Origin of the sequence: Vibrio sp. Makdt, from assembly GCF_027587015.1 — a bacterium.
Taxonomy (GTDB): Bacteria; Pseudomonadota; Gammaproteobacteria; order Enterobacterales; family Vibrionaceae; genus Vibrio; species Vibrio chagasii_B.
Window position 1 is genome coordinate 1 of the sequence record NZ_JAPPTH010000017.1, and the last position, 57,671, is coordinate 57,671.

The following is a 57,671-nucleotide window of genomic DNA, read 5'->3' on the forward strand; positions in this document are numbered from 1 at the left end:
AAACAACTGACAATTAAATAAATAGAAAAGCCTTTTCAATATTAACTCTTAATGTTGAAAACGGAACGGACAATGACTTGTAAAAAATATCCATTTGATTGGTTAATTTTATAAATATATTTTGTTACATAATCAAAACTAATGGCTCTACTATCTATGCCTCTGAAAACAATGACCTTAATGGTTCTTTTATTTACCTCACTGTCACAGGCTTCCACTATTGAGAATGATGAATCATTACTTAACTCATTGATAGAAAGAGGCGTTATTTGTCCTGGCTTAAGTTATGAGGACAACCAAGAGGCTTTGCGTATCTATCTCAATGCAAAAGCCCAAAAGAGCCACCAGTTTGATTCAAAAAAATATAACGAGATAGAAAACAAACGTCAGAAAAATAAAACACCAACAGAGTGTATAAAACCAAATCGGACAATCGTTCCGAAAAAGGCTAGTTGATACAAACATCGACATGGAAATATAAAAAGGAAATACAATGAAAATAATGAGAAAAACATTGCTGGCTTCAGCAATGCTTACTCTATTTAGCGTCAGTAGCTATGCCAAAACACCAATAGATCTTGGTGTTGTTAATGAAGATAAGCTAATAGAAATGTTAGTGAGACAGGGCTTAGTTGACCAAGACGCAACCGATGCGGCAAAGCACGATGCACTTGATCGTTATCTAAAAAACAAGCTTAACTCTGGTTTTAAAGGTGATGCTCAGTTCGGTAAAAAAGCACTAGAGCAACGAGCTAAAATACTCAAAGCCATCGAAAAAGAGTCTGGCGTTAAAAAAGCGAGTGTTTTTGCTCTGGAAGTCGGTACTAAGCGTACAGACAAAGTACTCGCACTGCTTGTCGACTTCCCTGATCTAAACTGGGACGATAACAAGCTCACTAAAGAGCACACGCAAATGCTCTACGAGAGCTACAGCCCTGAACACTACCAAGAGTTACTGTTTTCTGATTCGGGCTATACCGGACCAAATGGTGAAAACTTAATCTCGATGCGCCAGTATTATCAGAGTGAGTCAGGCGACAGTTACAGTGTGGCAGGTCAAGCCGCAGGTTGGTATCGAGCTTCTAAGCCAGCAGCTTTCTACGGTGGTAACTCCCCGACAACGGATAACGACCTAAATGCTCAAGAGCTCGTTCGCGAAGCCCTCAACCAGTTAGCTCAAGACCCTAGCATCAACCTCGCTGATTACGATATCGAAGACCGTTACGATTACGATGGTGACGGAGACTTCCGTGAACCAGATGGCGTAATTGATCACCTAATGGTGTTCCATGCCTCTGTAGGTGAAGAAGCCGGTGGTGGCGTGTTAGGTCCTAATGCAATTTGGTCTCACCGATTCAACCTTGGACGCACACATGTGCTAGAAGGCACCTCTAGCTCGCTTCCAGACCGCTTTAATGGCCAGTACGCGGCGTTTGATTACACGATTCAACCGATTGACGCAGCAGCCGGTGTTTGTGCTCACGAATATGGCCATGATTTAGGCCTTCCAGATGAGTACGACACGCAATACACGGGCAAGGGTGAACCAGTCTCTTATTGGTCTATCATGTCTTCTGGCAGCTGGGCTGGTCAAATTGGCGGTACTCAACCAACCGCATTCAGTTCTTGGGCAAAACACTTCCTACAAAAGTCTATTGGTGGTCGTTGGATTAATGATGACCAAATCTCAATTGATGACCTTGAAGACAATCCACAAATTTACACCTTGTTCCAAACGACAGATAACTCCCGTCCGAACATGATTAAGGTCGACCTTCCAGAGAAACAAATTGAAGGTCTGAAACCGTTCGAGGGTGAGTACTCATTCCACTCTCAAAAAGGCGATGACCTGAAGAATAGCATGACCCGTAAGCTGGAAATCCCGGCTGGCGACTCTGCCATGCTTTCCTTCAAAACTTGGTACCAAATCGAGAAAGACTATGACTTTGCTCGTGTCCTTGTGAACGGACAAGCCATCGCAGGCAACATCACCTCTATGGATGACCCCTACAACACCGGCCTAGTTCCTGCGGTAGGTGGTGAGTCTGACGGGTGGATTGATGCTGAATTTGATGTTTCTCAATGGGCTGGACAAGAAGTCGAGCTTTCGTTCGAGTACATCACCGATGGCGGCTTAGCCATGGAAGGTTTCTACTTAGACAACCTGATCCTTATCGTTGACGGTGACACAGTTGCGCTAGATGACGGCGAAGATAACTCTAGCTTTGCGCTTAATGGCTTCAAATTGAGCAATGGTTTCCATCAAGCTCAACACTACTACCTACTGCAATGGCGCAGTCATATGGACGTGGATGAAGGCTTGGCTAATATCAAGCGCATGGGCCAGCTCATGTCGTTCGATCCAGGTCTGATCATTTGGTATGTCGATGAGTCGCTCACTGATAACTGGGTAGGCAAGCATCCAGGAGAAGGCTGGTTAGGTGTGGTCGATGCAGACCAAAATGCCATGATTTGGCAAAACTCAGGAAAAGTCGCTCAAACACGTTACCAAGTCCGTGATGCCGCGTTTTCACTGAAAGATCATACTCCAATGCGTCTTGTAAACAGTGACAATGATGTGCTTCAGGACACAAGCCTAGTGGGTACAGCGAGCTTCTCTGATGATCAAGATTACACATCACCACAAGCTCCTGATTCAGGCCGTATTTTGACTAAATTTGGTTTGGTAGTAGACATTGTTAACCAGAGCGCTGACAACGAATATGGTGTGGTACGTCTATCGAAAGTAAGCCAACACAATATTGCGCCAACAGCGAACTTCGAACTTAATACGGATGGACTGAACGTATCAGCCCGTAACTTCAGTTCGGATCAAGATGGCGAAATCATCAGCTACCTATGGGACTTCGGCAACGGCGTAACAAGTAGTGAAATCGCGCCAACGTGGGCATACCAAGAAGCCGGCGAATATACCGTCAGCCTCACGGTAGTCGACGATAAAGGCGCTAACGCATCGTTTAGCTCAATCGTTAATGTTGAGGTTCCAAACGCGCTTCCTCAAGCAAGTGTGAAGTACATTCACTTAGGTCGTTGGGTCACCATGTGGTCAACAAGTTCGGACAGCGACGGTCGAATTGTCGATACAGAGTGGACGTTACCAAATGGAAAAGTGAAACGAGGTCGCACATTCACTTCTATCTTCCCTTCATACGGAAAGCATGAAGTGAAACTAAGAATCATCGATGACCAAGGCGGGATCACGACTAAGACCATTATGGTCGATCTATAAGTCGCTTCTAGCTCAAATCATTGAAATAAGTACGTAGACAATAACGTGCGTACTGATAAACCAACTTAAGTACTGCTGTCTTTGGCATGAGTCAGGACAGCAGTTTTAAGAAAACGTTATTATTTAAGCCGTAAGCAAAAGCCCTACCGTCATTGGTAGGGCTTTTTATTTGTCTGTGCTTCGGAAAAGCTAGCCTAACGCTCTGTTCAAATGAAGAAGTTAATATCTCCAAACAAGCGATAACTCATCATACAGGTTGATTTTGAATGCGAGATTTACGTGCGCTAAATGCAAACAATATGATAACGGCTAACACAAATGGCAATACATAAATATTGAGGTTTTGCCAGCCCGCTGTCGACTCTAGCCAACCAGAAAGCAACGCTGTTACTGTCACACAGCCAAAAACAACAAACTCATTAAACGCTTGAGCCTTCGCTTTGTTCTGCGGTTGATAAGATTGACTGAACAAACCGGTTGCCGCGATGAACATAAAGTTCCAGCCTACCCCGAGTAAAACCAAAGCCGCTCTGAAATGCCAAATCGACTCACCATGGATGTTGATGGCAATACAAAACACAAACAGTATCCCGCCTGCCAAGATCATCATTCTTGAACCAAACTTCTCGATGAGTGACCCAGTAAAGAAGGCAGGAACAAACATACCTAACACGTGCCACTCAATTACACCCGCCGCTTTAGTAAAGTCGAAACCACAGCCAATCATTGCCAATGGTGTAGCCGTCATCAAAATGTTCATCACCGCATAGGCGACCATCGCTGCAAATACAGCTCCGACGAAATTTGGCGCCTTTACAATTGCACTCAAAGAATCCGACTTCGGCGCTTGGTGACTAAACGACACTTTAGGGAATTGAATGGTCTGTAAGATAACGAGCGCTAAAATGTTTAAGCCAATCAATGAAGCGAACGCACCAATATATAGGCCATCTTGCGACCATTGCTGAGACATAATCGCTAAGTTCGGCCCGAGTACCGCCGCAAGGACACCACCAGCCATTGAAATCGAGATTGCGCGGTGTCGTGCATTTTCATCACACACTTCAATGGCCGCGAAACGATAAAGCGTTCCAAAACCAATACCTATGCCGAGTAAGAAGGTTGCGAAGCAGAACAGATAGAAGTTTTGTTGTGATAGCGCGTAAGTTGCTAGGCTAGCCCCCGTTATACCGACGAGATTACCGATACTAAAGCCTCGCTTACGGCCTAACTTACCTGAAATCAAAGAAGCGGGAATGGTGGCAGCCATCAAACCCAAAAACTGTAATGCAACTGGTAAGGTAATCATACTGGCGCTGGGCGCAATCTGTTTTCCTATCAAGCCAATCACGGAAATCAGTAAGATATTCCCTGTCATTAATAAGGCCTGACACAGTGACAGTAGCCAAACATTTCTATTCATCTTCGTTCCTAAATATGAGCGCGGCTGATCACTAGACCAAATAACCAACAAAGTCTCAACAATTTGTTACAAAAAATAAAACTCACCTGCTACCAATGTATTGCTTTAAAGCCATCTCCTTTTGGATCTTCAACGATATCGAATGCGTCGCTTTCTATATTTTCAATTCATTCTGGATTTGCATTTATCATTAACGGAGATAATAATAATTTTCTGTTATTCATTAGCGCTGTTTCAAAAAACTTCGGCATTAAGAGGCGAGTATGATTAATCCACTTTGGCTCAACACATTTAAGACTCTGGTAGAAGTCGGCCATTTCACCCAAACGGCTGAAAAGTTGTACATGACTCAACCAGGTGTTAGCCAACACATCAAAAAACTTGAGCAAGCATGTGACTGCGAACTACTCTCTCGAGAAAATAAGAGCTTCGAGCTGACCGAGCAAGGTCGGATTATGTATCGCTATGCACTCAAATTAGAGAAAGACCAAGAAGACCTTTTCGAATCACTTAGTTTTGATAACCCTTACTCTGGGCAATGTCACCTATCCTGTTCAGGCTCGCTTTCCTTACGCTTATATCCCAAGCTTCTTGAGCTGCAGCAACAACATCCAGATCTAAGCATTAATCTTGAGGCAGCACCGAATAGAAAGATATTGAATGACCTGCTGCAAGGCACGACCGATGTCGGTATCGTAAGACACTCACCGAACGACAGCTATTACCAAAGCCAAGTTATCGGCAAAGAAGCATTATGTCTTATCGTGCACCACAGTCATGCCGACCTTGAGATCACGCCACAAACGCTGCATGAGATTGGCCTGATTGCTCACCCAGATTCTGCGCATTACCTCTCTTTGTACTTTGACCTGTGTGGTGATAAAGAGCTCGCGAACATCAACATTAATGAGATTCCGAAATCAGGCTACATCAACCAACTTCATCAGATACTGCTGCCCGTATCCAAGGGATTAGGGTTTACCGTGTTGCCAGCTGGTGCCGTTGAACATTTTGCTGAAAGAGATAAGTTGCACGTCGTCCCGCCAAAAGTAGAAGTAGAGGAAACGCTGTACTTAGTCCAAAAGCGAAACCGCAAGCTCCCTCATCGATACAACACCGTGATTAATTTAATCAAACAGAATGTCAGCAATTAGGTTAGTGCACAGATAAAAAAGCCTTTAACCACGATAGTTAAAGGCTTTGAATACTAGCAAAAGGCTTTGGTTCTATGGCTGTGAAGCGCTGAGCACCTCAGTGGCACCTTCAAAATCGTAACTCTCTAGCAATCTCAGCACCTCTTTTAAAGCACTCGAGTCAGGGTGTTCAATGAGTAACTCCGAAACGTATTGAGTCGCATCGTTATCGTAAGCCTCGAGAAGAGATAGCAGCTTAGCGATTTGCTTGGGAGCTAACTCAGAAGAGTCCGAAGTTTCACCTGTATCTTTGTCTGCCGTGACTGCGCATGGTTTGCCAAAATCGTACTCGACCGCTTCAATTAACTCCGTTAAGCCAATTTGGCCATGCTTAAGATCTTGCTCCACGCATGTCCTATTGTGAGCTCGACTTTCTAAGTCACTGAGTAATTCAGCAAGCCTCTGCCCGCCAATTGAAGCCGCCATACTTTTTATGGTGTGTAAATTCCGCTCTAACGTTACCCACTCTTGTTGCGCTAGATTATCGAACGCTTCAGATAGCATCGATGGTGCCCCTTGGCAGAACCTATCTAACACCTTATTTTGCAAGGCTGTATCGTTATTGGTGAGCTGCTCAAATCGAGCTTTTGAGAAAATAGGTAAGTCAGAATTATCAGAAATCGATTCATTAACCAGAGCAGGTTCAGGCGCTTTACCTTCAACCAACACCTCAGGCACGATGTATTTAGAGATCAAAGATGTCGCTTTATCAATGATGATCGGCTTGTCCAAAAAGTCCGTTACGCCTGCGTCTCTTGCTCTTTGTTTCGCATCGCTAAACACGTTGGCTGACATCGCAATAATAGGCACTGTGGTATTAAATTCACGGATCAGTTTTGTGGCCTCAAACCCATCCATGATTGGCATCTGTAGATCCATAAAGATCATGTCATAGTCGTTGTTCTTTGCTAATGCCAGTGCCTCTTTGCCGTTTTCAGCAAGGTCGGCGTCTAACTTAGAACGACTAAAAAAGGCTAACGCAAGATCTTGGTTAAGTTCATTATCCTCCACCAGCAATATCTTCTGGCCTTTGAACTCTATCTGATAATCCAGTTGAAGCTCTTGTGCTTTGAATTGGGCTAACTCTTCATTGGTCGTTCGAGCAAAGGTTACGACAAAAGAAAACTCACTGCCTTGCCCAAACTCACTCTCAACCGTAATTTGGCTGCCCATTGCATTCACGAGCTTCTGGCTAATATTAAGCCCTAAGCCTGTACCACCGAATCGACGTGTTGTTGTGGTATCTGCTTGGCTAAACGCTTGAAATAGCTTGTGAAGGTTGTCGTCAGAAATGCCGATTCCGGTATCCGCGACGCAAACCTTCATCGTCAATTCACGCTCGTTTGAGTCAACAATATCGACCGTTAGAGAAACACTGCCTTTTTCCGTAAACTTAATCGCGTTGCCAATAAGGTTAAGTATCACTTGGAACAATCTGAGTGGGTCCCCCATAAGAGGGGTATCCAGTTCTGGGTCAACCGACATCGACAAATTAAGCTCCTTTTCAACGGCTTTCGATTCCATCAACTCAATTACATCTTTGAAAGTCGCCAAGGCATTAAATGGAATATTATCGATAAACAACTGACCCGCTTCTATCTTAGACAAGTCTAAAATATCGTTGATGATGCTTAACAGAGAGTGCCCAGAGCGGTGCACTTTTTCGATATAGTTGCGGGCTGTAGGGTTAGTGATCTCCCCAATCGCTAGATAAGACAAGCCAATAATTGCGTTCATTGGCGTTCTAATTTCGTGGCTCATGTTCGCCAAAAACTCTGATTTAGCCTGACTTGCGAGGTTTGCTCTCTCTTTCTCCTCAGCCAATTGCTCATTTAGACGTTTCATTTCAGAAATATCGAATGCCCAAAACAGCGTTGCGATTTCACCATCAAGCTCAAACAAGTAGTAGCTTACTAGTGCGACAAAACGAGTGCCGTCTGACTTTCTAAGCACTAACTCTTTGTTCACGACTTTTCCGTTCAGCTTGAGCTCTTTATGAATGTCATCACGAACGTCGAGAGAATCATGAATAGCAACTACATCGATAGACGAGAGTTCCTTATTTTCAACGCCAAACAAGCGTTTTGCAGTGTCATTGGCATAACGAACCTGCTCCTCAAAAACCACAGCGGCTGCGATTGGAGAACTATTTAACATGCTATAGAGCTGGTCTTGCGCCTTTTTGAGTGCCTCTGTCGCTTCATTGGCTATGCTAATCTGCTTAGCGAGTTTTCGGTTCCAGAAAACAATCAGTAAAACAATCACTAATGAAAAGGCAGAGATGGTGTAAACCAATTCGTAATCGACCCTTTCTATCGCTTTTGGTGCTGCCCACTTTGCTGAGATTTTTTGATGCTCTTCTGCAGAGATCTTATCAATAGCTTTATTCAAAATAGAAAATAGAAGAGGTTCAGATTTGATCACATGTAAGGTCGGTGACAGGAAAAAGTCGAGTCGACCGATAATCCCAATATCTCGGTGTCCAAATGAATCAATCAAATAGTTTAAGACATCGACCGTATCGATCATTCCGTCTAAGCTTTGATCATCTAGCAAGTTCAACCCCTCAGCAGTCGAGTCAACAAATACCCACTCGACGTTTGGATACTTCTCTACTATCGCCTCAGTATTCGCTGCATTTCTTAAAATGCCGATTTTCCATCCTGTCGCTTCATCGAGCACTAAGCTGCTCACCTCTCGCCTTGAGGCTAGAGCTAAACGGCTTGAGAAGAGGCTGTTTACCGCTTTGACATTCTCTCCCAAGGAGCGATTTTCTTGCGCCGCAGAGACAAGTTCCACCTCTTGATGATCGACTAAACTTCGAGTCTCTGACCAATTCGCTACGTCAACATGCTCAATATTTAAGCCGGTTTTCTGCTCGATGAGTTTCAGATAATCATCGAGCATACCGATGTACTCACCAGTACTAGAGACTGCCTCATACGGAAGTGAATTAGGATCGATACCGATTCGCACCGTTGGGTTATTTTTAAGCCACTCCCTCTCACTTTCGCTTAAGTTTAAGATCTCTCCCGTTAAATTATTGGCTTGGTATATCTCTGCGATATAGCGCTTAGCAGGCTCACCAAACGAATCAAACTGCTCTATATCTGGGAAGTAAACGTGGTTTCGCTGTTGAGATCGGGTGTCAAAGTAAAAGGTCATGGAACCCGAATTAGTAATACCACCTTTAGTACGATAACTAGCCACTTTAGTCACTGATGAAAAGTGAGAGGTATTGCGCTTCTCTCCAAAATCATCAACAAGATTACCGATATACCAAGCCTTAATTGGGCGATTATTATTATCTGCTTGGGCAGTGATCACCTGAAATGAACTGTCTGTATCAAATACTTCAAAGAGCTCAGACAGGTCGTCAAAGCGGTCATTTACGATAAAATAAGCCGATATTTGAGCAATAATACTCGCTTTCTTCAGAACCTGGCTTAGGTCACTCTGGATATGAGTCTCAATGATTTGGCTTAAACCATCATCGACTTGCTTGAGGTTGGCCACCGCAGCGTTAAATCGGTCTCTCAGTTCTTCACTCTTAAAATCGACATAGATTGGATACTCCACTCGGTAGTCATCGTGTAATCGAAGCTCTGACATTTCAATAAAGCGAGTATTCGTAATAAACCACTCCAGTACTCGCCTCTCGACCATTAAAACATCTACGCTCTGTGCTCTTAGCTGTGCGAATGCAGACTCTAACGTACCGATATCTTCAACTCGTTCGATATCAACTTCTTTAGAAAGCATCTCTATCGAGTTTTTTATCGGTGAGGTGTCATCAAATAACAGCGCCCCCAGAGACAAGTCTTTCTGAGATTTAAGATTGAGTTGGCGCCTTGCCAACGATACAGGGACGAATTCAACATTAATGACAGGATCACTTAGAAAGTGAGCATCCGGATCATCTGCCTGGACACCGGAAACAAAAGCGATCGAGTTATTATTATCGATAGCCTTTCGCGCAGCACTTGGTGGCAAAGTGACAACGTCACCCAATTTGTAACCCATATCATTTAAAGCACGTTGTATGATGTCATGCTCTAAGCCAACAGAAGTGCTATCCGGATACATATAAGGTGGGTTACCAAAGCCAAATACCCCTTTAAGTGGAACTCGATAAGGAGACGCATCTAGCCATTTAGATAAAATCTGGTTCTCTTTGCGAACATCAAAGGTTTTGATCTGTTTGTTGATTAACGTCAGCAGCTCCAAATCATCAGTTCGTACTACCATAGTCGCCTGAATTCTCTTCCAGTGCTCTAATACATAATTAATCGTTAAATCATGAACACCGACTTTTTTGGCAAGGTCCATCGTCGTAATAGGCTCCGCGACAATGCCTTCAACCTCACCTTCCCCCAGAGCTCTCACCGCATCAATCACGTTATCAAAATCAACTCGTTCAATAGAACTAAGTTGAACGCCTGCTTTTTTTAAGTCTATGTTTTCATTGACCATAGCAATGCGTCGTTTATGGTTTTGGTCTAGGTTGGTGTCGATTTTATTGTCAATGGGAGCAATCACAGCAACCTGATAAGGGATATACGGGTCACTCGAGAGAAAACGCCCTCCATCACTTGGATCAAACTGTTGGAATGGGAAAACATCACCTCTTCCATCAAGCAGTGCAGCTTTGGCTTCACTGCGAGAGCTGGCGCTTATAAACCTCACATGAACACCAAACCGCTCTTCAAGATCCTGTGTCCAGTCTTTCACAATACCAGAGACTTTTCCGTCATCATCAAGGAACGAGTATGGGTAATGGTTAGCAAGAGCAATGAAAGTCACCGTTGGCTTATTGTCTAACCAACCCTCTAGATCGGCATCAGTCACTTCAGAGGCATAAGCACTGCCAACAAACAACAGCCCAGACAGCAACCAGACCGAGAATGAAATCACTGAACTTTTTAGCCTCAACATGAAAGCACTCCATCTGTTGAAGAGATTACTCATCTTTGAACTTTTCTTTAATCGCTAAGATCTTAGGTAAGTTTTCAAATAACAGCTCTACGATCCGAGGGTCAAAGTGTTTACCCTTTTGCTCTTCAAACAAGGCCAGCGCTTCATCAACGCTCCAAGCCTTTTTATAAGGCCTTTCTGCTGTCAAAGCATCAAACACATCGGCAACCGCTGCAATGCGCCCTACCAGGGGGATCTCCTCACCTGCTATTTGATTTGGGTAGCCACTGCCATCCCATTTTTCATGGTGATATTGCGCGACTTGAATGGCCATTCGCATCAACTTAGAGTCACTCTGCCTGCCGAGTATCTCTACACCGTATTCGACGTGTTTTTGCATGGTGTCCCACTCGTCCGGGTCTAATTTACCCGGCTTAAGTAACACACTGTCAGGGATACCTATCTTGCCAATATCATGCATCGGCGCTGCGTCTCGTAGCGTTTCGGCATCTTCGTCTGTCATACCCAATGCCTTCGCCAATATTTCACAATAGTGGCTCATGCGCATAACGTGCATGCCCGTTTCATTGTCTTTGAATTCAGCCGCCCTACCCAAAATATTCAGAGTCTCTAACTTACCAAGATTGATCTCTTGGGTTTTCTCTTTCACTTGGCTAAATAGCGCTCGCTGTTGGTCATACAAAGCAATATGAGTCTTCACACGCTGCAGTGCGATTTCAGGAGTGATCGGCTTGGTCAGGTAATCAACAGCCCCTAAAGATAGCCCTTTCACCTCGGCTTCAGGGTCTATTTTGGCGGTCACAAAGATAATGGGAATATGCGCGGTATTCGGCTGTGCTTTTAGTTGTCGACACACCTCATACCCATCAATATCTGGCATCATGATATCGAGAAGAATCAGGTCTGGCTGAGGAACCATCTTGGCTATTTTGATACCGATGGTGCCGTTGATCGCGACCTTAACTTGATAGGTATCTTTGAGTATCGCAGTTAACACATCCAAATTGCTTGGGGTGTCATCTACTACTAACACTATTGGTTTACGACTCATTGATACCTCGTATAAAAATCAAACAGTTATAACCCAAGTGTAGAACGTTTTTGGAATGCAAGGCACAAAAAATGGCAAATGATTTTGAAAAATGAAGAACAGATCTTCGAGTGACATCAAACTATCACTTTAGGAAAAACAACACGTCAATATTACGTCGAATAAGTAGTTATAAATCAAAGATAAACCATAAATACAACCTTGCAACTTAGGTTATTTACCTAAAAAAAGAGCTCCTCATATGGGAGCTCTTTCTTTGGATCAAAGGGGAGTTGACTAACGACCTGAGTAGTACATACAGACTCGGACGCCATCAAACTCACGAATCTCAAATGGGATCTCGTAAATCGATTCCATTACTGACTTTTCTACCACCTCAGAAACCTTACCAGATTTCACTACTTGGCCTTTTTTCATCGCTACGATGTTGTCTGAATAGCAAGAAGCAAAGTTGATGTCGTGAATCACAATAACGATCGCTTTATTAAACTCGTGCGCTAAGCGACGCAGCGTCTGCATGATTTCAACAGAGTGCTTAATATCTAGGTTGTTAAGGGGCTCATCTAAGAAGACATAGTCGGTGTCTTGTGCGACAACCATAGCTATAAATGCCATTTGACGCTGACCACCACTGAGCTCATCAAGGTATTTGTTTTGAATATCCGTAATACCTAAGTGTTCTAAAGCTGTATCAACGATCTTGTTGTCTTCGTCTTTCAAGCGACCTTGCGAGTGCGGGAAACGCCCAAAACAGACCAATTCGCGAATCGTAAATCGCATATTGATGTTGTTTGATTGTCGGAGTACCGCCAGGTGTTTCGCTAGCTCTTTGGTATCCCACTCAGCAAGCAGCTTGTCGCCAATTAGCACTTCACCGGCATCACTCTCTGTTAGACGACTAGCCATTGAAAGCAGTGTACTTTTACCCGCACCGTTTGGGCCAATAATAGAAGTCACTTCCCCTTTTGGGAACATAGCGCTGGCATCGTCCACAACCAGTGACTTGCCATACTTCTTACTTAAACCTGTTAATTTAATCACTACTTACTACCTCTACTGAATTCTGGTGCGTAACAACAAGAACATAAAATACAAACCGCCGACCAAATTAATGATCACACTGACTGTGGTTTCAAACGCCATCACTTTTTCAATGAACCATTGGCCAGAAACAAGCAGAACCACCGCTAATAAACTACTTGCAAGAATAAGTACACGGTGTTGATACGAACTGAATATCTGGCGCGCTAAGCTGACTGTGATTAAGCCGAAGAAAAGCACAGGGCCAACCAAAGCAGTTGATACCGCAACCATTACTGACACAATCACCAAAATCATCTGAGTTAATCGCTTGGTATTCACACCTAAACTTGTCGCGTTATCGACGCCCAACCATAAAACATCCAACTTTGGAGCTAATACCCAAAGCCCAAGCAAACACAAACCTAGCGGAAGAATACTCAGGTAAACCAGCTCGCTTTTCACATTATTGAAGCTTGCAAACATGACGTTCTGCAGCACCGCAAACTCGTTCGGATCAATTAACATCGCTAAGAAATTCGATAGGCTTGAGAACACGCTGCCACAAACAATACCGATCAGCAGCAGGGTAAATACGTTGTTACGCTTGCTCTTAAAGTAAAAATGGAACAGAGCAAACGAGAACAAGATCATCACAGATACAGATAGGCCGAAGTTTGCAATGGAATCAATCACCCAAAAGCTCGTGCCTCCAAATACAAATAACAACGACGTTTGAACTAACATATACAAACTATCAAAGCCCAAGATTGAAGGGGTGAGAATCCGGTTGTTGGTAATGGTTTGGAAGACCAGTGACGACGCAGAAATCGCCACAGCCGCCAGTACGATGGACAACAGCTTAGGCATTCTTAGCGACAAGAAAAACTCGTAGTTATCCCAGGTTAGCCCCTGCCCTACAAAAATAGCCGTCATACCCAAAGACGCGATAGCCAGAATCGCGATTTTTACTGAATCACGCATTCGACTTGTCTCTCATGATTAGGTAGATAAAAATCAAGCCACCGAAGATGCTGATGACCATTGAGATTGGAATCTCATAAGGGAAAATGACGATGCGAGCTAACAGGTCACACGCCAATACTAAAATCACGCCCCAGTAAGCTGTCCAAGGCAGGATTCGTTTCATGTTGTCGCCCATCATCAGCGATACAATGTTTGGCACAATAAGGCCAAGGAAAGGAATGACACCAACGATCATCACCACTGAAGACGCGCATATCGCCACCAAAGCAACACCAATGAACACGATCTTCTGGTAATTCAAGCCGATATTCTTTGCAAAGCTCTCACCAATACTCGCCGCGCTGAACTGACTTGCGAAATAGTAAGCCAACATACAAGCCGGGACGGCAAGGTACAGAATTTCATAACTTCCCTGTAATACGCTCGCGAAGTTCGCCATAGTCCATGCAGACATGGTTTGTACTAGGTCGTACTTGTAAGCAATAAACGTTGTCAGTGCTGAGACCACGTTGCCATACATAATACCGATCAAGGGCACTAGCACCGCATTCTTGAACTTAAGGTGCTGTAAGAAGCGAACCAACAACATGGTGCCAAACACTGCAAACGCGAAGATGAAACCCAGGTAGCTCCATTGAGCAGCGTTACCCAAGACAAGAATACCAACGATGTAGCCCAACATGGCACAGTCAATCGTGCCCATCGTAGACGGTGCTGCGAACTTGTTCTGAACAATCTGCTGCATGATTAAGCCAGAGACACTCAGACCGGCGCCTGCGAGCACAATGGCAAGCAAACGAGGGATTCGACTCACGATATAAATAGAGTTGGCGTGTTGGTTGCCGTTAAAGAAGTCACTAAAACTGATTTCAGCGACCCCTATCATCAATGACGCAACGCATAACACGACAAGAAATACAGCAGCTGCAATGGGTTTCAACATAGAAATAATACTAAAGGTAGGTCTCGGGTAGCCCGTATAAAAAGTGAAAAAGGGCTTATAAGAACGTTTCTTATAAGCCCGAAAAACTCATTAAAAATTACTGTTGAATGGTACGTTCAATGTCACCCAACATTCTATGAATAGCCGTTACACCACCACCTGCTAGGTACCATGCACTTGAATCAAGGTAAACGATGTTGCCTTGCTGTGCTGCTGGAGTCGCCGCAACTAATGGGTTGTCAAACAGTTGAGGTGCACGACCTTCAGAACGGCCAATCGCTTTTTCACGATCTAGGATGTAAAGCACTTCAGGTTTTGCATCCGCAATGTACTCAAAAGAGATAAGGTTACCGTGCGTGCCTTTGATTGGTGCGACTGTCGCACTCTTTGACTCAACGTAACCAAAATCATCAAAGATGATAGAGAAACGGCTGCCTTTATTGAACATCGCAATATTGTTACCGTTGTTCATTAGCATCATCGCCGTCGTTTCACCCGAGGTTACTTTGTCATTCACAGCAGTAATTGAGCCTTGAGTCTCTTTGATGATAGCTTCCACTTCAGTCTGCTTACCAAATAACTCACCCAGTGAACGCCAGTTTTGTTGAGCATCAGCCCAGTACTTATCACCTTCAATAGAGAACATGATCGTTGGAGCAATTTGAGCTAACTTGTCGTAAACCTTAAGCATGCGGTTTTCAGCAATGATTACGTCTGGCTTCAACATGTAGATAGCTTCAAAATCAGGTTCGCTTAACGAGCCCGTGTTTTTCGTTGTTTCTTTGTATGACTCAAGGTAATCAGGCATTAGGCTGTGAGGTGCACCGACTGGCTTTACGCCAATTTTATCAAGTACATCCAAGCTACCAAAACCAAGAACAACAACTCGTTGTGGTACTTCAGTAAACTGCGCGGTGCCCTTTACGTGTTCGATAGTCACGGTTTCCGCATGAGCGGTCATCAGCGATGATGCAAGAACGATGGCAAGCCCGCTCACTAACTGGCGAACTGATTTGATTGTTTTCTTCATGTTTCTTCCTTTGCCATTGAGACAAACCACCACTCATGACAATGAAAGTCAGAATACTCATAGGTGAGCCTGGGGCGTACACAACTGCTAAATAACGATAATTTAAAGTCTGTCATTGATTTGACAACAAACTTGTAACGCAAGTGAGAATTATTATCAATTATATTTGCAGTTATTTAGGTACACAACAACTTTGTTATTCAGAAACGTAAAAGTGATTATTCATATTTTGCTAAGCCACTATCCAAAAAGAACATAGCTGAATAGCATTGAAGAACAGAAAGGACAAATAGCAATCACATTGAGGAAAGAGTGGAAGATAAGTAGATAAGTAGATAAGTAGATAAGTAGGTAAGGCTGAAAATTTCAACGAGTGATATCACTATGAGTCACAAAACACGCGCCTTTAGCCTGAACAAGGAGAGAAATTTACAATGTAAAACTGTTATATAACAGCAAGTTAATTTAAAATGACAAAATAAGAAGACAGCAAGTGCTTGTGAAGAGCTTATCTTTAAAAAGCATAGGCAGTGACACCGCTAAAGAAAAAGGAAGTCCCTACTCATTCCTCTCTTTCCTGCTAAATAACGGTGATATTTCAAACAAAATTATTTTCAAATTTAATTGAAAATAGGGTTGTAATTTTAAAAACTAGGCGTATAGTCCTCCACCTGGCTCTAATCTATAGAGCTGTTAATGCTAAAGTAAGTCCAAGTTCCACAAAGACAGTTCTCGATACCTCGTTACACCATCTCTGCGTCAGCTTTCACCTAGATAGTCATTCAATAGCTTTTTAAATTCGATCCTAATTATCGATCTACCGTCGTTCGCTTTCTTATATGCGAATCCAGATTAGATCGTTCACTTAAATACAAATGTAATAAACACAAGGCAAAGTTATGTCACGAAGAACAACACGACAAATCCATTGGTACCAACTATCACGCGATAAATCAGTCAATAAACTAAAAGGTAGTAAATGCTCAAGATCAAAATAGACTTACACAAAGAACAACTTTCATGGGTCGCCGAGATTCGACAGCTCAATAGCGATATACTCCACCGCCACATATTGCCCAAGCTACAACACAACAGTTATCTCATCGACTTTGAATTTAACGAAAGAGACAGCATCGGAACTATCGTTTCGCGCAACGGAAACACCCTAGGACATTTCACACTCCTATAGCTTTTCCCCTCAGGCAATAGAAAGAAACACAGTTACTCCCACAGATGTCACCCTCAATTCGCTCTAGCAGAACAAAATAGAGTAGAACTGGAACAAAATAGAAACCTAGCCCTTTTGCATTTCACTCGCGGCTTACGCTAGCTAGGTTATCGTGTTTTCATTGGATAGACGCTTGTATTAAAAGCGTAGAATTTGAAAGCGTTACCTTAAATGGACGCTTCTGATGAAACCAACTTCTATTTCAACTCGCTCTTCTTGAAATCAATTAATATCGAACCTTGAATCACCAATGACACATTATCATTGCGTTAACGGCATAGACCTTAACTTTTGATCAAGCGTATATAGATGTTCTGCAGCTTGCATATGTTGAGGGTAATCGCTGAACTTATCGCGATTTTCCTCAGTCATCTTACATGTTTCATCTACCAGCATTAACTTCCAATACAGCTTTGTGGTGTGCAGCATAGCCAATAAAGGTTTGAATACCTCTTTTTCGTAGGCCTGAATCAACTCTTCAATCAGCTCATCACGCTCATCTTCACTTGCGATAGAAGTCTTGGTCGCTTCCAATACCTTTTGATATTTAGGGTTTAACTTGAGCTTTTCTATCACGCTTTGATTGTCTTCAGCTAACTCAACCAGATTTAAGCGAATGATATTCACCCAATTAGCTTGGCTAATCACACCCTCATCAACGCTTGAAAAATCTTCACGAATTTGGCGTTCAATATCTTTCTGGGCGTTTTTTAAAACAGTACGCACCTTTTGAAAAGGCAACTGAAACTCCTTACTTAGCTCGATAATCAGTTTATGAAAACCACCGTTTGGAAGGTGTAAGTTTTCCTTAAACATCGCCATTGCAGCTTCTTGCTGTTCTGTAAGGTGGGTCATTCTCTTTCCTTTTCTTTAAAACTCATGGTGCTATCTCTCGATCATACCATTATTGGCAGCGATTTTTCGGTTACTTCACAGGGTTAACCGGGTTGTGCGCTTAAATTCCCTTCCCCCTCGTTCACTTGGTTTATTTTTAAGCTAAATGGCATTAAATGGTAAGTTTACTCTGACGAATATTTGTACATTACGCACTTAGGGGAGACAGCCAGACAGGAGCGTCGTTACTTACCTAGCATAACAACAGCGAGAAATGAGAGAAAACCATGACCTATTCAGAGTACAAAGAATCCGATTTACACAAGTGCGTCAGCATTGCTGGCGAAGCAACGGTCTCAATTGCCAAGTTTGTCTTTAAAGCCACCACCCTTTTATTACGATTTTTCCGCTGGCTTATAGTGAAGACTTACAACTATGTCATGAAGTAACGATTGTTATTATCTCAATGCTCCCTTTCCAAATATCAAGCGCGCCCTTTTAGGTCGCGCTTTTTTTATGTCTAGATTTTTAGCTCATTTTATATGTCTAGTTTATAAGCACTTTTTATTATCGATGGCGTTAAATGGTAAAACTGTTCTTCGAATAAAAACCATACTACACCTGTTCCAACGAAACAGACTTCTAACTTATACAGGTACTAAAATGAAAAAGATTGCACTTAAAATTGTAGGACTAACGGTTTTGGCTTCTGCGCTAACTGGTTGTATCGGCAGTAACGCCGTAACAGGGAAAGTGATGAAATTTAACGTTGAAGTTGTCGATAACCGCTATGCTCGTGCAGGTGTGAACTTCCTATTAGCGCCTGTGTACGGTATTACGACAGCAGCCGATTATGTGGTATTCAACTCTCTTGAATTCTGGACAGGCAAAAACCCTATCAGTGGCGCACCACACGTATTTGACACCAAAACAGACACTCACTTCAAGGTTAACGATGACCTGGACCCAAGCCTCAAAGAAGCGCCTGTAGGTCCAATCTCAAACAACCGCACGATTGAAACTGGTGAGATGATTAAGATCGATGAAAATACTATCCAAATGGACATCGTTTACAACAGTGGTGAGACCGCAACACTTACTGGTATCAAAGAGGGTCAAAACGTGACTTACTACATGGACGGCCAGCTAGTATCGCAAACCACTATTGCTGAATTAGAGAAAATACAAGCGACTGCATCATAAGGTTTGATCTCTGAGAAGCAGTAAAAAGCCCGGCATTGCTAAGCAATTACCGGGCTTTTTTATACACGCTCTAATCTGATTGGGACTGGGCCAGCCGAATACTGACTAAACTTGCCACCATAATAGCTAGGTAAAAACTACCAATTATCGATTCCATAAACACAAAAAATTGAGCGATCGGTAAAGCGGGTGAAATGTCTCCATACCCTACCGTTGTCAAAGTGATAAAGCTGAAATACATCGCATTAAACAAGTTCGTTAGCCAAATTTGTTCTTCTAAACCATTAAATGCGTTAGGGAAGATCTCTAAAATTAACAGATAGATAGTCGACCACGCGAAGCCCAACAGCAAATAAATACAAATGGAACCTATGATGTGATTGGGGGTGACGGTTTTCGCTTGTATTACCTGCTTTAAAGCCGAGTAAATATGTGAAAACAGAAATACCGCTAGCGCCGATAATGTCACTATCGACAAGTTGTAACCTTCTAAGAAGGAAAACACACCCGACACCGACGCTGTAATCAACAACAACCCATACCAGGAGCGATACAAAGAACGCTCTTTATGAATGCCGACAATCGAAACCGCTAAGGTAATGATGATCAAAAATAGAATCGTTTTTTGGCCTTGCGGATAAAACTGCTGCATCACCGCGCAACCAAAAAACAACACCAACAGTGCATAAAATAAGAAGTAGAAGTTGTCGTCTTTCGAGACTGCCTTCATCTATTTCTCCTCGGTCTCTGCTTGCTTTGCCTCAGCTTCTTGTTGGTTTTTATCTTCAAGCCCAAGCCACGCCATCATTAACTCGTAGGTCAAACTCAGAATCACGGCACCAACAAACAAACCGACGATTCCTGACATCGCCATTCCGCCAAGTGCACCCAATAAAATAACCAGCATTGGAATATGAGAACCGCGGCTCAGTAGTACAGGTTTCAAGATAGCGTCACTACCACTCACCAGAATACACCACACCAAGAACAAGCTAGCAGCCAACGTTGATTCAACGCTGAACATGTAGATAATTGCAGGTAACAGAGCCAGAATCGGTGGAAGTTGAATAATTGCAATTAACAATACCGCCAGCGCCCATAACGCGGCAGCAGGTACGCCCGCAATGACTAGACCAATTGCTGACATAATAGACTGAATGACAGCAACACCTATCACACCTTGAACTACGCTGCGTACCGTTGTCTTAGACAGTTGCACCAGTTCAACACCTTTGCCATCCGTTAAGCGAGCCACTAAGTGCGTTACACCCGTTTGACATTTGTCGGCATTACTCATAAATGCGCCAGCGATAATGGTCGAGATAATGAATTGAATAAAGCCACCGCCAAGAGAACCTAATATCGAAGCCGCTTTAGTAGCAAATACCTTAAGTTCTTCCGCATACTTAATAAACACCCCCTCAATATTTGAAGAGGCATGAACCAAGGCGGCATACACTTTTTCACCGATGAATGGGATCTCTTGTATGGACTCTTTTGGTTTCGGCAGAGACAAGGTTCCGTCCTGAAGCCCTGTCATTAAGTCGGATGCGCTGGTGTAGATGCCTGATGAAAGAGCGACTAAAGGAATCAACAGCAACAACACGCCAATAAAGCTCAATAATGCGCTGGCTTTACCTTTCGACATTCCGGTTTTATTTGAAATCGCCACCGCTACTGGATAAAGCGCAGTCGCAATAATCGCACCCCACACTACCAATAGAATGAATGGGCGTAGAATTGAAAAACACCAATAGACTAGCATCGCAATGGCAGCAATCTTTATTGCGGCATCAATCGCCTGTTTAGAAAAATCATCGGTTAACTTCATGGGACGTCCTTGTTAGGGCAAAAATTAAGTCTGGTTTTGTAAAAACTTCCAATTCCTAGTTTCAAGGAAGAGCGAAGCCAAAATCATATAAATTCCAATCAACACTAATTGGAATATGCGTATAAATGTGTTGCTGTCGATATCGCCTGAGCTCATCAATGTGCTCCCGACCAGCACTAATAAAGTACTGAATGCAGTCGCGAAAATCGGCGCTTTTTCTGGAACGGTATATATCTTGGTCGCCATAAGAATGGCGACCAAACCAATAAACAAAGAATAGAAGACAATATTAGGAACAATAGAAAGAATTGAGAAAGCCGCAATCGCTAACAAGCCCCCAATACCATTACTGATCACCAGAAACGCACTCAACTTTATCGATTTCTCTGACGTAATCATTAACGATAACAATGCAATAAACATCATTGTCAGTAACGCTTCAGAGATTTGAAAAATAAAGAAAAAACACACAACAGGGTAAGAGATAATCATCGCCCTAAAGGCCGCATACCAACGCTGCTTCTTATCAAGTGGCGCTGCCGCAAAACCGGAAAACTCTGACTTAGGTTCAGGGAAAAACACATGTACCAAAGCAAAGATCATGACTGAAACCACACCCGAGGTTGCCAAGCCTGATGCCAGTAGCACAGAAACACCTGGGTTATCAATCGCCATGAATGGAAGCATCAATACAGCAATTAATAAGACGGTAGCGAACAGATTCCATTTAGGGTCTACAAACAAGTAATAGCCCCACAGCATCATCAAACCCACCAATATCAACAGAGGGATGGGATAATGCGTAATACCGCGAGACAACAACAAACCTAACGCCATAGTGGTAACCACCGCCAACAAAAGCTCGTAAACGGTTTCTTTATGCAAATTAGGTTTGTCGATTAAAAACTTAGCGGTGAATACCGGTGCGACGAACGCAAGTGGCCAGTTGATCCATGCCGCCAAAAAGACAGCCAACGTGACCCCGACGGTATACCGCAGGATCCGTTGCTGTGTTTGTTGGTCGAGTACGGGCTTATCGGACATAAGACAATACGCTTATAATTCGAATCCAAACTTTACCTATTGCGTTGAAAACAAAGTTATCGCCGCTATAGACAATGACATCGGCCTGACCACCGACACGCAACATACCTTGCATCGCATCACGTTCAAACTCGATAGTAATTGGCAACATTTGAGTTTGACGCAACCAGCCTGTTTGTTGGCTCGCTTGAGCAAGCTTACCTGCCTGATCGTTTTGCCCCCAATCGACACCCCAATCGATACTGCTTACACGACCTTTCACGACTCGACCCGGAGCAAAATCCAGAGCCACTTCCACTTCATCACCAACCGTGACATTACCTAAGCTATTTTCTCGATAGTAAGCTTCGATCCAGATGTCTTCCGTCGACACAAACGTCATGATCGCCTGACCTGCGGAAGCATAGAAACCTTCGGATAGGCTGAAGTTAGACACACCGCCTTGCGTTGGCGCTTTGATAACAGTACGTTCAAGGTTCAACTGAGCTTGTTCAAGCGCCAATAATGCTGCTTTCACTTGGCTGTTTTCTTCACCCCGTTTACCCATTTGTTGCTTAGCACGTTCCAAATCCGCTTCAGCATTGGTCACGTTAGCTCGTGCTGTTGCCAAAGCCGCTCGAGCTTCGTCTGCATCCGATTTGGAAACCACACCTTTGTCTGCCATCTCCAAGATACGCTTGGCCTGCAGCTGAGTATTTTGTTTCTCAACCAAAGCAGAAGTGAGCTTAGCCTGTGCAGAAGCAATACTTGCGGTTTGAGCACCGACATTTTGCCCTGCAATTTCAAGATTCTGCTCTGCTTGCTGTACCGCAATTCGATAATCAGAGTCATCGAGAATGGCTAACGTGTCACCTTGATTAACCAGTTGATTGGGCTGAACCAAAATGTCCAACACTTTACCTGACACCTCAGGCTTAACAGGAACAATGTAACCTTTAACACGAGCATTATCGGTAATTGGAATAATTCGATCGGCAATGATGCTGAACAACAGTGTGAATGCGACGAAAGCGAGCAGATAATTGGTTACCTTTCTCACTTTATCTTTGCCCTGTTCCGGCTGAGCGCTTTCTTCTTTTACATCCTGCTTGTTCCCTTCGACTTCTGACATGGGACTCCCTTCTCAATAACTAAAATCAACAAAATTAATACCTTAAAAATAAACCTGACCATGGAAAACTCAAGTAATTAGGGTTAGATTTACTAAACAAAGTGTCGTAAATGATATGCACGTCCAATTATGTATCAATACACAAGGATTGATTGATCATGGCCAATAGCCCCTATCAAGTACCAGTAATACAAACCAGTTACGCCAAGATCTTAGTGCAAATATTCACGGACCATGGGCTAGATCTACACAAGCTACTCGAAGACTCGGGGCTGCCGCCGGACCTGATAGAGTCAGAAAGTGACTTTGTGCCATCAGAGTCGATCAAGCGATTGATTTATCTAACGTCATCACAATTGGGGGTATCCCGCTTTACGGATGTACTTGGTCTTGCTTTCAGACGAAGAATCATCCCATATGTCTTGCATCAATTTACCGAGTTCGAAACCATTGGCGACGCACTAAAACACATCAACACGATCTTCGCTTATGACTCACCAGGCAGCAGTGTCGATTTCGTCGTCGAACACGGGCAGAGCTGGTTTTGCCGAACATCGCGAGACGAGCCTTCATCTATGTTCCAATGGGGCGAAGTGTTTGCCATCACCTACATCATTGAGCTGATCACGATTTTATCTCAATCGCCTTGGCAACCTACCAAGTTACGTTTGCAAGGGCATGACACCGACATCGTCAAAACCTTGGTTCCGAGCAATTGCCAGTTGTTCATCGACCACAGTTCAACCGCCGTGATGATCCCAGATGAGATTCTACAACTGCCAATTCGCCTCACAGCTAAAGACTTAAGTAATAAGCCTGCTATCGTTGAATGGCACACCAGTTTTACCGACAGCGTTTATGAACTGCTCCAACCCTATATGAAAGAGCAAGACCTCTCGCTTGAAGAGGCGGCAGAGCTGCTTAATTTCTCAGTGAGAACCTTTCAACGTAAGCTTAAAAACGAAAACACGACCTATCGAAAAATTAAAGAGAACCTGATGTTTTCCGTAGCCTGTGAGCTGATGGAAGAGGGCCACACCCTGACCTACATCTCTAGCCAATTGGGTTACACCAACATTTCGCATTTCTCACGTGCTTTTAAGCGCGTTTCAGGACTGACGCCAAAAATTTATCAACGCTCAATCTCTGGCTAGAAACCTTCCTACCAGAATCTCTTCCCAGCCTGAAGATAGTTGCTCCAGAAAGGGAAGAGAATGGTGGTAACACTATATCCAGCTACCCTAAAACGATAGGTGTCGGGTAGCCTGAGCTAGAACTACATACTCGGTTTCGGCCATTACCTTTGGCACGGTAAAGCGCCCTATCTGCACTGCGATAAGTCGCTTCAGCTTGAGCCTGTATTTCAGACACCCCACTGCTCACAGTCAGGTTCAAGGTCGTTCCTTTGGTAATCACTTCTTTCAATCGATACATGGCTTCAAACGCATCGGCCAGGTTGGTCTCTGGCATTAGGATGGCAAACTCTTCACCACCCACTCGTGCCACAATGTCAGTCTCACGACTATTGTTTCTCAGTAGTTCTGCAACCTCTTTAAGTGCCGCGTCACCTTGGTCATGACCATGATTATCATTAATGGCTTTAAAATGATCTAAATCGATCAATGCCAAACAAGAATGTGTATAGCCGTAACGCTCCGCGAGATTTGCATAGTGGTTCAAATCTCTATCGAAACGGCGTCGGTTCCAACAACCAGTTAGTGAATCGGTTTCCACCAGCACTCTTAAGCGACGCTCTAAAACCTTTCGTTTGCTGATATCGGTAAACGTGACCACGTACTTTTCGTTATGTGGTAATAGTTCCGAGAGTTTTTCAACCACCACGTTAACCGTGAAATGCTCGCCAAGGCGGCTAACACCGCTCAACTCCCCTTTCCACCTTTGGTTTTGTTTAAGGGAAGTAGCGATGGTCGATACCAGACCGCTGTTATTCATAAAACAGAGATCAGAGATGGGACGAGCTTCGACCTGGTCAAACGCATAACCAGAGACTCGAGAAAACTGCTGATTAACCTGAATTATTCTCAATTGACTATCGAGGACAATAAAGCCAGCCACGCCATCAATGATCGCCTCAGACAGACTGTTCTGGCTTTGATTAACTTCGTGTCGATACAAGCGGGCTGTGCTCAATGTGCATAAGAGAAACAGCGCGCACACGGAAAAAACCATGGCTGCAGTGGAAGCAATGCTCAGCAACCACAAGCTAACTAACGTATTTAAGACAAGCACAGAGACAACGTAAAACGGTGCTCTGCGATCAAAACTTAACTTGTTCATAATGTGCTCGGGTGATGGACAGAGCGCTATGATGACTAAGTTTTACCAACAAGATTTACCATTTTACGACACATACGAATTCAAATTAGATGCTGAGCCGCGCACTCAACGACTTATGCTAGTTATTGAGCAAAAATAACAAGCTACCTCCACTCAATGAACTGCCGTAGTTAAAGTTGATCCCAACACCAAAGTTATCAAAGAAATAAGAGTCGTATGGCACATCAAAGACTAACCCTGCGCCAAATTCATAGTAATAGTGCGTATCAAGCGGATCAGTGAGATCCCCTGCTACATCGATTCTTCGAAAGTTGTAATGAATTTGAGGGTTCTTTAAAGACCAAGCATCTAATGCCACATTTTGCCTTAATTCAATTTCATTGATAAAGCGTAAACCTTCAGGGTTGCCGATATCGCCATCATTGGCTTCGCCCCAGCCAGTACCATAGAAATAACGTGCTCTTGATGAAACATTCCAACTTCCCCACTCTTGTTTCTGTAGGTATTTGAGTTTGACCGACGGCTCGCCAATCAATGCCCATGCAGAAGTATTCAACGCGTATCCATCGAACTGAGATTGAAAGGCTTGAGAGTAGCTGTTTTTATATTCGTATTTATTGCGGTAGTAGAGTAAATGAGTGCCCAAACCATACGCGATAGACCAATGTTGATTTAAATGGCTTTGAGCGCCGAAAAAGCCATACAGACCCAATACTGAGTCTTTATTGGGGTTAACTCTGCGGTCCGATGTAACTTCAGATGAAATCTCAATATCTTGCTCAGAGAGCGCATAAGACCCTCGTACCGACCAAATCAAATCTAAGTCAGGATCATCGGTTTTAACCACGGAAGAATAAGGAATAGAACCAACGCTAACTTGGCTCCGGGTGTCGATAGTTTTATCAGAACCAAAGCCATTGTCGTTTAGATTGATGAACGAGTTCGGGTCAAAATCGACAAAACCAATTGAAACGGCATCGCTGTCAGTAAGCGCAATAGAAACGGCGAAGATCTTCTCTAGCCGATGTTGAATCGCTTCGTTGGATGCATAGGCGGAACAAGAAATAAGGCCCGTTAAGAGTAAAGCAATAGAAGGGGGATATAGCGACTGGGGTGAAAGCATTAAGTTGACTCCATTCAAACTTATGCTTCAAGTGTAATTGGTAATTTCGCTATTTCAATCAGATAGTTAATTGTGTGCTTGATACCCCTCTCAGTTCTAATTGTAAGAGTGTTGCCAAATCTATTGATCCCCAAAGCTCTTCTACGTCTTGGATTCTAAAGTGAATAATCATATCTACCTCTGTGTAAATCGTAGGCTCATGTCGAGAACTCTCCGAGAACTCATATTGAATCATTCCCACTCGGGATACTTACCATAATGCGCCACGCACACTTTAAGAGCTGTTTCGCATCCTGAGCAGTAAACTTTTGAATAACCTGTATTTATCTCCTAAGTTTTTTATAACCCTTTACTCAGGAAGAAGTAGATGAGCAATATTGAAAAAGTATATGGATTTAATACGCCCCAACGACTCTTTGTCGGATACACCCTTGCGGTACTCGTCGATTTAACCGTTCTTAATTTTTTTGATGAATACTGGGACTTCGTCAATATCGAGTCATTCACCATCTCGTTTGCTGCCGCGATTTTGCTACAGCTGTTGCTCAAACTGTCTATTGGCTTAGAGCATAAACTGGCGGATTACTTTAAGTCGAAACCGGGCACTGCGCCTAAGATCTACAGAGGCTTGTCTAGCTATGTCATTCTGGTCGGTTCAAAGTTCGTGATGCTAGAAGCGATCAACATCCTATTTGGTGACAAAGTCGATTTCAGTGGTCCTTGGAATGGCGTGGTCGCCTTCTTTGCTGTGGTATTTACGATTCTGATTGCCGAAGTGATTGTGTCTAAAATTTACTTCGCACTCGATGACACACAGAAGGGTGAAAAAGCCCCAGCACTCGATTAGATAAGGTTTAATAGAACCGAAGACAAAAAAGTGAGCCACCATGGGCTCACTTTTTAGGTCTAAACAAGATAATAAGTAGCGGAATTAGATAAAGATTCTCGCACGAACACCAAACACCCAAGCGCTGCTTTCACTTGAAAACGCTGGATCTTTAATGTACTGAATGTCAGGCGTTACTTGGAAGTGGTCACCAAACTGCATGTTGTAGTAAATCTCAGCGGTCCATTGTTCTGTGCTGCCGCTTATTGCTTTCGCATCAGCTGCAAAAGAATCACCATTCACTTCTGCCCAGTTCAGTGCCACACCTAAGTTGTTGGTTGGCTTTCCTAATCCAAAGTAACCCATACCAACAGAAATCGATTTATCGTAAAGGGCTACATCCCCTTCAGAGAACCCACCGCGAACAAACGGCATCACTTGGTCACTCGTGAACTGACTCCACGAGAAATTAACGCCTGAGCCACCTTCCGCAGATAAGCTATTACTATGACGAGTATCATCACCAAAATCCCAGAAAGTCACATGGAAGTTATCGGTGTAGATCTGCTCTTGCGAAGCTGTCCAACCTAACTCCAGTGTGGTGAAGTAAGAAGCATCGCTACCAAAGGCGGTATCAAAGCCATCAAAAATGTCATCTGACTGACCATTTGCATCTGCGATACCACCAACGACATAAAAATTCTCGCCAAGCATATGACCCGCAGAAAGAGCAAGTACACCATCATCTGGCAGTCCCATTGCTCCTGAGCCTGTCGAGAATGCTAAGTTTGTAAAACCAGACCAAGGGCTTGCGAGAGCGTAGACATCGGCATAGTTCGTCACATCTTGCCAACCGACAACGATAGTGCCTTTACCGTCATTTATTTTTTGCTTCCAGTTCAAGTCTGTCACTCGAAAACCTTGGTCGCTGTATGCTGGACCAATCGCCCCGACGTAACCAAGAGGTCCAAATGAATAGTCTTTTGGCGCAGTATCGCCATAAGCATGCCTATGCTCGACCTTCCACACCAAGCTACCTGAGTTCGGTGTACCTTTGCCTAGCAGGTGCCATGAACCATAGAGTCGAGCGACACCTGATGAGGCATTAACGCTATCACCACCAGCACCATCCCCAGAGGTTAACCCTAAAGCAAAGTAGTCCGCGCCAAAGGTAAAACCATCCGCAGCAAGCTTTTCACGCCAATCCAGTTGCTGGTCTTTTTGTTGTGCGATGGTATTTTCTACCGAATCCGGGCTATCAAAATTCGCTGCCATAACAGGCGCTACTAACATAGAGCTCATAACGGCAAGGCCAATTGCGGATAGTTTTGTGTTCATTAATAATGCTCTCATTCATCTGATTCCTTTCGATGATTCTAATGATCTACACCTTAAAAAATTGCCATTTAGCGACACTTGCATCAATGTTTGCAAACAGCCCCGATATTGGTAAACAGAGCCAACGTAGTGGAATTAGAAAACCGTCGAAAAAGCCCAGCATGCGCTGACTTTTGGTCTTAAACACAAATGATTTACAAACTTGATATTCAATAACTTAGTAACGAATTGCACTTTATTCAACTCTATCGGATGAGCATTGGACAAACGGTGTGAGTGGCACGTTTATTTACGTATTTTATGTTTGGCTCGATACTTTGAAGGCGAGCAACCAAAAACACGTTTGAAAGAGCGAGTGAAGTGTGCGGCATCTGAATACCCAAAACGGTTGGCTATGTCTGTGATCGACTCTTTTGATTCAATAATGCGCTTGGACACCTGCTCAAACACCAGATCTTCAATGAATTGCTTGTAGACAATATTTTCTGCACTGAGTTTTCGTTGCAAGGTTCTGACGTTCATCCGCAATATTTCTGCTGCAATTTTGATAGGTAGCTTACCCATCGACAAATAGGGTTTAATGGCGAGCGTAAATAGTTCTCTGAAGCTCAGAGACTCAAGTTCTTGTGTTGTCAGTGGGTGAGTATACGCTTTGATCGGCGTTGAAATTCGAACTGGAGATAACAACACTGATTCTGGGATCTCGACAGCTGTAACAGGTCTTTCAATAAAGAACTGAGCGAACTCTAAAGACGGCAACTGACTGAACTCTTCGATATTCTGACTTTGAACACCAATTCTTGCTGGTTTCCACTCATCGTTACTCAAAGCTCTGAGCAACTCACTGATACACAACACCGAGAACATCTCAGCATATTTAAACCAGGTTTCATCTAACCCTGATTTCTCCCGAACCAGCCACCATGTGTTACCAGCATTTTCAAGGTGGATATTGACGCCTGTCGACTCTTTCTTGAGTACAGTACAAAACTGCTCTAGCGCCTCTTTCACTGTATTTCGCTGAGTAATTACCGATAGAAAACGAGGTATATAAGTTTCCTTACAGCTTCTTAAAAATAGCCAACCTAAAGTATCATCCGACACATGTTTGGATAAGACATCCATGAAGTTCTTAAGACTGGATTCCGGTAGATACTGATACTCAACGTCAGTGTGGATATCACTCGGTATGGTCGCAGAACGTAACAGCGCATAAGTTTTGCCGTCGATTTCTTTAAACATCGACGCGAAAAACTCAACGCTCTCGCGCGAAACGAGTGAAATGTCCTTATCTTGCTTCTTACTCATAAGTCGTTCTAATTCATGAAAACTATCTTGAGTGTTGGCAATTTGAATTACTTGGTCAAATTTATTCATACGCTTCGTTAACCAGCTCATAAACAAAAGTCCGGCTCATTAACCGAGTGGGTTAACTAACCGGACTTTCAACAAGTTAATCTAACATCTCGTTGTTAAAGCGTGTTCTTAAAAATCTTGCCGTCTTTCATGATTAGGTCCATTTCAGTAAGGTGAGAACCATCTTTCTTTGCATCGTTCGCTTCACCAAACCAAGTGTCACGACCACCAACTAAGGTAATGTCTTCCAATGGGTTACCATCGATAAGTAGGATATCCGCGTATGCACCTACTTCAATCACACCCAGTTTTGCGTCTGAGTATGGGTCAATCCAAGGTTGCATTAGCTCAGCCGAGATACGACCCGATGTAGACGTCATAGCACGTAGCGCCGAGAAGTTACCGAACATATCAGCGTTCAACCAAATCTCATGAGCAATCTGTTTAGCACAAGTATCCGCCACACCGACACAGTCTACGTTGAACGCACGACGATCAAACCCAGCATCTTCAGCTGCTTTCATCTCTTTTTGGTAGCTACCAAATGCCGCTTGTGCTGATGCTAGCTTCTTCTGAATCAAAGGATCTTGTACTACTGGAATAGTCGCTAAATCTGGCGAAAACGCAGTAAGGTTGGTGGCAATGAACGCCCCTTCTTTGTTGAACTTCTCTGCCATATCAGCCTTGAACATGAAGCCATGCTCCAAAGACTTAACACCTAGGTCAAGAGCTTGATGCATCGCTTGCTCTGAATAGACGTGAGTTGAAACATAAGAGCCGTACGATTCTGCAATCGCGACTGCTGCTTTCATTTCATCATCTAAGTAAGAGTTGTACTGCCATGGGTCAAATTTCGAAGATACGCCACCAGACTGAAATACCTTAGTAAATTGAGCCCCTTGGCGGTAATTGTATCGAGCTTGCTCTTTTATCTCATCAACACCGTTGGCGTTGCTCATGATATTGAGAATCTCTAAGTTTTGCGGCGAATCGGTTAGGCGGCGAGACTGCAAACCAACATCAGCATGCGATCCGACAGGCGCAATTGGGGCCCCTGCAGCATAAATACGAGGTACTTCTTTCAAACGACCATCACGCTCCATGTCAGTCCATGAGCCATCAGCACCGCCGACATCACGAATGGTACCGAAGCCCATATCTAGATACATTTCTGCGAACTCTTGACCGTGAATAGCGATCTCTGTCCAACGCATATCATCCGTACCTAATAAGCCTTTTGGAATGGTTAGGTGCATGTGTGCATCAATTAATGCTGGCATTAATGTACGGCCTTCACCATCAATCACTTTAGCGTTAGCTGGTATATTCGCGTCCCCTTTAGTGATCGCTGTGATCTTGTTATCGGTTACCACCACCGAGTGATTGTTATAAAGCTTATTTTCAGTTCCGTTGAAAACATTAACGTTCTTAAATACAACAACTTGAGGTGTTTCAGCTGCGATTGGTGCAGCTTGTTGAACGGGAGCAGGAGCGGCAAGTGAATACGCGGCTGTCATTGCTAAAGAAGCGGCAATCAGTGTTTTCTTGAACATAAAATACTCTCTTAGTTAGTCGTGGTGTTCTGAAATCTGACGCCATATTACCCACCAACTAAGATTCATAATTGCCATTTGGTGACACTCAATAGTGAAGTTAAAAGCCTGGCCCACTCAGATAGGGACAAGGATAAACAACTCAATACACTGATATTAAGTGATTTCTTGAAATTTAATCGTTACTCCTCCCTTCGTTTCACTACCTCATTTCCATTTTTATTGCTGATAAAGATCTTTATCGTCTGGACAAAACACCCTAGTTGATGTCCCAAAGTGACCTAACTACACTGCGATCCCAACGGGTTTGTCTTTTCAAACGAATTTAGACAGACCCAAATCGCTCTTTAACACAACTGACCTAACTTCAAATCTCCCACATGAGTGTTCTGCATCGCAGCCATTTATGACCGCTTCAAATAGATCACTTTTTGACTTTAATTCACCCCAGTTTATGAGTGCTCTTCGAGTGCTTTTTTATATCTAAATGAACCTTTTGGAAAATTTGTCGTGAACGTTTTAAGAAACATTTGCCCTGAGAAAATGGGTAAAGAGCGTAACAAACGAGAGTATGATTTACGCGTACTTAATTGTGTCAGTGAAAGTGAATATGAATCGCGTATGGCGGTTTGGAACAGCCTAACGATGGCTGCAACGCCGTCAGCTTCGGAAACAAAAGGCTTCATCGATGAGGCTTTCAACAAATTACAAAATGACTTAAAAGAGACAAGTCGTGAGTTATCCATTAACTACACCGACTTTATTGCGATGGCACATGAAGAAATCAATTACATCAAGATTTTCGTTGCCGATAAAACCTCGCAATACGGTTGGTACGCAGCCATCGCTCTGATGATCATCGGCACCATTGCTCTGTGTATTCAGTAAGTTAGGTTCTATCTTCAGCTGAAGATCCCTTGAGCGCTTTCATACGCGCTAACTAGAAAACAAATGACTCGCTTCATTTGTTTTCTAGCCACCACAAACTCACTCTCCCATCAGATTTAGCAAGTCTTGCGTCGCCTTTTTAGGATCTTCGGCGTGACAGATTGCAGATACTAACGCTAAGCCGTGAATACCCGTTTCAGTCAGCTGAGGGATGTTCGACTCGTTGATACCGCCAATCCCAACAATCGGAAGCTTGGTCGTTTCTAACGCCATTTGAATGCCTTCGTAACCCCAGTGTTTCTTAAGGTTTGTCTTGGTCGGTGTCGCAAACAGTGCACTAAGACCAATGTAATCAATCGGCAAGCTATCGGCTTCTTGTAGCTGCTGTTCAGTTTCAATTGATAACCCAAGAATCTTATCCGCACCAATCAGCTTGCGTGCTAACACGGCAGGCATATCCGATTGCCCCAAGTGCAAACCATCGGCATCAACGGCCAATGCCACATCGACTCGATCATTAATGATCAAGGGCACGCCCGTTCCAGCTAAAACCGATTTAACGGCTTCTGCACGCTCAATGAATGCTCTTACGTCCCCATGTTTTTCTCTAACTTGAACCATAGTGACGCCACCAGCAACCGCTTGCTCAACTACGAACTTAAGCGTTTCTAAATCTTGTTGGTCGTCAGTCACTAGATATAGTTTATAAGGGTTCATCGCATACCTTTGAAGTCGATTTCTAAAATTGATTTTCTGTCATTTTACCGACAAATCACATCCTATGCATGGGAGTTAGTACTTAAATCCATAAATTAGATGGGGCAATTCAAATACGCAACTCGTTGAAAGCATATCGAAAAATCTGAACTTTTTAACTAAAGCGTTACTTATTACACAAACTATTCACTTTGAGCATGCCCGATACACAGTTTTATGGAATACTCCAAAATGAAGGAATCAGGTAAATATAGGGATAGTTATGCGCCACCTTTCTATAGCGCTTAAGATCAAGCTGGGGTTTGCCATCTGCTTGCTCTTTTTCGTCATTTCAGGCCTTGTGAGTTACAAAGGCATTCAAACCTTGTCAAACGGCTTTAGCCAATACAGCGAACTCAGCCACAAGGCGACTCAGTCAGGCAACATTCAAGTGCACTTTCTTCAGATGCGTTTAGCCTCTGAACGTTACTTAGAGTCATTGGATGATCAATATGAAGCGAATTATCAATCAAGCAAATTGGCGATCGATGATCTGCTCAATAACTTAATCGAAACCACCACTAACACTGACAGCCTATCAAGCTTACAACTGGTTCAAGACAGTGTTGCAGCCTTTGATACTGCTTATGGCTCAATGAAGCAGAGCCAGCTAATGATTGACCAGCTCGTAAATGTTGAGATGGTAAAAAGAGAGACTAACGCGCTAAAAGCCGCGCAGAGCTTGTTGTATGAGTCATACAATAACAACGATCCAAACGCGAGCTTGTACGCGGGTATGCTTATGGAGAACTTCCTCGCGGCTAAGATCGCGGTGATTAGCTACTCGAACAACAACGACCTCAAAACCTACGAAGCGGGTAAAGATATCTTTGAGTACGCTCTACCAGGTATCGAGGGTGATATTGAGTCTCTGAAATCATCTCCTTATCAAAGTGAACTGATTGAAGATTTCTCTAACCAACGTGAAGCGTATGCGAAAGGCTTTGAACAAGTTCACCAACAGATGCTGGAGAACACTCAAAGAACCGCTACCCTTTCCTCGATTGGTGATAGCTTGGCTATCGCTGTGGCTGATGCTCAGAGCATTCTAGAACAACAGAAACAAGCGCTAACACCAGAGCTGCAAGCCAGTGAAACGCGTTCAATTCAGATCATCATCTTGCTAACGGGGGTCGCGTTAGTTATCGGCATGACAAGCGCCGTGTTAGTAACTCGTTCTATCACCAAAGGTATCGCACAGGTTAAACAAATCACCAATGAGCTTTCTCAAGGCAACCTGAATGTTGAAGTAAACATTGAGAGCAAAAACGAGATTGGTGAACTGCTGACTAACATGGAGATCACCATTGAATCTCTGCGCGATATTGTAGGTCAAGTGAATCGCTCTAGTGTGCGTATTGGCGAGATGTCTGAATCACTCAATCAAGTGACCAATAACAGCTCGACCAACGCAACACAGTTGAACAGCGAAATGATGAACATCTCTACCGCGGTTGACCAACTGGCTTCAAGCACATCAGAGATAGCTTCAAGTGCCAACCACGCCTCTCAAGTCGCGAACCAAGCGACCGAGAATGTCGCGATGGGTCTCAAGGAAGTAGACAAGACACTGCACGAAATTGGCAGCGCCGATGAAAGCATGCAGGTCAGCAGCCAGAAAGTGACCGACCTGCACAAAGAGTCGATGAACATTGGTGCCATTCTTGAAGTAATAAAAGGGGTATCTGAGCAGACCAACCTTCTCGCGCTGAATGCCGCAATTGAAGCCGCTCGAGCAGGCGAACAAGGTCGTGGATTTGCCGTCGTAGCCGATGAAGTAAGAACGCTCGCTAAACGCACCCAAGACTCTGCTAGCCAGATTGATGAGCTCATCACCTCACTACAACGTGGTGCTAAAGATGCGTTAGAGTCAATTAAAGAGAGCCACAGCACGGTTTCAGATGCTTCAACTCAAGCACAGCAAGCTTCTCAGAACTTACATGTGATTAATCAACATATCCAAGATCTGAACCAAGCCAACAGCCAAATCGCGGTGTCGGTTGATGAGCAGGATCGTCTTACCAAATCACTGGGTGAAAACGCGCAAGGTGCAAACACTATTGCTCAAAGCAACCAAGAGTCGGTAAGCAGCATTTCAGGTGCAGCGAGCGACTTAACCGAGGTTGCTCATCACCTAGAGAGCCAAGTGAACCGATTTAGAACCTAACCAGCCAGTCTATACACAGCTGGCACAGTTCCAAACCAATAATAAAAAGCCCCCTCCACATAAGTGTTGGGGGCTTTTTTAAGTTAATCTAACTCTAACTTGTGCCTTAGAGTTAGATTAGCCCTACTGAATCTTCAAGCGTTGAATCAGAGTCTCTTCGTCTAACTGATACAGCTCATCAAGCAAATTCATTTGCAAGCTACCTGGGCCGCGAGAGTTCTCAGCAGCAATTTCACCAACCACGCCTAATACCGCTGCTGCAGCTAAACCGCTTTCATCACCAACTGCAGCAAATGCGCCTGTCAATGCGGTTAAGGTACAACCCATGCCAGTGACATACGGCATCATTTGGTGTCCATTGTTTAACGTCACCACGCTGCCTTTGGTGACAACGTAATCTGTCTCACCAGATATCACCACATTTGCACCGTATTCAGCCACTAAGCACTGTGCAGCACCTAACGCAGCATCGCTGCTATCAAGCGCATCCACACCTTTGCTCTGTGCTTGATCGCCCGCTAATGCGATAATCTCAGACGCGTTACCACGAATGATCAACTTATCTGCTAAACGTGCGATTTCACGAGAGGTCTCGGTACGCAGTGTGCTTGCGCCACAACCTACAGGGTCAAGAACCACCACCTTGTTGTTCGCATTCGCTTGTTCAACCGCGAAAAGCATTCTTGGCGTCCAAACACTGTCTAACGTGCCGATGTTAATAACCAGAGCACCAGAGAAAGACATCATCTCAGCCAGTTCTTGTTGTGAGTGCGCCATGATAGGCGAAGCGCCAATCGCCAATAACGCATTGGCTGTGTTGTTCATCACTACATAGTTGGTGATGTTCACAACCAGTGGTTTTTGTTCTCGTACTGCGCGCAACGATTGGATGATTTGTTCAGTTAGCATGGGGTAATCCTTATTCGTCAAAGTTGCTTTAAGCCGTTGTTGAGTCATTCAGTGCATTTAGACCTTGCTGCCAGAAAGCCACTTCCATACGCGTTGCCGTTTTGAAGATATGAACGATGTTCTGACCGCGCTCGCTGTTAATATCAATTTCAGCCAGTAGCTGATTGAAATACTCTGCACCCGTTGCCACGCCAGACTGGAACTCTTCACCACCGTAAAGCTGAAGCCAGCTTGCGTATGGATTACCTTCCAAAACAGTGTCACTGCTTTCTAACAGCGCTTTACCAATCACAGCATAACCAATTGAACACGGAGCCAGTGCCGCATAAAGATCGACAAGATCACCCGTCATACCCACGTCTAAAACATAGCGCGTATAAGCCACTGTACCGAAATCTTCAGGTTCGTTTTCTAAATCAGATTCCGTTAAACCCCACTGACCACAGTAAGTCACGTGGTGAGAGATTTCAGAATCCAATAGAGCATGAACACTTGGCAGAGCACGGCGCATATCAGCTAGTGTTTTTGCCTTATAAATCGCCAATGCATAAGCACGGGCATACTGTTTCAAAAACAGAAAATCTTGTTTCAAGTAATGCAGAAAACACGGCTGAGCAAGAGTGCCGTTTGCCAGCGTTTTAACAAAATCATGCTCGGTGTAGTCTTGCCAATCTTGCTGACAGGCTTGGATTAAGTCTTGGTATTTCATGAGATTCCTTAGTCAAAAGTCGGTACGTAATCAGCGGCTTTTGGTAGTGATTTAATAATGCCTTTGTCGAACATGAACTGCGCGTAATCATCGTAACGCTTCATATCTACTGCAGAAGGGCGAAGTGCAAAACGAGTCAATGTGTCGTTCCATGCACGTTGGTTTAGCTCGTTGTTTAACGTATCTGGCGAATACGCCACAAACTCACTCCAAGAGTCTTGCGGGTGGTTCACTATGTAAGTCGTTGCTTGCTCGAGTGCTTTGTTGAATGCTTTGATTGCTTCGTCGTCGTGTTTCTTTGCGTTGGCCACAAAGATCAACTCGTCGTAAGCTGGCACACCGTGCTCTTCTGGGAAGAATGCTTTGGCTTTAAACCCTTCAAGAGCTAGTTGGTTCGTTTCGAAGTTACGTAAGCCACCCCAAATGGCATCTACCTTTCCTGATGCCAGTGAAGACGAAAGAGCCCACCCAACATTGATGGTTTGCACATCTGTAAACGCAACGTTTTCCTGAGCCAGTATAGTACCGATCGTCGCTTCTTCATTACCCGCAATCGCGATACCGATCTTCTTGCCTTTCAGATCCGCTAATGAATCGTTCTTGCCGTTATCCAGCACCATTAGTGTGTTCAGTGGTGTCGCAATAAGGGTTGATGCACGAACCAGAGGCAAGCCTGCCGCCACGTCCATCGTCAAGCTTGGTTGGTAGGTGACGGCTAAGTCGACCTTACCTGCCGCAACCAGTTTTGCTGGCGTGCTTGGGTCGGCTGGCTCTTGGATTTCAACCTCTAGACCTTGGTCAGCAAAGTAACCACGCTCTTGAGCAATCACAATTGGACCGTGGTTCGGGTTTACAAACCAATCCAACATCAGTGTCAGTTTTTTCTGTTCCGAATCCGCTAATGCATGACCTGAAACTAGAGAAGCAAGCAGTGCCACTGCACCTACCAATTTGGTGTTTTTCATAGTTAACCTTTCCTTTTGAATATTATTATTGTGTTTGTCGATCTAATTTCTAACGAGGTGTTGTTTGGATAAATAGCCTTGAGCGAAGCTTTATTAAACAAAGAGTTATTGAGCTAGCCATCACTGGTTCTCCCAAGGGATAGCTTTTTTGAGTAGTTTGTCTGTAACGAAGTAGAGCGAGATAGAGAGCACCGCCAAGATAAACAAGGCAGCGAACATCTCATCAATGATCATGCGCGCATTGGCTTGCAGCATTAGGTAGCCTAGCCCTTCACTCGAACCCACCCACTCACCAACAACCGCGCCAATTGGTGCAATAACCACTGCGACACGAATGCCTGACGCCAATGTTGGCAGTGCAGCAGGCAGTTGAATGTGGCGTAGCAGTTGCCATTTTGATGCGCCCATCGTCTTGGCAAGGTCAAGATAACCTGTAGGTGTATTACGTAGGCCGTCATAGCAACAGGTAGTTACAGGGAAGAAGATGATGATTGCTGCCATCACTACCTTTGAGGCGATGCCATAGCCAAGCCACAGCATCAGTACTGGCGCGATCGCAAATACAGGGATCGCTTGGCTAGCAATCAAGATAGGCAACAGCCAACGTTTCAACGGATCAAACATCAACATCTGCAAGGCGAAAAACAGCCCCATAGACAAACCTAGTAATAGCCCAAGTAAGATCTCTTGTGCGGTCACCCAAGTGTGTTTGAGTAACACATCGTAGCGTTCAATCAGCTTGAGGAAGACTTCTGCGGGAGCCGGAAGAATGAAGCTCGGCATTTCGAAAACAACGACCACAAGTTGCCATAAGCCAAGAATCACAACACTGCTGATAAGCAAACGCATAACGGGATTCATCTGACTTGAACGTTCAGTGCTAGACTGCACGTTCGTTGACTGAGTCACAGCTTCACTTCGCGTTAAATCATTCATAATCACGCTCCAACTGATCCAAGATCGCCTGTTGCAACTCGGCACACTCACCATCGAGTACTCGTGGCGTTGAGGTGTGAGGAACAGGTAAAGAGTGAGCACTCGCAGGCGAGCCTTGCAGCACATACAAGTTATCCGCCAAACGCACCGCTTCTTGTGGATCATGAGTAATCAACACAACGGTTTTATCTCTTAACAGTTCACACGCTAAGCTCTGTAACTTGTGTCTTGTTACCGCATCCAACGCAGAGAATGGTTCGTCCATCAGCACGACTGGCTTGTCTTGCATTAAGGTTCGAGCCAAAGCAACACGTTGGCGCATACCACCAGACAACTGATCCGGCATAGCATCTGCGTAATCTGCCAGACCAACCGAATCTAGTAACTCCAATGCTTGGTTAGTTTGAGCTTGTTTATTGGATGCTTGGCTTTGATGCTTATCTGCCGAATTTTGAAAGCGATGGCTCAGACACACGTTGTCGATAACCGACAACCATGGCAATAACAAATCTTGCTGTGCCATATAGGCAATGCGATCGGTTAGAGGCAGTTCATCAGACGTTGCCAATACGCCCTGCCATTCCACCTTGTCGCCCAACAAACCTGCCAAGTAACGCAATACCGTGGTTTTCCCACAACCGCTTCGCCCAAGCAGCACTGTCCACTTACCCGCGCTTAGATTAAGTGACAGTCCCGACAGGGTCGCGCGCTCGCTATCTCGGTAACGCAGCGTCGCATTGCTAAGTTGAACACCAACCGTATTAACGGACATTACCGTGCCCAGCGAAAAAGTGATTTACCGGGCCATGACCTTGACCGACTTTCAATTCGTCAGCATGGGCAATCGCGCGTGAAATGTATTGTTTACCTAGGTCGACAGCCTCTGGAAGCGTGTTGTCTTGAGCCAAGAAAGAAGCAATAGCAGAAGAGAGCGTGCAGCCCGTTCCATGGGTGTTTTTGGTAGGAAAACGCTTCGCGCTAATCAGAGCAGATGTGGTTGGTAGAATCAGTAAATCATTACTGTTTTCATCTTTCTCCAAGTGACCGCCTTTAAGCAGGACTGCTTTAGCACCTAAAGCGCGCAGGTCTTCAATCATATCCTGCATTTCCGCTTCGCTTTCAGGTACAGCTTTACCTGTAAGTGCAGCGCCTTCTGGCAAGTTAGGGGTAATGATGTCTGCGAGTGGAATCAGCTCTTGTTTTAGAGTGGTGATAGCCGAATTTTCTAGGAGAAGGTCGCCACTTGTCGCGACCATTACAGGGTCGATCACTAAGTGTTTAGGTTGGTATTGTTTGATTTTGTCCGCGACGACTTTGATGATTTGCGAATCCGCCAGCATACCGACTTTTACTGCCACGATATTCAAATCGGTAAACACTGCATCTAACTGACTAGCGACATGCTCAAGTGGGATTGGGAAAATGGCTGACACGCCTTGGGTGTTCTGAGATGTAATAGCGGTAATTACCGAACAAGCGAAACTACCCGTTGCAGACATGGCTTTAATATCAGCTTGAATGCCCGCGCCGCCGCCACTGTCAGAACCCGCAATGGTCAAGACAATCGGAGTATTGATCGAAGAAGATGGGTTTTCTGGTGTTTGAGTGCTGCTAGGTGATACTTGAGAATTGGAAAGCTGTGTCATTGTCGCTCCTACTGTCTAAAAGACGTAAGAGAACCGAACTTTGGCCGCAAAGAGAGTGTGGAGGTGAAACCAATGAGAGATCATTGTTGAACCACGTAGGCAAAGTAATCATAGTTCCCTACGCCAGTGTTAACTGAATCAGGTTCAACGGGTCTCGAATAACGATCTCAGCAAACACCAACTAAGGTATATGCCCCCCGACTATTGATAACGATAGTAACAGCACTCTCGCAACTGAGATACTCATTTTATTCATTTATAAGATACAAGCATGAATAAAATTCAATTTAACTTTGTTAACAAGCACTTAGTTTCGCTGATTATTTGGTTGTGATTGAATAAATAAACACATGACAATCAACAATATACCTATCCAACCGACCAAAGGTATACGCTCCCCCACAATCCAAACAGCCAATACGGCGGCAACCACTGGCTCAAGCAAAGTAATCAAATTCGCACTACTTGCGGTGACATGTCGTAACCCGAAACTGAATGCGATATAACCCAAACATTGAGGAAGTAACACCAAGTAACTCACCACGAATATATTAGTACTTGAAGCGAATAGATTGTCACCAGTGAACCACAACGTTGGTAATAACAACATTGCACCTAAACCAAATATGCTGCCCATCGCCGCTTGCGACTTGATGCCCTGGTCTATCAGAGCTTTTGTCGCCCACGAATAAATGGCATAACAGAGACCAGCAACCAAACCTAAACCAATACCTAAAAGCTTCAGGTCATCATTAGGTTCGCTCCCCACTGACGACTCAGAAAATACCAATAATCCAATGCCAACCACGCCAATGGCAAAGCTCGTTAGCCAACGTTTATTAATATGATTATCTTTGCTAATAAGACACTCTAAAAGTGCAGAAAAGAACGGAGCAGTAGCTATCGACACCACCGTTCCCATCGCGACACCCGATAATTTCATCGAAGAATAGAAAGCCAAAGGATAGATCGCCAAAGCCAATGCACTCGCAGCTAACAGCTTTTTGTTGAGCAAAAGCTTATCAAGTGAAGATAAGATCTTTCGATACGCCAAGCACGATTGCATTAAGCCACCAACGCCCATTGAAAACGCGCCAATCGCTAGCGGGCTGAGATCAGGCGCAAAGCTTGCGGCTGTACCTGTCGTACCCCATAAAACAGAAGCAAACACGATGGCTAAAGTGCCCGTTTGGAATTCGCTAACGCGATTGATGGCAAGATTCATTGCTATTACCTAGTCTATTTTCATTTCTGAAATAGATAATAGTGAACATATGCTAGATTTAGTTTGCTAAAAGGACGCTATTCTTGTTTTGGAAGACTCTCTTTCATCGAACCTAAAAACGCCCTTGGAGACATCCCAAAGTGCCGAGAGAAGCGTCGACTGAATGCAGACAGGTCGCTATAACCCACATTTTCTGCGACCAATTGAACCGGTAAATCGGTATGGCTTAGCAAGGCTTGTGCTTTCTCCATACGATAGCGAGTGATGTACTTAAGCGCACTGATTCCAATACACTCTTTAAAGCGCTTCTTGAATTGAGTGGGACTCAAGCAAGCCGTTTCTGCAAGTTGAGAAATAGAGAGAGGCAGGGCGTAATTATCCGCAATGAGCCTTTGGACAGCTCGAATACGAGGGTCGATGCTTTTACTCACTTGTTGTTGCTCGAACAACAGTGAAAACACATCCAAGATGGATGATTCAATGCCACTATCGACTTGATATTCCAACTGCTTTTCAACGAACAGCAAGAAGCTCATTAAAGGTGGCGTGATAGTAAACACCGAGAGCTCATGCTCTAACAAGTGCTGCGGTAACTCCATCATATCCGCAACAATAAACCGTGCTGCTTCATCCGCCTTAAACGCATGCGCTGTGGTTACCGGAATCACCACACATTCGCCCACAGCCACCTTGCCGACATACCCCACCATCTCGATATTGATACTGCCTTGGATCGGCAACACCAATTGATGATGATCATCATGAGCATGGGTATTAAATTGCTTGGTGTAAGATCGAATGCTTAAGCTAGATTTCATGAGCAACGCCAGAATTCAGTTTATTGAAACATGAGTGTTAAAACGAAATTACATGATTTAAGCGAGGGAGTCACATCGGGCTAGTGTTTTTTGTCGTCTCCCCTGCTTACCCTGTTTCTATGAAGGATCAAAAAAGCCGTTTAAGTATTGCTACTCAAACGGCTTTTTAACTCAAGTCTGATTGGCATGGCTAAGAGCTGTTAACCTAACTGGTGATCGCTCATCAACTAAATTGCCTTCTACACTCAATTACTTTTGAAGTTGCTCTTTAGCGGCTTCAACCTTAGAGAAATCTAAGCCAAGCTCTTCAACGGCTTCTTTGATTAGCGCAGGGTTTTGCATTACCTGGCCCATAAGCATTTGAAGCTTGTCTTGTGGTAAACCAAGTTGGCTGATCGTCGCCATTGCTGCAAGAGGGTTTTCAGTCAACGTTTGGAATAGCTCGCTGATTTGCGCGTCGCTAATATTGTTCTCTTTCAACATTGCTAGAATCGGGTTCATCTTTTTACCTTTGAAACACTAAATAAAATAGGAGTACAGCATACCATCTAGCTGTGCTCGATTGTACTAGCAACTTATACTTTGCCTACTGTGAAGTAACGCTAAACCTAGCGAGACTCTAACGGGTAAGAGCGGTAACTCCACATCCCATAAGTTCTAAGGGCATCACGGTAGATACCTAGTAGCTCACCATCACTTGCTTTCTTAAGTTCTGAAAGTGGCTTATCAGGGTAAGAAACCGTATCGAAAGTAATGCCCTGAGGTCCAGTTTGCCAGCTTGCCACTTCAAATAGAGTTTGACCACGGCGAACGTGGCTTGCCGAGCTAATAATCGTCGCGTGTTTAATGTTGTGGCGAGCTAACGCATAACTACTGAATAAGGCATTGCCAACCGTGCTAGTCGCATAGTTTTCTTCAATGATGCGATCTTTGCTTACTCCTTTCTCGATAAGCCAGTCCGCCATCAACTTACCTTCAGTCTTGTGGTTCTTCGGCACGCCACCCGTTAACACGATCATCGCATCCGGATTCGCTTTAGCCATAGCTAGAGTTGTCTCAAGACGCTCAATCAAGATCTGATGCATTGAGCCGTCTGGATTCAGCGCATAACCTAGAGTAACGATAGCGCCGTGATCATCCAGTAAACCTTTGCCCGCAGATTCTTTAAGCGGTGTTTCTAACACGCGATCGACCGTAGCAAAAATACGTTTAATATCTTCTGCCTTACCTTTGTTTAGGCTTTCTAGCTTCTCCATGTGCTTGTTGGATTCACTTTCATTGCCTTCAAAACGCTGCCAAACCGCAAGGTAAGCGTGAAGGTCAACATCGTCTGGTGCAACCGTCAGCGCTTGTTCAAACAGCTCAATCGCGCGCTCTGCGTTCTTGTTGTAGATCTGAGCATTCGCAGCCGAGATCAGCAAGTCGGTACGGTAAGGTTCTAGCTGGTATGCTTCTAGCAGTCGGTTAGTCACAATTTCCATGTTACTTGGCATTTTTGCCGTGAAACCGGCGTGAGAAATTCTCGCCGGAGACTTAAACGCCTGTAGCGCATCAAGAAGCAATTCGCTTCGTCACTAGCTGCGCGTAATCCGCAGAAGCTTGAACTGCGCCATCGTTAGCAGCAAAAGAAAATGGGGCTGTGCCAAAGGCCAACATGCCGCCAAGAGCGAGGGCGATAATGTTCTTTTTCATGAGGGTATCCTGTGTAGATAAGTGTTCACATCAGATTTGTTCCCCAATGTAAGTCCCTAAAATTAAAAAACTGTGAACCACACCAGAATCTCTAAGGTTAATATTCATTTGTTGCATAAGGTGTGGCAGCAGATCACGATTTTGAACTTACCAATAAGCCAGCGCATCCAGATAATTCTGGTTTGAACCAGTGCTCAACGTTTTTATTGGAATATCTGACTGCGGATTTCATACGCCCTATTCACCATAAACCACTCATAACAAATCCGAACTCCACATAAAACAACGTATCAAAGAAGCAGCTTTAAGCCACTTTTCTCAACAACTTAAAACTCAACAAACTGAATCGTGCGATGTTCATCCTCGCTCAAATAGTGAAGTTTTAAACACATAGACTTGGGATACGAACCAACAAACTTTCAAATAATTTAAAATCAATTATTGAACGATCGTTCAAGTAATGCTTTAATGAATTACCAATACAAGGAGTTACCCCATGCTTAAGTTCTATTTTCACCAAACCCCAAACCCAATGAAGATCGCTTTGTTTCTAGAGGAAACAGGCCTAGATTTTGAACTCGTTCCAGTTGATACCTTAAAAGGTGAGCAACACACGCCGGAATATCGCTTAATAAACCCAAATGGAAAAACACCTGCGATCGAAGATGAAGGACAACGCGTGTTCGATTCGAACGCTATCCTTCTGTATCTCTCAGAGAAAACAGGCAAACTTGGTGGTCAGCCAGAAGACAGAGCTGAACTGCTCTCTTGGATGATGTTTATTGCGAGTGGCCTTGGCCCATACTCTGGCCAATCGGTTCACTTCCGCCATGCCGCACCAGCAGGCCTAGATTACGCTGTGAACCGCTACCTACGCGAAGCACAGCGTCACTACGAAGTGCTAGAAAAGCATATGGAAGGTCGTGAATTTATCGTAGGAAATGAGTACACCATTGTTGATGTCGCGGCATGGGGTTGGATTGATAAAGCACCTGTCGTGCTTGGTGAAGAAGGCCTAAAACCTTACCCGAACTTGAAACGTTGGTTTAACGCAATCAACACTCGCCCTGCCGCACTGCGTGCCCGCGAGATTGGTAAAGACATTGAGTTTAAAACCGAACGTGATGAAGAAGCGAAGCGAGCGCTGTTTCCTTCAAACTATGCAAAATAACTGAGCTCAACAACATCACTAAGCGCAAATGACGAGGCCCTACGTAACCTCCAATTCCAAAAGTACCACTCAAACAAAAAAGAGCGCCTAACGTGCCGCTCTTTTTTGTTCAATTCATATACGCTGAATCGGCTTACTATTGAGGTCTCGCCACAAAGTTAATCTCTCCAAAACCCGTTAAATATCGGTCTCTCATCTTACCGCGTATCTAATTCTCAGAAACAAAGTCAATCAGCAACCGTGACGTAGACGTGGAGCAATACGAACTCTTAAATGTGCCATCAGTTAACCACATTGAATCTGTCGAGCGATATATGACACGTCATAAGCCGCAGCTTGTAGTGAAATAAATGAAATAAAGACGTCAATAATACTCGAGCATTCATTGTTACTTTCCTTTATATATTAGTGTTTTTTTTAATTCACGAATTTAAAAGCAAAGCACTTACATACCAAGAAGATCTTTTATGTCACCAGACATATTGAGCATCCAATATTCACCTTCACTCTTAAGTGTAATAATTTCATATTGAGTAGTGATTCGGTCGCCTAACTGCTCTTTTTTCTCGACCGTAATATACTTTTGACCTTGGTAATCAAAGTCATTAATTACACTGAAGGAAGATAATTTAGCAATATTGGAGCCTTGAGCAATCTTGCGAATATTTAGGAAAGTATTCATAAAGACTTTATCATCCATAACCGCGATGTCTTCTCTAGCAGCTCCGGTACCAAAGGCAATATTCACGATATCAAGAACGTTTTGATTTCCATTTTGAAGGCCTTCCATAATGATTGATTTGAGTTCTCTAATGGCATCCATATGATAGAAACTTGCAGACTGGTTAAAACCGACCTTTGTGATGAAATCAAAATACTGCTCAACAAACTCGACAGGATCTTGAGACAAAGATAAGTCTCCTTCAACCACGACATCGACATTTTCAATCAATGCGAACGCTGAGCTATAAGGGGTAAAGTCGATACGTTTGTCTGCCAACCAATTATCATAAACCCATGATGATTCGTCCAAACAATGCTGCGATAATTCTGCCAACGGTATTCTGTCACCGATAGTGGTGTTGTGCGTTTTGTTACCTTGAGCGTTTGTCACATACGTATAGACCAAAACACCGGATTGCGGATAACGCACCACTCTATCTATCTCACTAAAAGTAGTACTAATACACACTCTATCGATGCTACTAAGCGCTATTGGTAACAAGGCACTTGCTTCAGCCCTCTGTGCCAAATACCCCTCACTAAAGTCGAAAAAGTCAAAACTAGGAGCTTGATACAGATTAGGTTCTTCAGTCAGGGTTGGGAACCCGTGCTTTGTGTTAGGGCTAACAGTATAGGTTTCACTCGCAGCGCTTGCTGAAATTAATAACATTACTAGTGGGGTGATATTCTTCATTATTTACTTCCTTCATATTTTGGCGAGAATATCTTTTATCCTGATAAAAAGTTCAACCCAGTAAAGCGTGAGTTAAAAAATAAAAAATCCATTTGTGATTACAATCAACTATACAATAAAAATAAAATACAATTAAAACAATAAATATACAAAACACTGTGAGCCATAATTAACTAATGATAGTGTTAATTAAAGTTAAAACTATAGATATAGACCTTTATTTATCTCTTTCACATTCCAAATAACTGAAATTAAAATAAAGAAAATTTAATTCAACATTGATAAAATTGAAACAATATTTATATTAAACCCCTAATAAAGTCAAAATATCACCATCATTAAATATCCAACATTTCTAATTTATTAATATCTAATTAAAATCTTACACCATAAGTGAAAGATAAAATCTAAAACTGCGTAACTTAACGTTATTTTAAAGAGCTACTCCCAATGAAAATTAAACTCGCATTATTAGCACTACTATCGCTCAACACAGCTTCAGCCAGCGAATTATTCTTATTTGATCAAGTCACCGCTTTCAAACTCGGTGGTGAGCAACATAGCCTGAGTGGCGTTGAAAAGTACACGGGGCAGAGAATTCGCATCGAGTGGCGACAAAGCGCTTACGAGAAACCACAACGTTTAGATAGATGCATTGGCACTTTCCAACAGGCGATGAACCAACCGGAGCGCTATTACTTGCATGTAGAGCTATCAGAATCGACATTTGTAGGTTGTGAAATTGGAATGAAGGAAAGCTTGTTAGCAAACTGATCCAGACTGTTTGATAAGCTACGATTAGTATTCGGTATTACTAATCGTATCTTAGCTCATTCAGGTTCAGCTTCTACGATTAGACACCAAACACTTGAATCGACAATTTATTCATATTTGTGATATGTACAACCCAATTCATATGATTATGTTGCATACATCCGAAAGACTAACTAACTTCGCATGCTCCACAAAAAACTAAAGGAATCATTTACGTGCGACGTTTATTACCACTCTTAACAGCCTCTATACCAGTACTCTTTTCACCAACGCTATTTGCTCAAAGCTACTATTCTGTAACTAGCTGTGATCAGCTAGTAGACATATACAATGAAAAAAACAGACCACTGTACATCGATATTGTCGATAATCTAGATTGTACAAGTGCCCCGACCTTAGTTGAAAGCCTATCGGGAGTAATTAATGGTAATGGCCATGCCATCACGAACCTGAACTTCAAAAGTGAAAGAGGATATAAATTAACCAAGGCAAATTTAAATAACATCACATTTAAAAACACTTCTATCCATAATGAAAACAGCTTTGATCACTTGTTTGACATCGATGACCATTGGCGAAACGTCAAATTCATAAACATAGAAACCACAGGTGCACCATTCAACCAGCTGTTTTATTCACTTGATAACAAAGAGCTTACAGATGTCTCAATTGATCTTGTGGGGGTAAAATTGGCAGCCATTAAAGACTTACTCTCTTCACGTATTTCTCGCTCTAGTATTAACAACCTAGAGCTTTTGAATGCATTTGTAAGCCGCCACTCGTCATCGCCGCTATCTCTGCTTAGTAGGAATGTATCCAGGTCAACCTTAACGAACGTTACACTAGCTGATATAACAGTTATCGGTGAACCTACTGGGGACAATGGGAAAACCAGCATAGTAGATAAGATAGCTGACTCACGCATCAACGGGCTAACTCTAGAAAACGTTACATTTTCACGTTCAGAAGAAGATGCATTCTTTTATTATGAATCCGATAACAAAAGTACCTACACAAACATCTACCATAACCTGTTCGATGACACGACAAATATTGGGTCTATGCCATTAGTCTCAAAACCTAAAGACGACCCGCTAAACCGTACGATCAATTTCCAATCTATGAACCAACCAATGCAAGCTCCGGCAATGTGTACCCCATATTTACTTCAAGATAGTTACTTTGGCATTAAAGCTGAATAAACAAAAAAGAGCCGCTAAAAAGCGGCTCTTGATTTTCAAACTATGCGAATTCGTTCAGATTACTCTTTACCGAATACGTTGTTCTCTTGCTCTTGTACACGGATGAAAGTTGTACGCTTAGTTAGCTCTTTAAGCTTTGCTGCGCCTACGTATGTACAAGTTGAACGTACACCACCAAGGATGTCAGAAATTGTGTTGTGAACTGAACCACGGAACGGAAGTAAAACAGTTTTACCTTCTGCAGCACGGTACTTAGCAACACCACCTGAGTGCTTGTCCATAGCCGACTGTGAAGACATGCCGTAGAACTTCATGAACTGCTTACCGTCTTGTTCAACAACTTCACCGCCTGACTCTTCGTGACCTGCTAGCATACCGCCAAGCATTACGAAATCAGCACCACCACCGAACGCTTTAGATACGTCACCCGCACACGAACAACCACCGTCACCGATGATCATGCCACCAAGGCCGTGAGCAGCATCACCACACTCGATGATTGCAGAAAGTTGAGGGTAACCTACACCAGTTTTAACACGTGTAGTACAAACTGAACCTGGGCCGATACCAACTTTAACGATGTCAGCACCTGCTAGGATTAGCTCTTCAACCATGTCACCCGTTACAACGTTACCAGCAGAGATGACTTTGTTCGGGAATTCTGCACGTACTTTTTGCACGTACTCAACTAGGTGCTCTGAGTAGCCGTTAGCGATATCAATACAGATAAATACGAATTCGTCGCTAAGCGCCATGATTTGCTTAGTTTTCTCAAACTCAGCTTCAGATGTACCGGTTGAAACAAATACGTTGTTCAGCGTTTTCTTGTCTGCTGTTTTTGCGAACTCAGCCCACTGCTCTACTGTGTAGTGCTTGTGTACTGCAGTCATTACACCGTGCTCTGCTAGAGCCGCTGCCATTTCGAAACTTGCTACCGAATCCATGTTCGCTGCGATTACTGGTACACCAGACCATTGACGACCGCTATGCTTGAATGTAAACTCGCGGGTTAATTCAACTTGAGAACGACTTTTAAGAGTAGAACGCTTTGGGCGGAATAATACATCTTTGAAGCCTAACTTAAGTTCTTGTTCGATACGCATGATAATTTGTCCTGTAATCATATTACGTGTCGTGCGTTTTCGGTAAGCGTTGGCAGACGCTTTACTGAGTTTCGGACACAAAAAAACCGGAGCGTTGGCAGACGCTCCGGTTTTCAGCATTATAGGCTGTGATTTACTAACAGCAAGTCTGATATTTCATTTTTTTTTGTGCTATCCTCTCAAAGATTCCATATCTGGTAAAAGCTTCCCGCCCGTCACTTCCTACTAAATTCATAGTAATTAATAACTTAACAACATATTCACGCAAACGCTGTCGGTTTATTGCGCAAACGTTTCCCTTGTAAATTCGGCGAAAAAATCTTCGATAAGGCAAATTTGTGAAAAAAGTGCCCTTTAATCACATAAAAATCACACTTTTCTTGAATCAAAAAATGCACTTTTTCTTAAATAATTTCATTTTTTCTGACTTTTTTCACTTCGAGTGCCGATCTCTGCCCTCTTTCATCAGCCCTGAAATTTATAAAGTACAAAGACAAGATCGATTAACACGTTCGAAACTTGGATGAGCGGGGGTAAAGTCCACAAAATATGGCAGGTTAGATATGCTTATTTATGGAAATCCATCGGATACAAGCCGCTGTTGATAGAGCCTAACAACAGCTCGACTAAAGTTAACGAACGCAGAACGCCTTCGTTAGTTTGAAATCACTACTACAGAATCAGATACAAAAATGGCCAAGGGGATTAACCTTGGCCATTTTTATTTGGTTTTCAGAGTGCTCTTATAAGGCGATTCAATTTTCACCTTAAGGTACGCTAAGCCTTTTTCTGAGACATCAGCGCTTCTGCCGTTGCATCCTGAATAGACAGGAACAGTGAGGTAACTTGGCCTGTTGGCGAGCGCATTGGGTTTAGCGTGACGTTCTGATACATGAAGTCGGCTTGTTGAGTTACAGGCCTAACGTTACGACACTTAAACAGATAAGGCCTTTGTTGCCATGTAATGAAGCTACGGCAACCTAGATCGTAAACTGGCTTGGTTTTCAGCCTGAACCACTCTTCTGGGATTTCAGGGAACAATTCAAAGATCGACTTACCGATCGCATCATGTGATTGCTTACCGCTATGGTGCGTCATGAAACCATTCCAGACTTGTACCTGAAAATCACGGTTAATAACCACCAGTCCCATATCGACGTTTTGAACCATATCCACCATCCAGTGGAACTGTTCAAATTCAGCAGGAAGATTCAGCATATTAAAACTCCTCCATTAGGTAGGCCAATTTGTTGTCTAGAAGAGGCAGAGATTCATCAACAAACATAAATAGAAGGTCACAACGGATGGACGTGCCGTCGATGTTGTAGCTGACTTCGAAGGTCATGGTTTTCTTAAACGAGCCACTGGTATTCTCAATCACAGAATCAATCGAGATGTGTTGCCCTAGTAGAACCGGCGAACTCTGGAAGAAACGAACCTCGGATTGCTCCCCTAGCCCGTTAAGGAAAGAGCCAACGAGAATATTCGACACATCCATCAGTAGTTCTAATTCTTCCAACTCTTCACTTTCAGTCGGAACCTTCATGAGCTTTTTAAGATCGCTCACACTGGAGTCACTGAGCAATACTAACGCTTCACCTGCAATGCCTTCCCCACTGAAGCCTTGGCAAACACCCGACACTTGGTCATTGTCAGCCAAGTCACGAAGTGCCATGTGCAATTCGCTCACTTCGAAGATGTTTACGTTCGGCAATGGTAAGTGAACGAATACATTGAAATGACGCGCCAATGCATCTGCTGCTCGACCTATCGCAACGTTCGCAACTTCCATATAGATGTCACGTCGGCGCAGAATCGGTAACTCTAGCGGTGCTGGCGTAATAAGTTGAGGCTGTTTTGGTGGCTCAACATGCTCACGTAGAATCGCTTTTAACGCTTCTTTATCAATCGGCTTTTTCAAAAACGCTTTAGCACCAAGGTCCATGACCTTCTGCTGCGCTTTTGGTTGGATATCGCCAGAAACAACCACAACGGGTGTGGTGTCACCTAAACGTTGCATCTCTTCCAATGTGCCATAGCCATCTAATTCCGGCATGGTGAGATCAAGGAACATCAGTTTGAACTGGTTTTGAGCTAACTCTTCAAGTGCATTAAGCCCATGAACAGCAAAAGTTATATCTGCATTTAGAGAACTAGGCAGTGATCGAGCCATCTGCTTCCGTGCTAACGCAGAATCATCACATATAAGAACTGGGAACGACATAAATGCACCACTGATAAATCAAAGCTAATTCGGACGAGTGTAACAGATCATTATGGTATCAGGTACGGGGTGAATAGATTTATATGTCGATTATTAATAAGAATGATAAGACGGACAGGTGAGCGATTATTTTGAGTGATTTTTCCTAAAAAACAATATGCTACAAGGGCTATAACAACTATCTTTAGTGAACATAACAGCATTATTTTATGAAGTGAGAGCCTTAACAACGAAGTTTATTAAAGCTCAATACTGATGGTTAAGTTTCGATGACCTTACGCAATGACGACGGTTTACAGCTGATAGCTCGGCCATAGGATAAGCAGCGCGAAGCGAATGATCACCGCAAACACCAATAATGCAATGCCCAAGCGATACCACTTATACTCTGCAACGCTCATTGGAATACGTTTATAAAACATAGTGATCACGCCTTTCCAATCACTACTGCGTTTTCCATACTGCATCACACTCGTTAAGACAAACAATGCACCAAGTACTAACATTCCCTTCTCAGCCCAGAACAATCCAACTTCCATTTGTATATTCCTTGATATAACGGTGAGCGACTCAAATCATTCTAGTCACCTTTTAGCTCGGTTTCTGTAAGACCAAGGTCTAAGTCGCTCTGTGCTTAGACGAGCGCAAGTAAGTGAACGCAATGAACTCGGCAAATTAAACTGAACAACATGTTCATATCGAGTTCAGCTTACTCACCTATACTCATGTTTCCACTAACAGGAGAAACTCAATGAAATCACTGAAAAAGTCGCTTTGTGTATTAACTGCTTCAGCTTTACTCGTTACCGCTCCGTTTGTGAGTGCTTCATCACCACAACAACCGCCACAACCAGCAGTGAGCCCATTGCAAATGGTTATTGCTTCTTTAAACCTAAGTGAAGAGCAACATGCGGAAGTCATCTCTCTTATTGAAGACTATCAATCTGATCGAACAAAGATTGATATGAATAGCGCGATAGAACTTAAGAAAAAGCAGGTCGCCTTAGTGACTCAGCCTGAATTCAATGAAGCTGAGATGGAAAAGGTCATTGATACGGTTCAAGCGACCGAGAAGTCGATGGTGATGCAAGAGATGCGTCTTAAGAACAACATCTACAACGTGTTAACTGAAGAGCAAAAAGAGCAGTTCAAAACCATGATGAAGTCTGCGCTCTCTGGTGGAAAGTAGCCTGGTAGAAACTAACTGCCCCTAACCCTGATATTGACTCCTTCCCCCGAGAGTCAATTTAGATAAACAAAAGCCACAGTTTTAATCTGTGGCTTTCTATCATGAGTAACGTATTACTAAAAAGCTTAAGAATAAGCAGAACAACCTACATCAGGAGCCTTGCTGTTCTTATTAAGCACGACCATCAAATGAATGAGCAATAGAATACCTGTCACACCTAAGCCAACGCCGATCCCACCCCAGATCCCTGCTAGCTCGAATTTTGGCATCAAGTACCAAGCAGCAGGCAGGCCAAACATCCAGTAACCGATGGCAGTCATCACCGTTGGCATAGAGACAATCTTCATCCCTCTTAGCAGGTTAATCGCCAACAGTTGCCAAGCATCAACAATAAAGCACAGAGCGACGACCCAGATCACTGAAGCCAATAGCGATGTCATTGCGCCAGTGCCGTCGTCTAGCTTGAAGATAGAAGCGATCATCTCAGGCCATATGATGAACACGGCAGACAAAGCGACACTCAACACCGACACCAAGATAAAGCTTTGAATCGAGGTTCTTTTGATACCTTCATAGTTGCCTGCGCCATAATCACGGCCAACCAAAATTGCCGCAGCTTGGGAGAAACCGAAGTTGAAGTTCCAAGTAAAGCTCAAGCATTGCAGCAGGATTTGATGAAGCGCCAGAGAGGCAATACTGATCGTGCCTGCCATCAAGGTGCCGCCGTAAATCAAGCCATGTTCAAGTAACGCCGCTAAGGCGATAGGTAAACCCATTAACAACAACGGGCTCATCAGCTTGATGGAGTACTCTTCAGTATGGAGCCAAGGGGCGAACGGTTTGAATTCGTCACGTTTAAACACCCAAACCGTGTAGCCAACCATCACGATGAATGCCGCGATAGCCGTGCCTAAGCCCAAGCCTGTTAAGCCCATATCTAACTGGAACGTGAGGAAGTAGCTCACTGGCACATTTAAGATCACAGTGATAATAGACATCACTAGAATAGAGCGCACATTACCAAACGCACTGGTTAAGCCGCGCAGCACCAATAAAATAAGCGAAGGCAACATCACCCATTTTAGAGCGTGCACATACTCCATCGCTAAGGTAATCACTTCCTGTGGTTGCTTGGCAGCTTCTAACACCAAAGGTGCTAACCAGAAGCTTGTCATTAAGAGTGCACTAAGTACAAACGCCAGCATGGTTGCGCCTTTCACAGCCAACCGAATTTGGCTATTACCAAATTCAGGGCGAGAGACTCGTTGACCATAAGCAATAGCGATCAGGTTTGCCACACAACCGACTGTGCTGCTCGCAATAATGAAGATGAAAAAGTAGATAGACGCGCCTAAGCCACCAGCCGCAAGGGCTGACACGCTGATTCGCGACATCATCCAAACATCAGTAAGGACTAAAGCCATGGATATCAGCTGTGAAATGATCAAAGGGAATGCAAGAGTCAGTATTTTTTTCATGAGCGCCTCAGTTAATTTCGCCCAAAATACGATCGATGGGACTAGCGTTCAATTGATAAATTTGCGATTCTAACATTCCAAAAACTCATGCGAATGAATTATGACCCCATATCCTAGTCTGCCTTCCTCACATAATGGCTTAAAAGCCTTTGAAGCGGCAGCAAGACTGATGAGCTTTACACTTGCCGCCGATGAGCTCAACGTGACACAGAGTGCAATCAGCCGTCAGATCAAACAGCTTGAAGATGAGCTGAACGCATCGCTGATCATTCGTAAGCATCGAGCCATTGAATTAACGGTACAAGGTCATGATTTGTATGTCGCTTTGCGAGAAAGCTACGGCAATATCGAATCGGTTATCGCTTCCTGGAGAGAACCGAAGCAGAAGCGCATAGTGATAAAGGCAACCTTGAGCTTCGCTACGCGCGTGTTGATCTCCAAAGTTCGTGAATTAAACGAGCGTTACCCAGATTACGAGATCGTGATCGTTCCTGTGATTGAAGAAGATGAAGCGATCAACAGCAGCGAATACGACCTGTTGATCTTCCACACTCGATTCAAAAAACGCTATGACAACGCGCCTGACATCACTTTCTTGCGTGAAGAGTTCATGGCTCCAGTCTGCTCTGCGAGCTTAACGAATGCTGCTGGTTTGACTAAGCAAGATACCGACCTCGATTCGATCTTAACCATGCCGAGGCTGCACCCAACCTTAGATCATCATGATTGGAAAGTATGGCTAGCCGATGTTGAATCGCCACCGAAAAAGCCCGTCAGAAATACCAGTTTCTTGTCTTTGGATATGGCACTCAGTGCGTGCTTATCTGGTGAAGGCGTCACGGTGACGGATTTACTTTTGGTTTTACAAGATCTGCAGCGCGGTTTCTTATATTGCCCAGAGAATGCCAAGATCCAGAACAGTGCGTGGACCTATTTCATCCACCAGCGCACCCACTCGTCTGTGATCAGTGGTTTGATTGATTGGCTTAAAATAGAGACAGCGAAAGAGATCAAATTGTTAAAAGCACTCTCCCAGCAAAACCATTGGTCAGGAGTGATTGAAGACCAGCTCTGAACACAAGCTTACTCCAAATGAATAAGCCACAACATGTGCTGCGGCTTATACTTCGTTCTTGCTTAATAAGCTAAGTGGTTTAGCTAAATAACATTTACAGCTTAAACATACGCGCACTGCGTGGTGGTAAGTTAAAGGTATGATAGCGAGAAGTCACAGTTTCTGTCGCGCTGCTTAATACGTCTTTGTATTGAACATGCCAATTGAACTCATGTTGGTAGGTATCAACCGTCACGCCACGCGTTTCGCCACACTTGTTAATACCAACAACTCCCTCTTTACCTCGCTTGAATAACAAAGTGCACTGATCGCTCGAAATCATCGTCATTGTTTTGCCTTGCATCGCGTTATGGAAGCTCAACATGTTTTTCATTGTTGAACTGTTCCACACATTACCCCAACGACCATTATCCTTATCTTCAGAATCAGGAAGATCATCACTGTAGATCAACGGCGTGCCGCCATCTTTACCAAGGATATACGCATAAGCAAGCTGCTCATCTTGCGGGTCCATAATTTGGTAACGGAAGCCGTCGTTGGTTGGAATGTCATGTGTGATAGTAAAGGTAATGGCACGGCTATCATCCAATGCTTGACCGTAAGCTTGTGGATCGTGCAATTGGCTTAATCCGCCTCCCATAGAGAAGGCTGATCGAATCGAAGCAAATAGCGGGAAATCGTACGCAGAGTGATTAGTGTTATTCAAGTAAGGCGCTAAGAACGACTCATAGCCACTGTTCCCTGCCCCGCCGCTGGTAATCACCTCCCCAAACACATGCATGTTCGCGGTGATCTCAGGCGTAAACACTTGATCGATTTGGTACTGACTCATGTGTTTCACCGCATCGATACGGAAACCCTTGATGCCCATGTCTTTTAACGCTTTTAGATACAAACGTTGCTGTGACACTACCCAGTTGTTTGGGTCGAGATCGGGTAGCCCGGTATCGCCATCAGCACCACACAAACGCCAGTATTGAACATGTCCCGGATCGTTCCAGTCTGTAATACAGCCTGCAGCATGGAAATCGTTAGCCGACACAAAACCTTGCGCTAAGTTGCCAAAAAGAGTCTGGTCAGCATAGTAGCTTGAGCGGCTGGCATACTCGTTTAGCACTTCTGTACCAGGATAGTTTAAGTCACTTCGCTTCCAGCTTTCATTCGCCATATGGTTAAGTACAACGTCAGCGTAAACATCAACACCGACGCTTTTCAGCTCAGCAATCATTGCCGCTAAATCTTGTTTATTCCCCAATGGAGAATCAATCGTGCGCAGCTCTTGTGGCTGGTAACGCGCCCACCATTGGCTGCCGCTGGATTTCATTGCCGGAGCAACCAGTACTTTCTTGTAACCAGCTTCGGCGATTTGATTAGCATTAGCTGTCACGTCTGAGTACTTCCAGTTGAAAGCGTGCAAAATGGTGTCAGCGTAAGTCGCTGAACTAAAAGAGCAAAGCGCGAGCGTGGATATGAGTAGGGTATTTATTGGTTTCATAGAACATATCTCTCATTATAAATTCACAAGAATGATATGAGTGATAACGGCAATTAAAACGGCCGATAAATCAGAGTTGGATTAGCGTCACTTTCTGTTGATGTTGATTTTATAAAATTGAGCTATAACCGATGTTATGCGAGGCAAAATGTGATGTAAGTTTGGCGGTAGATAGATGTATCCGTAATAAGTAAAAGAGCAGAAATGAGAATTAATTGAATCAAGTTGACGAGAAAAAGACAAAGACTTTGGTTG

47 protein-coding genes, 2 pseudogenes and 1 riboswitch are annotated in these 57,671 nt (G+C 43.7%); of the genes and pseudogenes, 14 read left to right on the forward strand and 35 right to left on the reverse strand.

The genetic code is table 11. The features are described 5' to 3' along the window. The first annotated feature begins 156 nt into the window (after positions 1-156). Together OH460_RS18855 and OH460_RS18860 are read left to right on the forward strand one after the other, a co-directional pair. Positions 157-452, forward strand: a pseudogene (locus OH460_RS18855) (hypothetical protein). Positions 453-493: 41 nt separating this feature from the next. Then, a complete protein-coding gene (locus tag OH460_RS18860; protein WP_269999138.1) occupies positions 494-3,250 on the forward strand; it encodes an immune inhibitor A domain-containing protein in 2,757 nt (918 codons plus the stop codon). Positions 3,251-3,497: 247 nt separating this feature from the next. Here OH460_RS18860 and OH460_RS18865 read toward each other — a convergent pair whose 3' ends face one another. Then, positions 3,498-4,673 carry an MFS transporter gene (locus tag OH460_RS18865; protein WP_269999139.1) on the reverse strand — a complete coding sequence of 392 codons (1,176 nt, stop codon included), beginning with the start codon at positions 4,671-4,673 and terminating at the stop codon, positions 3,498-3,500. 263 nt (positions 4,674-4,936) lie between these two features. On the opposite strand from OH460_RS18865, the gene OH460_RS18870 reads away from it, so the two are divergent. Continuing rightward, on the forward strand, positions 4,937-5,827 hold the full coding sequence (locus OH460_RS18870; protein ID WP_269999140.1) for a LysR family transcriptional regulator: 891 nt from the start codon (positions 4,937-4,939) through the stop codon (positions 5,825-5,827). A 72-nt stretch (positions 5,828-5,899) separates the two neighbouring features. Here OH460_RS18870 and OH460_RS18875 read toward each other — a convergent pair whose 3' ends face one another. The 6 genes from OH460_RS18875 to OH460_RS18900 all read right to left on the reverse strand — a co-directional run bounded on the left by OH460_RS18875 (position 5,900) and on the right by OH460_RS18900 (position 15,832). Then, complete coding sequence (locus OH460_RS18875; protein WP_269999141.1) at positions 5,900-10,801, reverse strand: ATP-binding protein; 4,902 nt, start codon at positions 10,799-10,801, stop codon at positions 5,900-5,902. A gap of 25 nt (positions 10,802-10,826) precedes the next feature. Continuing rightward, a complete protein-coding gene (locus OH460_RS18880) occupies positions 10,827-11,852 on the reverse strand; it encodes an HD-GYP domain-containing protein (protein ID WP_269999142.1) in 1,026 nt (341 codons plus the stop codon). A gap of 276 nt (positions 11,853-12,128) precedes the next feature. Next, positions 12,129-12,893, reverse strand: coding sequence for an iron ABC transporter ATP-binding protein (locus OH460_RS18885; RefSeq protein WP_061032327.1), 765 nt, complete (start codon positions 12,891-12,893; stop codon positions 12,129-12,131). Positions 12,894-12,905: 12 nt separating this feature from the next. Further along, positions 12,906-13,856, reverse strand: a complete 951-nt coding sequence (locus tag OH460_RS18890; protein WP_269999143.1) for an iron chelate uptake ABC transporter family permease subunit — start codon at positions 13,854-13,856, stop codon at positions 12,906-12,908. Further along, a complete protein-coding gene (locus OH460_RS18895) occupies positions 13,849-14,802 on the reverse strand; it encodes an ABC transporter permease (protein WP_105058335.1) in 954 nt (317 codons plus the stop codon). Before OH460_RS18895 ends, OH460_RS18890 begins: the two co-directional genes overlap by 8 nt. 97 nt (positions 14,803-14,899) lie before the next feature. Next, on the reverse strand, positions 14,900-15,832 hold the full coding sequence (locus OH460_RS18900; RefSeq protein ID WP_269999144.1) for a siderophore ABC transporter substrate-binding protein: 933 nt from the start codon (positions 15,830-15,832) through the stop codon (positions 14,900-14,902). A 979-nt stretch (positions 15,833-16,811) separates the two neighbouring features. On the opposite strand from OH460_RS18900, the gene OH460_RS18905 reads away from it, so the two are divergent. Then, positions 16,812-17,021, forward strand: a complete 210-nt coding sequence (locus tag OH460_RS18905) for a hypothetical protein (RefSeq protein ID WP_008216316.1) — start codon at positions 16,812-16,814, stop codon at positions 17,019-17,021. A gap of 300 nt (positions 17,022-17,321) precedes the next feature. Here OH460_RS18905 and OH460_RS18910 read toward each other — a convergent pair whose 3' ends face one another. After that, a complete protein-coding gene (locus OH460_RS18910; protein WP_269999145.1) occupies positions 17,322-17,915 on the reverse strand; it encodes a hypothetical protein in 594 nt (197 codons plus the stop codon). Between the two features lie 642 nt (positions 17,916-18,557). On the opposite strand from OH460_RS18910, the gene OH460_RS18915 reads away from it, so the two are divergent. Next, a complete protein-coding gene (locus OH460_RS18915) occupies positions 18,558-19,097 on the forward strand; it encodes a DUF3332 domain-containing protein (protein ID WP_008216319.1) in 540 nt (179 codons plus the stop codon). Positions 19,098-19,167: 70 nt separating this feature from the next. Here OH460_RS18915 and OH460_RS18920 read toward each other — a convergent pair whose 3' ends face one another. The 4 genes from OH460_RS18920 to OH460_RS18935 are packed head-to-tail and all read right to left on the reverse strand — an operon-like array spanning position 19,168 to position 23,083. After that, complete coding sequence (locus OH460_RS18920) at positions 19,168-19,827, reverse strand: potassium channel family protein (RefSeq protein WP_061032322.1); 660 nt, start codon at positions 19,825-19,827, stop codon at positions 19,168-19,170. After that, a complete protein-coding gene (locus OH460_RS18925) occupies positions 19,828-20,928 on the reverse strand; it encodes an AI-2E family transporter (protein ID WP_239937128.1) in 1,101 nt (366 codons plus the stop codon). A gap of 24 nt (positions 20,929-20,952) precedes the next feature. Beyond that, a complete protein-coding gene (locus OH460_RS18930) occupies positions 20,953-21,972 on the reverse strand; it encodes a DUF2955 domain-containing protein (protein ID WP_116871381.1) in 1,020 nt (339 codons plus the stop codon). Continuing rightward, complete coding sequence (locus OH460_RS18935; protein WP_269999146.1) at positions 21,962-23,083, reverse strand: HlyD family secretion protein; 1,122 nt, start codon at positions 23,081-23,083, stop codon at positions 21,962-21,964. Before OH460_RS18935 ends, OH460_RS18930 begins: the two co-directional genes overlap by 11 nt. Before the next feature lie 158 nt (positions 23,084-23,241). Here OH460_RS18935 and OH460_RS18940 point away from each other — a divergent pair, with 158 nt between their 5' ends. Continuing rightward, a complete protein-coding gene (locus OH460_RS18940) occupies positions 23,242-24,237 on the forward strand; it encodes a helix-turn-helix domain-containing protein (protein ID WP_105058336.1) in 996 nt (331 codons plus the stop codon). 82 nt (positions 24,238-24,319) lie between these two features. Here the strand turns inward: OH460_RS18940 and OH460_RS18945 are convergent, their stop codons facing one another. Together OH460_RS18945 and OH460_RS18950 are read right to left on the reverse strand one after the other, a co-directional pair. Continuing rightward, positions 24,320-25,381: a sensor domain-containing diguanylate cyclase gene (locus OH460_RS18945; protein ID WP_269999147.1), complete on the reverse strand. Its 1,062-nt coding sequence runs from the start codon at positions 25,379-25,381 to the stop codon at positions 24,320-24,322. Between the two features lie 118 nt (positions 25,382-25,499). Further along, a complete protein-coding gene (locus OH460_RS18950; protein WP_269999148.1) occupies positions 25,500-26,504 on the reverse strand; it encodes a Solitary outer membrane autotransporter beta-barrel domain in 1,005 nt (334 codons plus the stop codon). 367 nt (positions 26,505-26,871) lie between these two features. Here OH460_RS18950 and OH460_RS18955 point away from each other — a divergent pair, with 367 nt between their 5' ends. Beyond that, positions 26,872-27,351, forward strand: a complete 480-nt coding sequence (locus tag OH460_RS18955; protein ID WP_269999149.1) for a hypothetical protein — start codon at positions 26,872-26,874, stop codon at positions 27,349-27,351. An 84-nt stretch (positions 27,352-27,435) separates the two neighbouring features. On the opposite strand, the gene OH460_RS18960 is transcribed toward OH460_RS18955, so the two are convergent. The 3 genes from OH460_RS18960 to OH460_RS18970 form a co-directional block, all read right to left on the reverse strand. Further along, on the reverse strand, positions 27,436-28,668 hold the full coding sequence (locus tag OH460_RS18960) for a carbohydrate porin (RefSeq protein ID WP_443088689.1): 1,233 nt from the start codon (positions 28,666-28,668) through the stop codon (positions 27,436-27,438). Between the two features lie 285 nt (positions 28,669-28,953). Next, positions 28,954-30,066 (reverse strand): helix-turn-helix domain-containing protein, encoded by a 1,113-nt coding sequence (locus OH460_RS18965; RefSeq protein WP_269999150.1) that lies wholly within the window; start codon positions 30,064-30,066, stop codon positions 28,954-28,956. Positions 30,067-30,140: 74 nt separating this feature from the next. After that, entirely contained in the window at positions 30,141-31,577 is a 1,437-nt protein-coding gene (locus OH460_RS18970) for an amidohydrolase family protein (RefSeq protein ID WP_269999151.1), read from the reverse strand. A 543-nt stretch (positions 31,578-32,120) separates the two neighbouring features. Between OH460_RS18970 and OH460_RS18975 the strand changes: the two genes are divergently transcribed. Beyond that, entirely contained in the window at positions 32,121-32,465 is a 345-nt protein-coding gene (locus tag OH460_RS18975; protein ID WP_004738871.1) for a hypothetical protein, read from the forward strand. A gap of 99 nt (positions 32,466-32,564) precedes the next feature. On the opposite strand, the gene thiE is transcribed toward OH460_RS18975, so the two are convergent. Further along, the gene (gene thiE / locus OH460_RS18980) at positions 32,565-33,182 is read right to left on the reverse strand and encodes a thiamine phosphate synthase (RefSeq protein WP_105058341.1); all 618 of its coding nucleotides are present in this window, start codon (positions 33,180-33,182) and stop codon (positions 32,565-32,567) included. Between the two features lie 262 nt (positions 33,183-33,444). Here thiE and OH460_RS18985 point away from each other — a divergent pair, with 262 nt between their 5' ends. Beyond that, a complete protein-coding gene (locus tag OH460_RS18985) occupies positions 33,445-35,388 on the forward strand; it encodes a methyl-accepting chemotaxis protein (RefSeq protein ID WP_239940302.1) in 1,944 nt (647 codons plus the stop codon). A gap of 123 nt (positions 35,389-35,511) precedes the next feature. Here OH460_RS18985 and thiM read toward each other — a convergent pair whose 3' ends face one another. The 10 genes and pseudogenes from thiM to OH460_RS19035 all read right to left on the reverse strand — a co-directional run bounded on the left by thiM (position 35,512) and on the right by OH460_RS19035 (position 44,288). Then, complete coding sequence (gene thiM / locus OH460_RS18990; RefSeq protein WP_269999152.1) at positions 35,512-36,297, reverse strand: hydroxyethylthiazole kinase; 786 nt, start codon at positions 36,295-36,297, stop codon at positions 35,512-35,514. Positions 36,298-36,325: 28 nt separating this feature from the next. Beyond that, on the reverse strand, positions 36,326-37,006 hold the full coding sequence (gene tenA / locus OH460_RS18995; RefSeq protein WP_269999153.1) for a thiaminase II: 681 nt from the start codon (positions 37,004-37,006) through the stop codon (positions 36,326-36,328). 8 nt (positions 37,007-37,014) lie between these two features. After that, positions 37,015-37,971 carry an ABC transporter substrate-binding protein gene (locus OH460_RS19000; protein WP_269999154.1) on the reverse strand — a complete coding sequence of 319 codons (957 nt, stop codon included), beginning with the start codon at positions 37,969-37,971 and terminating at the stop codon, positions 37,015-37,017. A gap of 120 nt (positions 37,972-38,091) precedes the next feature. Beyond that, positions 38,092-38,907 (reverse strand): ABC transporter permease, encoded by an 816-nt coding sequence (locus OH460_RS19005; RefSeq protein ID WP_269999155.1) that lies wholly within the window; start codon positions 38,905-38,907, stop codon positions 38,092-38,094. Further along, the gene (locus OH460_RS19010; protein ID WP_269999156.1) at positions 38,900-39,679 is read right to left on the reverse strand and encodes an ABC transporter ATP-binding protein; all 780 of its coding nucleotides are present in this window, start codon (positions 39,677-39,679) and stop codon (positions 38,900-38,902) included. Before OH460_RS19010 ends, OH460_RS19005 begins: the two co-directional genes overlap by 8 nt. Further along, positions 39,669-40,553, reverse strand: a complete 885-nt coding sequence (thiD, locus tag OH460_RS19015) for a bifunctional hydroxymethylpyrimidine kinase/phosphomethylpyrimidine kinase (protein ID WP_269999157.1) — start codon at positions 40,551-40,553, stop codon at positions 39,669-39,671. Before thiD ends, OH460_RS19010 begins: the two co-directional genes overlap by 11 nt. 98 nt (positions 40,554-40,651) lie before the next feature. Next, positions 40,652-40,763, reverse strand: a riboswitch (TPP riboswitch). Positions 40,764-40,860: 97 nt separating this feature from the next. Then, entirely contained in the window at positions 40,861-41,778 is a 918-nt protein-coding gene (locus tag OH460_RS19020) for a DMT family transporter (RefSeq protein WP_269999158.1), read from the reverse strand. Between the two features lie 77 nt (positions 41,779-41,855). Then, positions 41,856-42,596: an AraC family transcriptional regulator gene (locus OH460_RS19025; RefSeq protein WP_269999159.1), complete on the reverse strand. Its 741-nt coding sequence runs from the start codon at positions 42,594-42,596 to the stop codon at positions 41,856-41,858. A gap of 249 nt (positions 42,597-42,845) precedes the next feature. Beyond that, positions 42,846-43,097, reverse strand: coding sequence for a DUF2999 family protein (locus OH460_RS19030; RefSeq protein ID WP_004738856.1), 252 nt, complete (start codon positions 43,095-43,097; stop codon positions 42,846-42,848). A 107-nt stretch (positions 43,098-43,204) separates the two neighbouring features. Next, positions 43,205-44,288: pseudogene (locus tag OH460_RS19035) on the reverse strand (ElyC/SanA/YdcF family protein). A 496-nt stretch (positions 44,289-44,784) separates the two neighbouring features. Between OH460_RS19035 and OH460_RS19040 the strand changes: the two are divergent. Further along, positions 44,785-45,459, forward strand: a complete 675-nt coding sequence (locus OH460_RS19040) for a glutathione S-transferase family protein (RefSeq protein WP_269999160.1) — start codon at positions 44,785-44,787, stop codon at positions 45,457-45,459. Between the two features lie 445 nt (positions 45,460-45,904). On the opposite strand, the gene OH460_RS19045 is transcribed toward OH460_RS19040, so the two are convergent. Continuing rightward, on the reverse strand, positions 45,905-46,876 hold the full coding sequence (locus OH460_RS19045; RefSeq protein ID WP_269999161.1) for a hypothetical protein: 972 nt from the start codon (positions 46,874-46,876) through the stop codon (positions 45,905-45,907). A gap of 450 nt (positions 46,877-47,326) precedes the next feature. Here OH460_RS19045 and OH460_RS19050 point away from each other — a divergent pair, with 450 nt between their 5' ends. Both OH460_RS19050 and OH460_RS19055 read left to right on the forward strand, forming a co-directional pair. Then, complete coding sequence (locus tag OH460_RS19050; RefSeq protein WP_171731426.1) at positions 47,327-47,650, forward strand: hypothetical protein; 324 nt, start codon at positions 47,327-47,329, stop codon at positions 47,648-47,650. A 215-nt stretch (positions 47,651-47,865) separates the two neighbouring features. After that, the gene (locus OH460_RS19055; protein WP_171731425.1) at positions 47,866-48,852 is read left to right on the forward strand and encodes a hypothetical protein; all 987 of its coding nucleotides are present in this window, start codon (positions 47,866-47,868) and stop codon (positions 48,850-48,852) included. A gap of 59 nt (positions 48,853-48,911) precedes the next feature. Here OH460_RS19055 and OH460_RS19060 read toward each other — a convergent pair whose 3' ends face one another. From OH460_RS19060 to OH460_RS19075, 4 genes are all read right to left on the reverse strand, one after another. Further along, entirely contained in the window at positions 48,912-49,955 is a 1,044-nt protein-coding gene (locus tag OH460_RS19060) for a GMP reductase (RefSeq protein ID WP_061032294.1), read from the reverse strand. A 777-nt stretch (positions 49,956-50,732) separates the two neighbouring features. Then, positions 50,733-51,173, reverse strand: a complete 441-nt coding sequence (locus OH460_RS19065; protein WP_017062430.1) for a PAS domain-containing protein — start codon at positions 51,171-51,173, stop codon at positions 50,733-50,735. Between the two features lies 1 nt (position 51,174). After that, positions 51,175-52,179 carry a response regulator gene (locus OH460_RS19070; RefSeq protein ID WP_032498090.1) on the reverse strand — a complete coding sequence of 335 codons (1,005 nt, stop codon included), beginning with the start codon at positions 52,177-52,179 and terminating at the stop codon, positions 51,175-51,177. Positions 52,180-52,472: 293 nt separating this feature from the next. Beyond that, a complete protein-coding gene (locus OH460_RS19075; RefSeq protein ID WP_102424407.1) occupies positions 52,473-52,718 on the reverse strand; it encodes a hypothetical protein in 246 nt (81 codons plus the stop codon). Between the two features lie 212 nt (positions 52,719-52,930). Here OH460_RS19075 and OH460_RS19080 point away from each other — a divergent pair, with 212 nt between their 5' ends. After that, on the forward strand, positions 52,931-53,368 hold the full coding sequence (locus OH460_RS19080) for a Spy/CpxP family protein refolding chaperone (protein ID WP_116871366.1): 438 nt from the start codon (positions 52,931-52,933) through the stop codon (positions 53,366-53,368). A gap of 125 nt (positions 53,369-53,493) precedes the next feature. Here the strand turns inward: OH460_RS19080 and OH460_RS19085 are convergent, their stop codons facing one another. Then, positions 53,494-54,846 (reverse strand): MATE family efflux transporter, encoded by a 1,353-nt coding sequence (locus OH460_RS19085; RefSeq protein ID WP_269999162.1) that lies wholly within the window; start codon positions 54,844-54,846, stop codon positions 53,494-53,496. 100 nt (positions 54,847-54,946) lie between these two features. Between OH460_RS19085 and OH460_RS19090 the strand changes: the two genes are divergently transcribed. Then, positions 54,947-55,921 (forward strand): LysR family transcriptional regulator, encoded by a 975-nt coding sequence (locus OH460_RS19090; protein WP_269999163.1) that lies wholly within the window; start codon positions 54,947-54,949, stop codon positions 55,919-55,921. A 94-nt stretch (positions 55,922-56,015) separates the two neighbouring features. Here OH460_RS19090 and OH460_RS19095 read toward each other — a convergent pair whose 3' ends face one another. After that, complete coding sequence (locus tag OH460_RS19095) at positions 56,016-57,416, reverse strand: alpha-amylase family protein (protein WP_269999164.1); 1,401 nt, start codon at positions 57,414-57,416, stop codon at positions 56,016-56,018. Positions 57,417-57,671 lie beyond the last annotated feature (255 nt).

Excerpts from the sequence above, each read along its gene's own strand:
- OH460_RS18860 (WP_269999138.1), top strand. The coding sequence starts at position 494 with ATGAAAATAATGAGAAAAACATTGCTGGCTTCAGCAATGCTTACTCTA.
- OH460_RS18865 (WP_269999139.1), bottom strand. The coding sequence starts at position 4,673 with ATGAATAGAAATGTTTGGCTACTGTCACTGTGTCAGGCCTTATTAATG.
- OH460_RS18870 (WP_269999140.1), top strand. The coding sequence starts at position 4,937 with ATGATTAATCCACTTTGGCTCAACACATTTAAGACTCTGGTAGAAGTC.
- OH460_RS18875 (WP_269999141.1), bottom strand. The coding sequence starts at position 10,801 with ATGTTGAGGCTAAAAAGTTCAGTGATTTCATTCTCGGTCTGGTTGCTG.
- OH460_RS18880 (WP_269999142.1), bottom strand. The coding sequence starts at position 11,852 with ATGAGTCGTAAACCAATAGTGTTAGTAGTAGATGACACCCCAAGCAAT.
- OH460_RS18890 (WP_269999143.1), bottom strand. The coding sequence starts at position 13,856 with ATGCGTGATTCAGTAAAAATCGCGATTCTGGCTATCGCGTCTTTGGGT.
- OH460_RS18895 (WP_105058335.1), bottom strand. The coding sequence starts at position 14,802 with ATGTTGAAACCCATTGCAGCTGCTGTATTTCTTGTCGTGTTATGCGTT.
- OH460_RS18900 (WP_269999144.1), bottom strand. The coding sequence starts at position 15,832 with ATGAAGAAAACAATCAAATCAGTTCGCCAGTTAGTGAGCGGGCTTGCC.
- OH460_RS18905 (WP_008216316.1), top strand. The coding sequence starts at position 16,812 with ATGCTCAAGATCAAAATAGACTTACACAAAGAACAACTTTCATGGGTC.
- OH460_RS18910 (WP_269999145.1), bottom strand. The coding sequence starts at position 17,915 with ATGACCCACCTTACAGAACAGCAAGAAGCTGCAATGGCGATGTTTAAG.
- OH460_RS18915 (WP_008216319.1), top strand. The coding sequence starts at position 18,558 with ATGAAAAAGATTGCACTTAAAATTGTAGGACTAACGGTTTTGGCTTCT.
- OH460_RS18920 (WP_061032322.1), bottom strand. The coding sequence starts at position 19,827 with ATGAAGGCAGTCTCGAAAGACGACAACTTCTACTTCTTATTTTATGCA.
- OH460_RS18925 (WP_239937128.1), bottom strand. The coding sequence starts at position 20,928 with ATGAAGTTAACCGATGATTTTTCTAAACAGGCGATTGATGCCGCAATA.
- OH460_RS18930 (WP_116871381.1), bottom strand. The coding sequence starts at position 21,972 with ATGTCCGATAAGCCCGTACTCGACCAACAAACACAGCAACGGATCCTG.
- OH460_RS18935 (WP_269999146.1), bottom strand. The coding sequence starts at position 23,083 with ATGTCAGAAGTCGAAGGGAACAAGCAGGATGTAAAAGAAGAAAGCGCT.
- OH460_RS18940 (WP_105058336.1), top strand. The coding sequence starts at position 23,242 with ATGGCCAATAGCCCCTATCAAGTACCAGTAATACAAACCAGTTACGCC.
- OH460_RS18945 (WP_269999147.1), bottom strand. The coding sequence starts at position 25,381 with ATGAACAAGTTAAGTTTTGATCGCAGAGCACCGTTTTACGTTGTCTCT.
- OH460_RS18950 (WP_269999148.1), bottom strand. The coding sequence starts at position 26,504 with ATGCTTTCACCCCAGTCGCTATATCCCCCTTCTATTGCTTTACTCTTA.
- OH460_RS18955 (WP_269999149.1), top strand. The coding sequence starts at position 26,872 with ATGAGCAATATTGAAAAAGTATATGGATTTAATACGCCCCAACGACTC.
- OH460_RS18960 (WP_443088689.1), bottom strand. The coding sequence starts at position 28,668 with ATGAACACAAAACTATCCGCAATTGGCCTTGCCGTTATGAGCTCTATG.
- OH460_RS18965 (WP_269999150.1), bottom strand. The coding sequence starts at position 30,066 with ATGAGCTGGTTAACGAAGCGTATGAATAAATTTGACCAAGTAATTCAA.
- OH460_RS18970 (WP_269999151.1), bottom strand. The coding sequence starts at position 31,577 with ATGTTCAAGAAAACACTGATTGCCGCTTCTTTAGCAATGACAGCCGCG.
- OH460_RS18975 (WP_004738871.1), top strand. The coding sequence starts at position 32,121 with ATGGGTAAAGAGCGTAACAAACGAGAGTATGATTTACGCGTACTTAAT.
- thiE (WP_105058341.1), bottom strand. The coding sequence starts at position 33,182 with ATGAACCCTTATAAACTATATCTAGTGACTGACGACCAACAAGATTTA.
- OH460_RS18985 (WP_239940302.1), top strand. The coding sequence starts at position 33,445 with ATGCGCCACCTTTCTATAGCGCTTAAGATCAAGCTGGGGTTTGCCATC.
- thiM (WP_269999152.1), bottom strand. The coding sequence starts at position 36,297 with ATGCTAACTGAACAAATCATCCAATCGTTGCGCGCAGTACGAGAACAA.
- tenA (WP_269999153.1), bottom strand. The coding sequence starts at position 37,006 with ATGAAATACCAAGACTTAATCCAAGCCTGTCAGCAAGATTGGCAAGAC.
- OH460_RS19000 (WP_269999154.1), bottom strand. The coding sequence starts at position 37,971 with ATGAAAAACACCAAATTGGTAGGTGCAGTGGCACTGCTTGCTTCTCTA.
- OH460_RS19005 (WP_269999155.1), bottom strand. The coding sequence starts at position 38,907 with ATGAATGATTTAACGCGAAGTGAAGCTGTGACTCAGTCAACGAACGTG.
- OH460_RS19010 (WP_269999156.1), bottom strand. The coding sequence starts at position 39,679 with ATGTCCGTTAATACGGTTGGTGTTCAACTTAGCAATGCGACGCTGCGT.
- thiD (WP_269999157.1), bottom strand. The coding sequence starts at position 40,553 with ATGACACAGCTTTCCAATTCTCAAGTATCACCTAGCAGCACTCAAACA.
- OH460_RS19020 (WP_269999158.1), bottom strand. The coding sequence starts at position 41,778 with ATGAATCTTGCCATCAATCGCGTTAGCGAATTCCAAACGGGCACTTTA.
- OH460_RS19025 (WP_269999159.1), bottom strand. The coding sequence starts at position 42,596 with ATGAAATCTAGCTTAAGCATTCGATCTTACACCAAGCAATTTAATACC.
- OH460_RS19030 (WP_004738856.1), bottom strand. The coding sequence starts at position 43,097 with ATGAACCCGATTCTAGCAATGTTGAAAGAGAACAATATTAGCGACGCG.
- OH460_RS19040 (WP_269999160.1), top strand. The coding sequence starts at position 44,785 with ATGCTTAAGTTCTATTTTCACCAAACCCCAAACCCAATGAAGATCGCT.
- OH460_RS19045 (WP_269999161.1), bottom strand. The coding sequence starts at position 46,876 with ATGAAGAATATCACCCCACTAGTAATGTTATTAATTTCAGCAAGCGCT.
- OH460_RS19050 (WP_171731426.1), top strand. The coding sequence starts at position 47,327 with ATGAAAATTAAACTCGCATTATTAGCACTACTATCGCTCAACACAGCT.
- OH460_RS19060 (WP_061032294.1), bottom strand. The coding sequence starts at position 49,955 with ATGCGTATCGAACAAGAACTTAAGTTAGGCTTCAAAGATGTATTATTC.
- OH460_RS19065 (WP_017062430.1), bottom strand. The coding sequence starts at position 51,173 with ATGCTGAATCTTCCTGCTGAATTTGAACAGTTCCACTGGATGGTGGAT.
- OH460_RS19070 (WP_032498090.1), bottom strand. The coding sequence starts at position 52,179 with ATGTCGTTCCCAGTTCTTATATGTGATGATTCTGCGTTAGCACGGAAG.
- OH460_RS19075 (WP_102424407.1), bottom strand. The coding sequence starts at position 52,718 with ATGGAAGTTGGATTGTTCTGGGCTGAGAAGGGAATGTTAGTACTTGGT.
- OH460_RS19080 (WP_116871366.1), top strand. The coding sequence starts at position 52,931 with ATGAAATCACTGAAAAAGTCGCTTTGTGTATTAACTGCTTCAGCTTTA.
- OH460_RS19085 (WP_269999162.1), bottom strand. The coding sequence starts at position 54,846 with ATGAAAAAAATACTGACTCTTGCATTCCCTTTGATCATTTCACAGCTG.
- OH460_RS19090 (WP_269999163.1), top strand. The coding sequence starts at position 54,947 with ATGACCCCATATCCTAGTCTGCCTTCCTCACATAATGGCTTAAAAGCC.
- OH460_RS19095 (WP_269999164.1), bottom strand. The coding sequence starts at position 57,416 with ATGAAACCAATAAATACCCTACTCATATCCACGCTCGCGCTTTGCTCT.